The organism is Pseudomonas sp. CFBP13528, from assembly GCF_005233615.1.
Classification (GTDB): Bacteria; Pseudomonadota; Gammaproteobacteria; order Pseudomonadales; family Pseudomonadaceae; genus Aquipseudomonas; species Aquipseudomonas fluorescens_AM.
Genome location: NZ_QGAJ01000014.1, coordinates 1 through 57,357, shown reverse-complemented (window position 1 = coordinate 57,357; position 57,357 = coordinate 1). Strand labels below are relative to the sequence as shown.

Below are 57,357 nucleotides of genomic sequence, written 5' to 3'. Positions count from 1 at the left end.
CTGCTCTTGTCCAACCGCGTATTGCCGGTGTAACCCAGGCCGGTGCCCGGACCTTCGCCATACTGCAAAGCGAACTTGTTCTTGCCGCCCAGGAACGCGCTTTGCACATGCTGCGCGGTCAACGCCCAACCGCTGTTGGTGTCACGCCCGCCGGCCTTTTGGATGTAGCTCAAGCCAAGCTCCAGTTCGCCGCCCGGGTTGGTGTTGAAACCGGCCACATTGAAGTCATGCCGGGTGGCGTATTCCTTCTGGTACAGGTTGTCTTTGCGTGACAGCGCGTAGCTGTATTTCAAGCCGCCGATCAACACATCCTCGATACCGCCACCGGTGGCGCTCTGGTTCCAGTAGTAGAAGTCGGAGATATGGATGTCGTTACGCTTGTAGTAACGCCGCCCGGCCCACAGCGAACCGCCATTGAGACCGGACAGGTTGGACCATTGCGCGTACATCTGCGGCATACGCGCAGAGCCGTTGTTCTCGCCCTGGAATTTCAGGGCGCGGTCGTACTTGTTATAGAGGGACGCCATGGCATCGACGCTGAGCACCGAGCCATCGTCGAAGGTCAGCAGGTCCTGGCGCAATTCCAGTTCGCCGTACTGCTCGCATTCGTTGCCCAGGCGATATTTGGTTTGCGCGCCCGGCAATTGGAAGCACTGCTGCTTGCCGCTGCCGGTAGAGGTGCCGGCGCCGCTGCGCAGGTAACCGCCAAACTCCAGGGCTTGAGCGCCAAAGGGCAGGCTCAGGCAGGATGCAACGAGGCCCAGCTTTATTGTTGTTTTCATAAAGCACTCCGATATTTTTATTGTTTTTCTTACTGTCTTGCGTGACGCGATCGCCTGTAGGAGCGAGCTTGCTCGCGAAGAACTTCCAGGCTCCACGCTGCACCTGGAAGGGCGCGTTATCGTTGACGATCTTCGCGAGCAAGCTCGCTCCTACAGGCGGCATTTCACCCAGTCAGGTGCAGCACGAAGGATTCATAAGGGCGCAACACCACCTTGCTGGTACGCACCGGGCAGTCGGGGTAATTGCTGATCAACAGGCGCTGTTCGTTCGCCGCGTTGACGACCTGCACGGGCAACTGGATTTCACACGGCGTTGCGTAGAAGTTGCTGACCACCAGCAAGCGTTCGCCTCGGCCTTCGCGCAGGTACGCCCAGACCTGGGGATGGCCTTGCAGCAGTTCGCGGTAAATGCCTTCCTGGATCAGGGGTTCACGGCGACGCAAGGCGATCAGCGCGCGGTAGTGATGCAACACCGAATCAGGATCATCCCGTTGGCGCTCGACGTTGATTTGCGCCGCATTGGCCGGGATGTCGATCCACGGCTCGCCGCTGCTGAAACCGGCGTTGGGTTGACTGTTCCACTGCATCGGTGTGCGGCCGTTGTCGCGAGACTTCTGCATGATCGCCGCCATGCTCGACGCCTCGGACTCACCGGCATTGCGCTTGAGGCGAAAGATGTTCAGGGTCTCCACATCACGGTATTGGTCGATCCTGTCGAAGCCCGGATTGGTCATGCCCAGCTCTTCACCCTGGTACACATAAGGCGTGCCCTGGAGCAAGTGCAGTGCGGTGGCGAGCATCTTGGCCGACACCACGCGATGGTCGCCGTCATCCCCAAACCGCGAGACCACCCGTGGCTGGTCGTGGTTACACCAGAACAACGCATTCCAGCCGCCACCGGCCTGCATGCCCGACTGCCAGTCGGAGAAGATCTGCTTGAGTTGCAGGAAATCGAACTCGGCCTTCACCCACTTCTGCAGGTTCGGGTAATCGACTTTCAGGTGATGAAAGTTGAAGGTCATCGACAGCTCTTTCGACGCCGGATTGGAGTAGCGAATACAGTGCTCCAGGCTGGTGGAGGACATTTCGCCGACATTGATCAGGTCATGGCCCTCGAAGACTTCGCGGTGCATTTCGTGCAGGTAGTCGTGCACATTCGGGCCGTCGGTGTAGAAGCGCCGGCCATCGGTGTGGTCGTCGGGGAAATCCGCGGGCTTGGAGATCAGGTTGATCACGTCCAGGCGAAAGCCGCCAACGCCCTTGTCACGCCAGAAGCGCATCATTTTGAAAACTTCGGCGCGCACCTTGGGGTTGTCCCAGTTGAGGTCGGCCTGGGTGTGGTCGAACAGGTGCAGGTAGTACTGGCCGGTTTGCGCCTCATATTCCCAAGCCGAGCCGCCGAACTTGGATTCCCAGTTGTTCGGCTGGTCGCGCCAGATATAGAAGTCGCGGTAGGGATTGTCGAGGCTGCTGCGCGCCTGCTGAAACCACTCATGCTCGACAGAGGTGTGGTTGACCACGATATCGAGCATCAGCCTGATGCCGCGCTTGGCCGCTTCGCTGATCAACAGGTCGCAATCGGCCATGGTCCCGTAGCTGGGGTCGATGGCGTAGTAGTCGCTGATGTCGTAGCCGTTGTCGCGTTGCGGCGAGCGCAGGAACGGGGTGATCCACAGGCAATCGATGCCCAGCCATTGCAGGTAGTCGAGCTTGTCGACGATGCCCAGCAGGTCACCGGTAGCGTTACCCGCGTGGCTGTGGAAGCTTTTGGGGTAGATCTGGTAGATCACCGAGTGTTGCCAGGTCTGCATGGTGGGTTCCTTCAGTAGAATTGGGTGCTGGCCGTGCGGGCCTCATCGGGGGCAAGCCCCCTCCCACATTTGAAATACATTCCCCTGTGGGAGGGGGCTTGCCCCCGATAGCGATGGATCAGGCGACCCTGTATCCCGGCCGAACAATCTTCATGCTCAACACACAGGTCACAACAAAGGGCACGACAATCGCCACGACCATGCCGATCACAAACATCGGAATGGCGCTTGGCACAATCGAGATAAATCCAGGCAGGCCACCGACGCCGATGGCCGACGCCTGCACCTTGTTCAGCGACAGGAAAATGCTGCCCAGCGCCGAGCCCAGCAGCGCGGCATAGAATGGAAACTTGAAGCGCAGGTTCACGCCGAACATCGCCGGCTCTGTGATACCGAAGTAGGCGGAAATCGCCGACGTCGACGCCATGCTCTTATCCCGCGCATTGCGGCTCATGTAGAACACACCCAGCGCGGCGCTGCCCTGGGCCAGGTTGGACATGACGATCATCGGCCAGATAAAGGTGCCGCCCTGGGTCGAGATCAACTGCAGGTCCACGGCGAGGAACATGTGGTGCATGCCGGTAATGACCAGTGGGGCATAGAGCAGGCCGAATATTGCGCCGCCGACCATCGGCGCCAGGTCGAACAACGTCACCACACCCTCGGTAATCAGGATGCCCAGGTGCCGGGTGACCGGGCCAATAATGGCCAAGGCCAGCACGCCGGTGACAACGATGGTGGTGATAGGCACCACGAGCAACTGGATTGCATTGGGCACCCGTGCCCGCAGCCACTTCTCGATCACGCTCATGACGTAGGCCGCCATCAGGATGGGCAGGATCTGCCCCTGGTAGCCCACTTTCTCGACCTGAAACCAGCCGAGAATATCGAAGTACGGCAGGCTCTGACCGTCGAGACCGGCGACCGCCTTGCCATAGTTCCAGGCGTTGAGCAGGTCCGGGTGAACCAGCATCAGGCCCAGCACGATGCCGAGAATTTCACTGCCGCCAAAACGCTTGGCCGCCGACCAGCCCACCAGTGCCGGCAGGAATACAAACGAGGTGTTGGCCATCAGGTTGATCAGGCTCCACAGGCCATCCAGGTTCGGATACGCCTCCAGCAGCGTCTGGCCCTCGATGAACATGCCCTTGGCGCCCATCAGGTTGTTGATGCCCATGAGCAGGCCGGCAATGATCAGCGCCGGCAGGATCGGCATGAACACGTCGGAGAACACCCGCACCAGGCGCTGCATCGGGTTGGTCTTGTCGGCGCCCTTGCGCTTCACATCAGCAATGGTCGATGCCGCCAGGCCCGTGACTTCGCGCAAGGCGGCGTAGACCTTTTCCACTTCTCCGGGGCCGATCACCACCTGGAACAAACCGCCGGTAAAGAACGATCCCTTGACCAGATCGACCTGGTTCAACGCACTGCTGTTGACCAGGCTGGGGTCCTTGAGCGCCAGGCGCAGGCGCGTCACGCAGTGGGCAGCTTGCTCTAGGTTGTCGCGCCCCCCGAGGTTCTCAAGAATCTCGCGGGCAATCATCGAATAGTCGTGGCTCATGCTCGTTTTCCACTGTGATTGTTTTTATGGGTGGCAGTCATTGGCAGCACGCCGAGAGGGAAAAGTACTCGTCTGTACGAGTTAAATCAACAACTCGTCTATACGAGTTACAATTTGTTTAATTTTTGTAAATCGTCCGTCAGACATTTCCACCCACTGCGCCAGTGGCGAATGGACAAACCCCACCGGTGCCACTAAGGTTCCTGCCTTGAAAGCGCCGTTCACCTTCATAGAGCCGGGCATCGAGCCATCCCATGAGCAAATACAACCAGATCTATACCGATCTGCTTGCCAGCATCACCACTGAACGCCTGCAGCGCGGTACGCGCCTTCCCTCCGAAACCGAACTGATGGACAGCTACCAGGCCAGCCGGGGCACGGTGCGCCGAGCGATCGAGCAGCTGCAGGAACGCGGTTTCGCGCAGAAGATCCACGGCAAAGGCACCTTTGTGTTGTCGCCCAACCCGATCGAGTTTCAACTGGGTGGCATCGTGAGCTTCCATGAAACCCATGCCGACCTGGGCGATGACATACACACTGAAGTGGTCGAGTTCACCCAAGTGCCGCTGGAAGGCTCATTGCAACAGCACATCGAGGCCGAACCCGGCACGCTGATCACCCGGATCAAGCGGGTACGGCGCATTGGCGGCAAACGGGTGATCCTCGACATCAACCACTTCGTCGCCGAACTGATCCCCGGCCTGGACCGCTCGATTGCCGAGCAGTCGATCTACGCGTTTATCGAACAGACGTTGCAGCTGCAGATCAGCTACGCGCAACGCACCATCGAAGCCTTGCCGCGCAGCAAGGACGATCAGGCGCACCTGGACCTTGACGGGCAAAGCCATGTGATCGTGGTGAGTAACCAGACGTTTTTGCAGGACGGGCGGCAGTTCGAGTACACCGAGTCGCGGCATACGTTGGACAAGTTTTACTTTTCGGATATTGCGCGGCGCTGAGCCTGAGCCGGGAAGATCACTGCACTGCGATACTCTTCGCCAGTCCTGCTGCCCAGGCAGCCGTCATCTTCTCCCCGACTGCCTCGAACTCCGGGTGAGCGCTTCGGTATTGCGAAAGCTCCGCCATCGCACGGGTCATGCCATCGCGCACCCTGACCAGCAGTTCGTTGCAACGGGCTTGTGTCAAACCACACGCACTGCGTCCGAACTTGACCAGCATCTCGCGCTTTGGCCAGGCTTTCGAACCGCCGAGCAGCAAACCCATGATGTCGTTGCTGCTGTATACCGTGGTGGTCACCAGATCGTAAGCAGGGGCGAGCCAGACGTCCGCGTCCTCTGCGCAGTGCTCATACAGCAGGCCGAAGTTTTTCAGGTGCGCGTCACCGTTCTGGATCCCGGCAGAAAGCGCCACCATCAGGAAGAAGTCTTCCAGTGCCCTGGTGACACGATTGGGCGTGACAAATGACCTGATCAGCTTCGCGCATCCCTGATAGCTGCCGTCGTACTTCCTGGCGGTCCCCCATCCGGATAGAACACACATGTCCTCGAATCCGAGGAAGGCGCTTGCACCGATGTCGAACCGCTTCACCACCAAAAATTTGCCGCGCTGACTAAGCTGAAACTCAGGCACTTCCAGGCCGCAATGGAATGCGGCCCGCATGCAGAAAAACTCATTGGCGGCCAATTGTGAAAAGTCAGCTTCGTTGAACGCCTTCACCAGATGCGTAGCGCCCCTGTGCGTGAGACGCTCAATGCCGGAGGCCGTATCGTCAAGGTCGCGCACCAGTACCTTGGGTTGAACACCCGACACCCCGGAATAGGCCGCGTAGGTTTTCAGAAGATCTTCGAACAGGTGCTTCGCCCCGTCATAGACCAACAGTTCCGAGATCTTGAGCTCAGGCAGTGGCTCGCCACCCGCATCGTGGGCAATGCTGATACGACCTAGCTGGTGCGGGCCTACGATACCCAGCAGGGTGAAGTCGTCAAAGCCGCGTACCGACTTGCTGAACCGTCGCACAAGTTCGTCCTTGAGATACCCCTCAGGGATATGCATCTCGAACAACGGGTGGACTCCATACTTCCAGTTGTAGCTCTCCAGGCGCACAGGCATGGTCAGGGAAACGGCATGCTCTGGAGCAACCTTTTCGTTATACGAGAATACCGAATCACGCCGATCGTCCTCACCGCGCCCGAGCGTTCCAGCAGACACACCATCCGCGCCGATATACAACCGGTCACGTTGGCTAGTCATGGATACCTCCTGATTTCAGCTCATCGAGCGTCTTGCGGCGATGCCTGGGTATGGCGGTCAACTCATACCCCAATCCCTCAAGAATCGCCGCGACCTTACGGATCCCCACTTCCGGGATGGTGTTGTTCTCGATCCCCGAGATAGTGGCACGGCTCATGCCGTGCCGCTGCGCAAGTTGGGTTTGTGAAAGGCCGGCGGCCTTGCGCAGACTTTTGATCAGAGTGCCTAGATCGCCCATATACAAAATGCATCCTATACAATGCATAAATAGCCATTTGCGAATTAATGCACTCTATACGATGCATAAAATCCTGAACAGTGTTTTCTGCGGATACGTTCTTGACTGAAAGCTCACATCCGAAGAAATCAGCCTAATCATCTGGCGACGCAGATTGTTACCGTTGAGATACCCCAGCGGCCTGACAACAAAATACAACGTTCGTAGAATGCCTTCGTGGCTATGGAACTCCTTCCTTCTAACCTCCTATGACCTAGGGGTTTCGCTCTCCACACCGCGCCTGCTTGTTGCAGGCGTTTTTATATCCGCTGTAGAACCACGCAGCTCATCCATGGCGGCGCAAGGGAGAAACTCAAGCATGAATCAAGATATGTTCCTGCGCCGTCGTAGCAAAGTCCACGTCCCGGTGGGCACTGGTGGTGCCACGCACGCTCAGGTCGCGTCGGCTGTCCGCGAAGTCGCGGCGTTCCGATGCGTATTTTCAGAGCCTCTGATTGAACAAATCGGCACTTTGTCGCCGACAGAACTGAAGTACTGGCTACGCGAAATTGTCGGCGTCCTTCGCCGGGAAAATGGCGCTCATATACACCACAGGCCATTTTATCCTGACTTTCCGGAGCAGGTTCTGTCGGCCTCAGAGGCGCAGTTGTACCTGAATGCCGTCCTGCATTACCTCACGCTTCAGCGCCTAACGCCGACTGAAAACTCTCGACCTGCAATGCTTGAGGGCAACTTCATATCCCGCGTGATCGAACCGGGAAGCATCCCCGAGTTCGAGTCACTGCTCGAGCCGCTGGTGTCAGCGCGTACCTCGCTCTCCGAAAGGGACACTGCCGACGTCGTCTGGTTTATCCGAAAGTACAAGAGCGATGTATTCCGGCTGCTGCCGGACACCGTCCCGTTCCGGGAGATCCGGGCGCAGGTTGGCAGTGCACTTATTCAGAATGTAGCTGGGGATGCACGGGTAGACGCATTCCTGCAGCGAAACGTCGACACGGCGACTGACGTGCTACGGCTCGCTGTCGCGCTGAATGGTGGAGACGTGTCACTCGCGACAGCCTCGACACGTTTCACGGCGATGAAGCGCTCGATGCGGCGCCTGCTGTTGCGCCTGCTCGATCATGCACCCAACGCTGCAGAAGACGTAATGCGCCATGCTGAGCGATGGAAACGCCTGGCTGAAGTACTGCATCCGGGCGATTACGCCGACAAGTACCCACGAGCGCTAGCCGCCATCACGGCGGCGCGTCGCAATGAAGCGCCAGACTCATTTGGATCACGTGTCGAAACATTACTTGCCCAGCGTCACATCGCCACGCTTATCCCCATACTACAAAACCGTCCTGGCGAGTTCGCACGACGGCTGGATGTAATCCTGCGGCGCGCGACGGAACCTGAATCGGTTCTCGACGCGTTCGAGGCGGTTGCGCCACAAGTCTCCTCACCTGTCCTGCTGCAGTTGCTGGCTCAGGTACGCGCTCCCCGCCCACTTCCCCTGCGAGCGTTCACACCGAAAGGAGCATTCGCCAAGGTCTATGGTATTGAGGATCGACGCGAACATCTCGCCCCAGACGTATTGGCTAGTGCGGCCAGAATCTGCGAGGAGGCTCTCGTAGCGCGTTTTGCATCGCTTGCGCCATTAGGCCGCTGTTTCATCGATCCAGCATTACGCGAATATAAAGTGCCGCTGGCGCAGCGGGCCTCATCGAAGTCGCTACGTACGCTGGTGCGGGGCAGTCGGCTGCCTATGCCTGACACGCGTTTCATACGCCTGTTCCTGTGGTGGAAGAACGGCCGTGGACGCACGGATATCGACTTGTCCGCCGCATTTTTCGACGCCAACTTCGTGTTCAAACAAACGGTGGCGTACTACAACCTGAAGGGCTTCGGCGGCTACCACAGCGGCGACATCGTCGACGCGCCCGAAGGGGCTTCGGAATTCATCGACTTCGACCTTGATGTCCTTGCCGAAAAGGGTATCCGTTATGTCGTCACGTCTATCAACTCATTCACCGAACAGCCCTACTGCGATCTTCCAGAATGCTTCGCTGGCTGGATGGCCCGCGCCGACACCGCGTCGGGTGAAGTCTTTGAGCCGCGCTCCGTGTTCGACCGTATCGATATCGCATCCGATACAGCGATCTGTCTGCCATTCGTGATGGACTTGCAGGAACGACGCATGATTTGGGCCGATCTTGGGCTCACTTCATCCCCGCGGTGGAACAACGTCCAGAACAACCTCAGTGGGGTATCGTTGATGCTCAAAGCGCTGGTGCATACCCCAAGGCCGGATTTGGAGACATTGTTCGATTTACACGTTCGAGCACGGGGCGAACGAGTGGCTTCACTGCAACAGGCACAGGCGGTATTTGCCGAAGATCAAGGAATAACACCGTTCGATACGGATTTGATTCGATCTCAGTTTCTCTAACATCTATGCCAGCCTTTGCTGTTCTTTGAAAACGACAGTTCATGCTTCGCAGCGTTCTACCCGAAACAAAAATGCCAGTCAGTATCATTCCCTGGCGTTGGCGGGCGACAGACATTGTTCGCGAGGGGCAGCTCTTGGCCAGCGGCGGCCGATCACCAATACGGTGGGGTATGAAATCGCCTCGCAATTCAACCGAGCGTACGGACGGCTTTCTGGCCTGCCGTCTGCCCGTGACGCTGCGCAATTTAGGCCACCCTCCTCCGCCAGAGCGCGTGCATCAACCATTTGAATTGGCAGCACCAAAGTTAGAAGTGAGTAATTACCGTCCCGGCAATGCTCTCGGCAAAGCCATCTCCGAAGACTGCGGTTGGTGTAGCAAAGCCCGTGCGCCGTTCGCCATTCAGTACCCGACGCGCAGCTTCCACAGCTGCCAGTGGCGTATAGGAATAACCGTTCACGGTTTCGATTACAGACGTTGCGGTTGTTCCATCAGCACCTATGACCTCAACCACTGCGCGTGCGCGATGCGTATCCCGTTGCTCTGCCGTGGGTCCGTCAGGCAGTTGCGACAGATCACCTTCTGGAAACGCATCGCCCGCGATATGCACATACATCGCGATATTAGCAATGCCCGTCGAATGCCAACCGGTGACCAGGTCACCGAAAGATAGGGGCACGCAAAGCACCGGCCCCTGGCCAAAGTCAAAGTCCCGTGGCATCGCATCAGGCGCCGCAACCAATTCGCCGTCCACCCTTGCGAGTAGGCCTGCACCAATGATCTCACTCACGCTCATGGCCGACCCACGAGACATTGATCCTGGGACCTGAAGTGCGATGCTCATTGCAAGCGGATTTTCAACGCGCCTGACAACCTGCACCGCCAGCGAATCAGTGGGGACGACGTCCCAACCAACGCCTGGCAACAGCATGACCTTATTGGCGGCGGCTTGAACGCCCAGTCTCTCAGCCAGCCGGTAGACGTTGATCTCGGCGGTGATGTCCAGATAGTCGACCCCAGCCTTGATGCACGCGCTCATCAATGGCTCTGCTGTCTGCGCGAATGGTCCCGCAAAGTTTAGTAATACCGAGATGCCAGACAGATCCGTTTCGAGAACTGCGCCAGCATCGAACACTCGATAGGGCACGTCCAACTGCGCGGCAAGGGTCGCAAGCCGTTGCTGGCTTCGCCCGGCGATTATAAAATCCAGATCAAGTGCTTTTGCCCGCTGGGCCGCCATACGACCGGTATATCCCGTGGCTCCGTAGATCAGTAGTGCGCTCATTGGACTTGCTGCCACTTTTTATAAACGAATTCCAGGCTGTACCCATCCGGGTCCAGTACATTAGCCGCGTAATAATCAGGGTCGTAGTGTAAGCGGGCCCCTGGCGCGCCATTGTCGACGGCGCCCTTGGCTATGGCGGCGGCATATGCAGCGTCAACTTCTGCCTTGTTGGTCGCGACGAAACCCACGTGGACAGTTCGCGCTTCAGGCAGCCCCTGACGCAACCAGAAAAACATTCGGCCATTGGCGCCAAAACCTTTAAGGTCGGGGTGTCCCGGTGGGCCGTCCTTGCCGTCGTAGTCCAAACGCGCGGTGATGCCCAGAGGCGTCAGTACAGCCTCGTAGAAACTGATAGAACGTGCGATATCGCTTACCGACAAAAAAATATGATCAAGCATGGGGGTAACCTCGTCTTTTCAGATGTTGTAGCCGCCAGCGACTTCAATGGTCTGGGCATTGATCCAAGTGCTCTCCTCGGACAGCAGCATGGCAATAACCCGCGCGACATCTTCAGGCTCACCCACCCTGCCTAGCGCTGTTTGCGCCGCCAGCATCGCTTCGAACTCATCGTTCAGCCCGCCCCCCAGCTCTGTACGGATGGCGCCCGGTGATACGGCGTTGGCCCGTATGTGCCGCTCGCCGAACTCTTTCGCCATATAGCGAGTGAGCACTTCGAGCCCGCCCTTGAAGGCGGCATATGGTGCAACTCCGGCTGTAGCTACTCGGGTAGTGGCACTTGTCAGATTGACAATACTGGCGCCCTTCGCAAGGAGGGGCAGCAGTGCCTGGGTCAGAAAGAAAGGCCCTTTGAGGTGCACGTTGAACAGATCGTCAAACTGCACTTCGCTTACGGTGGCCAATGGGTTGAACAGGCCATAGCCGGCGTTGTTGACTAGGCCACTGAGCGTCGTGGCATTCCACGTTTCACGCAGGGTTACCACGACTGATTCGCGAAATGCCCCGAAACTGCCAACATTCGAGACATCGAGCTTGAGCGCGATGGCTTTCCCACCTGCGTCCTTGATGTGCTCCACAACCGAAGCCGCCGCCTGGGGGTTGGCGTTATAGGTCAGGATGACACCCATACCTTTCTTGGCAATATGCTCGGCGGCACTGGCACCGATTCCGCGGCTGCCGCCTGTGATCACGATGACGCTCATATCTGTCTACTCTGTGGTTGGAATGTGCGTCCAGAGTAATAATCAGCGCCTGGCAGGTCATATCGTTTCCTACTCGAAACCTGCCTGTTTCTACTTTTTTCTTGCGCGAAGAGTGGTTATACCTTCAGCATGCCAACCATGGACAACCAACTCAAAGAACTCAGGTTACTGGCGGCCGGTGCTGAAAATCGCCGAACCGAAACAGGCATCCCGCGTGTGGCCATGGTTCAGGGCAAGATCCCCGAGCACCTGCTCGCGGCGGTCTATGACCCCATGATCAATCTGATTCTGCAAGGCAGCAAAAGCATGACGGTGGGTAATCGCACGCTTAGGTATGATCCTGCGACCTACTTTGTCATGTCCATCGATCTACCAGCCGTGGGTTCAGTACATCCCTGCGCATCTGGCGAGCCATACCTGGCAGTCAGTCTGACGCTTGATCCGGCAGTCCTGGCGACATTATTCGCCGACTTGCCCAAACCTGCCGTACGTATGGAAAATAATCCCGGCTTTTCGGTGGCCTCGGTTACGACCGAGTTGATGGACGCCTGGATACGCATGCTCCGACTGATGGGAGATCCAGATGCCATCGCCGCTTTGGCCCCGGTTTACGAACGGGAGATCATCTTCCGCGTCCTACAAGGGCCGCATGGATGGATGCTCAGAGAGATCGCAGCGCCTGATACCGCGATGGCCCGCGTTAACATGGCTATTCAATGGATTCGCCGCGACTTCGCCGAGCCCATCGGCGTAGAACGCTTGGCGGCACGAGCATCGATGAGCGTCTCGGCATTTCATCGCCATTTCAAGGCGGTTACCAACTTGAGCCCTTTGCAGTATCAGAAACGCGTGCGCTTGCTCCAGGCGCGAACACTGATGGTGGCAAATGCCAAAAGCGTCATGGCTGCGGCCTTCGAGGTCGGCTACGAAAGCGCCACGCAATTCAGTCGCGATTATGCTCGGGTGTTCGGGCTACCCCCTGCAAAAGATGCGGGGCGGATCCTCGGGGAAACGAGAGACGTCAGCCGCTAGTCAGTGAAGTGAGCACTCAACCGACGCCTCTCAGGCCGTGCTGCACGGAGTCAATTGAAGCCAAATCAGTGAGCGGCAATACCGGGACGAATAGCGATCACGGCATACTTTACCTGATCCACCTTGGGCCTCTCCTGACGCTGAGGACTCCACCATGAAACACCATTGGAAAACCTCTGACATTGCTGCCTGCAAAGCATCCGGAATTTGGTGGACCGACGCGCAGAAGCGTCCATCCATAGCGGCTGCTCAGTGCCCAGGCAAGCCAACGATGTGAAGAATATCGCTAAATTTTGTGAGATAAACGGCTTTGCAATCGTCAGGCAGGGATCCATAGCCCCAACTGGCAAAAGCAAACGGTATTCCGTATCCGCGTGCAGCTTCAAAATCGTTCCTATTGTCTCCGATCATTATCTTGGGAAGCTTTGCGTGACAGGCACGCGCGGCCAATGCACCCAGGTGTCTGGGGTCAGGCTTCTTGAAAGACACGGTATCCCCACCACAAACGATATCCATAAATCTCAACAGGTCGGTTTGCCTAAGGATATCGATGGCAATGGATTCGTCTTTATTCGTACAGACAGATATTTGCCAGCCCGCTTCTCGCAACGCGCCAAGGGTTTCAATTACCCCGTCATAGGGTTTTGTCATCGGATGGTCAGTGTGTTTGTAGCGCGAGATGAAGGTATCAATCGCTTCTTCCCTATCATCCATCCCTCGCAGGGAGAACGCTCGCCCGGCAAATGAGCGCATTCCGTCACCGAGGAATGTTGAAGCCGTTGCGACCAAAAGAGGCTCAAGATCCCGCTCGATAAGAATTGCGTTCAGTTGCGCTGTCATGTCGCCCGCAGAGTCGACGAGCGTGCCGTCCAGGTCAAAAATGATTGCGTCTGTCTCTACTGGATGTGCAATGTTCAGGTCGCTTATCGACATGGAATTTTACTCACGTTTTGCAGAACGCCTTTCAGATTGCAGGGCTCTGGAAACAGCTTCGTTCGCTGCGCATCAGCCCATACACCGCAGCGGATGCGAGTAGCGAGAACATAGCGGCAATCACAAATGCGCCCGCGAATCCCTGGCTGTAGCTCTGCTGAGCGAGCCCATTCAGCGTTTCGGTTAATTCGTGGGGATACATCGCGATAGCACGTTCGAAGTCGCCTGCCATGACGTACTCGAAAAATCCGGGTTTAGCAGAAACCCCCGCGTCTATCAGTTTGTTTTCAATCGCAGATTTCACTCCGCTGGCGAGCACCGCTCCCAGCCCGGCGAAACCCAGCAAGATGCCGGTGAACCTGGATGTAGTGCTGATGCCGGACGCCATTCCGGCGCGACTCCGAGGAACCGTGCCCATGATGGCCTTCTGGGTTTCGCCATTCAGCAATCCACCGCCTGCTCCCAGAATTGCCATGCCGGAAATCAGCAACCGTGGTCCCTGCTGAACGGCGGCGAACATCAGAATAAGGTTACCCAGTGCAACGATTAAAAGGCCCAGTGCCAGGATTTCTGCGCTCCCAAGATAGCGCGAAAGGCGCCTGCCTACTTGCGGAAAGACCAGCATCGCAGTGGCAAAGGGAAGCATGGCTATACCCGCTTCGACTACTCCGTTTCCACGGCCATTTTGTAGAAAGAGTGGCAGCAGCGATGCCATGACCTGTGCAGATGAGGCATACGCGAGCATCGCAAGCACGGCGCCGACGAAGGGTCGGGCTTTGAACAATTGGAGATCAAGCATTGGGTGGGTGCGACGTTTTTCAACCCAGACAAAAACGGCGAACAACAGCAGGCCTGCGATCATGCTCAGGAGAACAGGGGTGCTCGACCATCCACGACCGGGACCAGCGATCAGTGCCCAAGTGGCACTGAACATCCCTAGCGCGAAAAGCCCGATTCCCGGTATGTCCAGAGTCCTGGGCGTGGGGTCACGAGATTCATCAACCAGCGTCACGACCGCTGCCGCCAGCAATAAGCAGACTGGGATGTTAATAAAGAAAGCCCAACGCCATCCCAGTGAACTGCTGATTACTCCACCAATGAGCGGCGAAACAACCATCGTAAGTCCCATGATTGCCCCCCATATCGCCCAAGCGTGGCTGCGTGCTTTTTCATCGTGAAAAGTGTGTCCAATGATGGCTAGGGCAGGAGCAAGCAGGAAAGCAGCGCCGACTCCTTGCACCGCTCGCGCCAGATAAAGGCCTGGCGCTGAAGGCGCCAGACCGCAGGCCAGAGAAGAGACTGCAAAGAGAGCTATTCCAACCAGGAAGACGCGTCGTCGGCCATATCGGTCAGCGATGGAACCGGCTGGAAGCAGGAGGGCAGCGAAGCAGAGCACGTAGGTGCTTATGACCCGCTCGATCTCTGCAAATGACGCATGAAGATCCCTGGCAATGGTTGGCAAAACGATGCCCACGACGTTCGTATCCAGAACTGTCATGGCACAGCCTGCCGATGCGACAACCAGTATGGCCGCTTCTTTTCTCATGCAATGACAGCCTCTTCTAATAACGGGAACGGTAACCGCACTGTTTGAAAAGGGCTTTTATTTAAAGGCAGCTAGCCCGGCTTGAGCGATCTCTTCATCGTGCTGTGGTGTGTCCGCAGATACCCCTACAGCCCCAACGGTGTATCCATTGACGATGATCGGGAAACCACCACGCATCAGCACAAAGCCTTGGGCGGTGATGGCGGCGGGTCTAGTGCCGTTGATGGCATCTTCCAGCGCGCCACTGGGACGACGGAATAGAGCGGCTGTGCGTGCTTTTCCGGGGGCCAGCTCAACGCCTGCCGGCACAGCGGCGTTGTCCATTCGAGCGAGGAGAACAGGCGAGCCGGCGTTATCGACAACTGCGATCACGCACGGCCATCCAGCCGTTTGCGCTTTTGTTTGCGCTGCTGTGAGGATTTGTTGAGCCGCGGCAAGCGTCAGAACGGGCTGGCTGGGCAAACTCGATGCTGCGGCTGACAGAGAGAGCAGAGCAAGGGATCCAGCAAGAGCCAAGGCAGTCGCGATGTGAGGAAGACGGAACATGGTGAACTCCTGATGTCGTGAGTTCAATGATTGGAACAGCGGTGATAATTCAGTACAACAAAGCTTTATGGCTTTATAATTCAGAAAAACTGAATATCAGGTTCCGCTGCCATGGACATACGCCATCTCCGCGCCTTCGTAACAGTGGCGGAAAATCTACATTTTTCACGCTCGGCCGAGCAACTGGGCGTTTCTGCCCCAACTCTCACTGCGCAGATTCAGGAAGTGGAGAGCTTGTTAGACGCTCGGCTTTTTAATAGAACAAAGCGGACTGTCGCTTTAACGCCAGCTGGGGAAGCGTTTTTGACAGAAGCGCGCGCCACTCTCGAACAATTCAAAAGAGCTGTTAACGTGGGCCAACGTGCAGGCCGAGGCCAGGTTGGCCGAGTGGAAATCGGATACGTGGGTTCAGCCGCCTTTTTCGGGGTACTCCAGGACCAGGTCCAGCGCTTTCGCAATCAGTGGCCAGCCGTCATGGTGAACACCAAGGAACTCCCTACCGAGCAGCTCACGGCACTTCTTGAGGACGGTCGGATTGACGTGGCCTTTGTACGGATGCCGGTGCATCTGCCCGACGCTATCTCCAGCCGTATATTGGCCCGAGACCGATTCTGCGTTGCGTTGCCAGCGGACCATTTTCTGGCAAAGACAGTTGATGGCATTCGCCCGAGTGCGCTTGCTGGCGAGTCGTTTGTGCTACCTGAACAAGGATTAGGGTTGCGTGAAGTGGCCAAGCGCGGGAAATTCGATCCATACATTGGTTCGGTGCCCGGAAGTCTGGTCGCCGTGCTGACACAAGTGGCACTGGGTGTGGGTGTAGCCGTCATTCCCAGCGTTCTGATTCAAACTGTTCAACTGCCCAATGTGGTCTTTAGGGAGATCGCTGGGCCTCCCATTTTTTCAGAGGTGGGAGCTTTGTTTCGCCGCCATGAGAAGTTGCCAATTGTGTGCAACCTGATTAGCCAGATCCTAGAGACCGACGAAGGCGTATGGAACGGCGACCCCCTTCGAAGTTCGCAGAAATAAATGCCCTGAGGCGTAGGCTTGCGGTGGGAGATAGGGCGAGGTGGCTGCTTCTCAAGGGTCTCCAATAACGGGGTGGGTATGGGAGACACCCATCAGCATGTCATCATTGTTCACGTTTTTTAAACGTTGCGGCCAGTTGCGACTGAAGGCTATCGGCTAGATGCTGTTCCTCGTTTAGCAAAGGAATGAATCAAAAGCGGACAGCGGGTGGCCTGCAAGCACCGCTCCCGACGAGGATCGCCCCTGTGCGCATGGCATTGCCCTTTTCGCTTGATGCGCAGTGATATTTACGATTTCGCGGGCGCCAATTACATCGACGATTAGGCGATCTGATGTGTCCCCCCAAAAAGCCGAAAGCCCGCAATTACGCGGGCTCCAGAGCATTTTTTGCTAGTAGGTGCCGGACAATGCCGGACGTCCAATCACTCCCACTCAATCGTCGCCGGCGGCTTGCTCGACACGTCATACGTCACGCGTGAAATACCTTCGATTTCATTGATGATACGGCCACTGACAGTCTCCAGCAGTTCGTACGGCAGGTGTGCCCAACGCGCCGTCATGAAGTCGATCGTCTCAACGGCACGCAGGGCCACGACCCACGCGTAACGACGGCCATCGCCGACCACGCCTACAGACTTGACCGGTTGGAACACCACGAACGCCTGGCTGACCTTGTGGTACCAGTCGGCCTTGCGCAGTTCTTCGATGAAGATGTGGTCGGCGCGACGCAGCAGGTCGGCGTATTCCTTTTTCACTTCACCGAGGATGCGCACGCCCAGGCCCGGGCCCGGGAATGGGTGGCGGTAGACCATGTCGTACGGCAGGCCGAGCTCCAGGCCCAGGCGACGGACTTCGTCCTTGAACAGTTCGCGCAGCGGCTCGACCAGTTTGAGGTTCATTTCCTCAGGCAGGCCACCCACGTTGTGGTGGGACTTGATCACGTGGGCCTTGCCGCTCTTGGCGCCGGCCGACTCGATCACGTCAGGGTAGATGGTGCCCTGGGCGAGGTACTTGATGTTGTCCAGTTTGTTGGACTGGGCATCGAAGACGTCGATGAAGGTGCGGCCGATGATCTTGCGCTTCTTCTCCGGGTCGGACTCGCCGGCCAGGTTGTTGAGGAACTGCTCCTCGGCGTTGGCGCGGATCACCTTGACGCCCATGTTCTCGGCGAACATGGCCATTACTTGCTCACCTTCGTGCAGGCGCAGCAGGCCGTTGTCGACGAAGACACAGGTCAGTTGGTCGCCAATGGCTTTGTGCAGCAGCGCGGCGACCACGGAGGAGTCGACGCCGCCGGACAGGCCGAGCAGCACGTTGTCGGTGCCGACCTGGGCGCGCACGTTGGCGATGGCGTCTTCAGCGATCTTCGACGGGGTCCACAGGGCTTCACACTCACAGATATCGAGGATGAAGCGCGACAGGATGCGCCCGCCTTGCTTGGTGTGGGTCACTTCCGGGTGGAACTGCACGCCGTAGTAACGACGCTCGTCGCTGAACATGCCGGCGATCGGGCAGCTTGGGGTACTGGCCAGGATGTGGAAGTCCTGCGGCATTTTGGTGACCTTGTCACCGTGGCTCATCCACACGTCGAGACCGAACAGGCCATCGGCGTCGATGTGGTCTTCGATACCGTCCAGCAGGCGGCTCTTGCCGACCACGTCGACACGCGCATACCCGAATTCACGCAGCTCGGAGCCTTCAACCTTGCCGCCCAGTTGCTCGGCCATGGTCTGCATGCCGTAGCAGATGCCGAACACCGGTACGCCCAGGTCGAAGACCGCTTGCGGGCAGCGCGGGCTGTCGGCTTCGTGCACGGACTCGGGGCCACCGGCGAGGATGACGCCTTTGGGTGCGAATTCGCGGATCGCTTGGTCGTCCATGTCGAACGGATGCAGTTCGCAGTACACGCCGATTTCACGCACGCGGCGGGCGATCAGCTGGGTGTACTGGGAACCGAAGTCGAGGATCAGGATGCGGTGGGCGTGAATATCGAGGGCCATGAAAGAAACTCTGAAAAGCAGTTGCAAGCTTCAAGCTGCAAGCTGCAAGTAATCGGAAGCCGCGCGGAGACTGCTTCAACACAGCTCCGCTTGCAGCTTATAACTTGTGGCTTAGAGCTGTCGGCCTCAGCCGACCCGATAGTTTGGCGCTTCCTTGGTGATCTGCACGTCGTGGACATGGGATTCAGCCATGCCGGCGCCGGTGATCCGTACGAACTCTGGCTTGGTGCGCATTTCTTCGATGTCGGCGCTGCCGGTGTAGCCCATCGAGGAACGCAGGCCGCCCATCAGTTGATGGATGATCGCGCTCAGGGTGCCCTTGTAAGGCACACGGCCTTCGATGCCTTCCGGGACGAGCTTCTCGGCGCCTGCCGAGGAGTCCTGGAAGTAACGGTCGGAAGAACCTTGCGCCTGGGACATGGCGCCCAGCGAACCCATGCCACGGTAAGCCTTGTAGGAGCGGCCCTGGAACAGTTCGATCTCGCCTGGCGCTTCTTCGGTACCGGCGAACATCGAGCCCATCATCACGCAGGAAGCACCGGCTACGATGGCCTTGGACAGGTCACCGGAGAAACGGATGCCGCCGTCGGCGATCAACGGAACGCCAGTGCCTTCAAGGGCCGCGGCGACGTTGGCGATGGCGCTGATTTGCGGCACGCCCACGCCGGCAACGATACGCGTGGTGCAGATCGAGCCAGGGCCGATACCGACCTTGACCGCATCGGCACCGGCTTCGGCCAGGGCCTTGGCCGCTGCGCCGGTGGCGATGTTACCGCCGATCACCTGCACATCAGGGAAGTTCTGCTTGACCCAGCGCACGCGGTCGATCACGCCTTTGGAGTGACCGTGGGCGGTGTCGACCACCACCACGTCAACCCCGGCAGCAACCAGCGCCGAAACGCGATCGCCAGTGTCTTTACCGGTGCCGACCGCAGCGCCAACACGCAGACGACCTTGGTCATCCTTGCTGGCCAGCGGGTAAGCCTTGGCTTTTTCGATGTCGTTGACGGTCATCATGCCCTTGAGGGCGAATTTGTCGTCGACGATCAGGACGCGCTCGATGCGGTGCTTGTGCAGCAATTCGCGCACATCGTTCTTGTCGGCGCCTTCCTTGACCGTGACGAGGCGCTCTTTAGGCGTCATCACTTCGCGGACGGTGACTTCAAGACGGTTCTCGAAACGCACGTCACGGGACGTGACGATGCCGACCAGGTCGCCATCGTGCAGTACCGGAACGCCGGAGATGTTGTGCAGGCGGGTCAGTTCGAACAGATCGCGCACGGTAGCGTCGGCTTCGATGGTGATGGGATCTTTCACCACACCGGCTTCGTAACGCTTGACCTTGCGCACTTCGGCAGCTTGCTGCTCGATGGTCATGTTCTTGTGGATGATGCCGATGCCGCCTTCCTGAGCCATGGCGATGGCCAGACGGGCTTCGGTGACGGTGTCCATGGCAGCGGAAACCAGGGGAATATTCAGCTCGATGCCACGGGTTAGGCGGGTCTTGAGACTGACTTCGTTAGGAAGCACCTCGGAATAACCGGGCACTAGGAGAATGTCGTCGAATGTCAGAGCTTCTTGGCTGATACGCAGCATCGCGGGGGCTCCCGAGCGGGAAAATGGAAGCGCGCCATTATATACATGCACCCTGTCGGGCTCAATGTAAAACTCTGACAAACTTGGTAATACTGATAGATGGAGAAAACCTGCTGCGTTTCTGTAGGAGCGAGCTTGCTCGCGAAGAACGCCAAGGCACCGCGTAAAACCAGGCAACCCGCGTTATCGTTGACGATTTTCGCGAGCAAGCTCGCTCCTACAGTTCGACTTTGACCCAACTCATTTTTTGATCGAGCCAATCGGCAAATTCATCGATAAAACTTTGCTTGAACCCCGCCTCCGCCCAGTTGTTGAAGATAAACCCCAGGTTGGAAAACCCGCACGCCTGCAGGAACAGAAAGCCGTTGATGTCATCTTCATGCCCGCACAGCGGGCAGGTGAAGTTGTCGGTGTGGCCGGGCATCCAGTCTTCCAGGCTTTCGAACAGCGCTTCGCCGACTTCCTTCAGGCACTCCGGGCAGCCGGCTTCTTCGAGAAAGCCCTTGGCCGGCGTGTAGATGCAGCGTTTGTAGATGATTTCAAGGCCATTGACGGGCTCGTTGAACGGCAGCGCTTCAGGGTGCAGCACCACCGCGCGGGCGCCGTCGGCCAGGGCGTAGGCCATGCGGTTGCCGGTGCGGCCGCAGGTGGTCAGCTGTTCCTTGATGATGTTCTTGCGCACCAGCCAGCGCACGATTGCCCGGGCGCGGGGTTCGTGGACGGGCAAGGTGGAGATTTTCGGGACAAGGATGCTTTGGGAATTCATGGGAGTCCTGCGGTGGGGCTGCTGACGTCATCGGCGGCGAGCTCCCTCCCACATTGTGAATTGTGAACACAGTCAACTGTGGGAGGGGGCTTGCCCCGGATGGCGCCCTGAAGGCTGGCAGCTTAATCCCTGCCCCACACAGGTCAAGTACTCAAATACCGTCCAATCAACGCAATCCCACTGGCCAGCACCAGCCACGTCACCAACCGCACAAACGCCTCGCGGGACATCCGCATCGTCAGCCGGCGCCCGCACCACAAGCCCAGCGCCATTGCCGGCAACAGGCACAGCGCCAACATCAGCAGCGGCAATTCGGCATACACCCCGGCAATCAGAAACAGGCTCAGGCGCACCACGGTGCTGCAACTGATCAACGCACTTTGCGTGGCCCGCGCCGCCTCCTTGGACAGACGGCTGTTCAGGTAGATCGCATATAAAAAGCCGCCGCTGCCGAACAGCGCACCAAACAAGCCGCCGACCGTGCCCATGGGAATCGACCAGCCCGCCGCCAATTGCGCAGGTCGCGCCTTCACCGCCAGGCTGTAGACCGCGTAGGCACTGATAAACAGCCCCATCAACAACAGCAGCAAGTCGGAATGCAGGTTGAGCAAAAACACCACACCCAAGGTGCAGCCGATGGCCATGCACGGCAGCAGTCGCAGCAACTCCGGCTTGCTGACATCCCGACGTGTTTGCAGCAGGCCACCGAAGGCGGCGACAAAATCGAGCAAGACCAACAGCGGTATGATCTTCGACAACGGCATGAACACAATGAGCACAGGCCCTGCCACCAACGCCGTACCGAAGCCGGCGATACCGAAAACGATATACGCCACAACGATACCGAGGCCGATCACCAGCCACTCAACCGCGCCAAACGACCACTGGCTCATCAGCTCAACCGGACTCATGGGTAATTCCTTGAAAGAGAATGCCGACACTTTAGTCATCCGTGAGCATTGCGCCAGCGCGAAGGCGCACGCAGGTGGAGCAGTTCTGTCAAACCTGGCACGAATGCCTATAAACTGCCGCCCATGATTAAAGATCCTTTTGCCCGATTGGGCCTGGACCGCGAAGTCCTGACTGTCAGCCAGCTCAACGGCCGCGCGCGGGTGCTGCTGGAAGACGTGTTCACCAATATCTGGGTGGAAGGCGAGATCTCCAACCTCGCCCGCCCGGCTTCCGGCCACGTGTATTTCACCCTCAAGGACAGCGGCGCCCAGGTGCGTTGCGCGCTGTTTCGCAACAACGCTGCGCGGGTGCGCCAGGCGTTGAAGGATGGCCTTGCGGTGAAAGTGCGCGGCAAGGTCTCGCTGTTCGAGGGCCGTGGCGACTATCAATTGATCCTCGACACCGTGGAGCCGGCCGGTGATGGCGCGTTGCGCCTGGCCTTCGATGCCTTGAAGGAAAAGCTCAGCGCCGAAGGCCTGTTCAGTGCCGAGCGCAAGGTGCCATTGCCGGCGCACCCTCGGCGCATCGGTATTATCAGTTCGCCGACCGGCGCGGTGATTCGCGACATCATCAGCGTATTCCGCCGCCGCGCGCCGAACATTGAACTGACGTTGATCCCGACCGCCGTACAAGGCCGCGAGGCCATCGCGCAGATTGTGCGTGCATTGAAACTGGCCGACGCCCGCGGTTTCGACGCGCTGATCCTGGCCCGTGGCGGCGGCTCGCTGGAGGACCTCTGGTGCTTCAACGAAGAAGCCGTGGCTCGCGCGGTGGATGCCTGTGTCACGCCCATCGTCAGCGCGGTCGGCCATGAAACCGATGTATCGATCAGCGACTTCGTGGCGGACGTGCGCGCCCCTACCCCGTCCGCTGCCGCTGAACTGCTGGCACCGGACGCCAGCCACCTGGTGCGCCAGGTCGAAAACCTGCAGCGCCGCCTGGTGCTGTTGATGCACAACCGCCTGCGCCATGATCGCTTGCGCCTGGAGGGCATGGCCCGACGCCTGCGACACCCTGGCGAACGTCTGCGCCAGCAGGCCCAGCGCCTGGATGACCTGGACATGCGCCTGCGCCGCGCTTTCGAGCGCAGCCTCACTACCCGTCGCGAACGCCTGATTCGCCTGGAAACCCGCCTCGCCGGCCAACATCCGGGCCGTCAACTGGCCCTGCTGCGCCAGCGCCTGGACAGCCTCGCCGAACGCCTGCCCCGCGCCATGCGCGAAGGTCTCAAGGCGCGGCGCCTGCAGCTGCAAAGCCAGGTGCAGACGCTGCACGTGGTCAGCCCACTGGCCACCCTGGGCCGTGGCTACAGCATCCTGCTCGACGAGCGTGGCCAGGCGATTCGCAACGCCGCGCAAACCCACACCGGCCAGCGCCTGACCGCACGCCTCGGTGAGGGCCAATTGCAAGTACGGGTGGAAGACAACCACCTGACACCCGTCACCCTTTCGCTACTGGATTGACCGATGCCACGCTTTCTCAGCTTGTTGATGCTCGTTTGCCTGACCTTCAATGCCCATGCCGACAGCTACATCACACGCTTGCTGAACAAGCCGGTGCCCGGCGGCGTCGCTGTCGTGGACCTGGGCACGGCGGCGACCGCGCCCAAGGCCACCTACCTCAACAGGCCGGTGCTGGTGGTGAAGGAGCAAAACACCTGGCTGGCGATTGTGGGCATCCCGCTGACGGTCAAGCCCGGCACCGAACGCATCACCAGTGGCGGACGGCAACTGCCATTCCTGGTGGGTTTCAAGAAATACCCCGAGCAGCGCATCAACTTGAAGAACAAAAGCCAGGTCAACCCGCAACCGGCGCAACTCAAGCGCATCGAGGGCGAACTGGCCGTGCAGCTCAAGGCCTACCGCAGTTTCAGCCCGAACACACCGAGCAACCTGCTGCTGGACAAACCGGTCAACGGGCCGCTGTCGAGCAAGTTTGGGGTAAGACGGTTCTTCAATGGTGAGGAGCGCAATCCTCATTCGGGACTGGACTTTGCCGTGGGCGCGGGTACGCCGATCAAGACGCCGGCGGCTGGCAAGGTGATCCTGACCGGCAACTACTTCTTCAACGGCAACACCGTGTTCGTCGACCATGGCCAGGGCTTTATCAGCATGTTCTGCCATATGTCGAAGATTGACGTGAAAGTCGGCGACCAGTTGGGGCGTGGCGCGGTCGTGGGCAAGGTCGGCTCGACGGGTCGGGCAACCGGCCCGCATATGCACTGGAACGTCAGCCTGAATGACGCGCGGGTTGATCCGGCCATTTTCATTGGTGCGTTTCAGCCCTGACCGGCGTGTCAGTCGTTGGGCGCCGGCGAACGCTGCCCCTCTTGTCCGGCGCCTCCACTGCGTGACATTCAATGCGGTGCGTTGCCATCGCCTTACACTTTCGGCAGGAACTGTCTGATGCCCGATATTCACCCAATCAACGAATTACACGGAGCGTAATGAGCATGAACTGACACATGGACATCCAAATCCAGTGAGACTCACTCTATGTTCTCCCTTACCCCACCGCTATCAGAGCGGCATCAGCCACTCTCCTCGACTTCTTCCGCCACCCTTGCGCCCCTTGTATCACCCCCCGCTTTACCAACGCCCGCCTTCACCGCACAAGAACCTGCGCCCGCCTCAAGCTATGCCCCAGACAGCCCGGCCGCGCCCAACTCGTATGCCATGAACCCCGCCAAAATGCGGTACGCGCAGTTGGTAAAGCATTTCAAACCCACCAAGCAATTAGCGCTGAGCCTTGAGCACGGTCTTCTGACTGAAGACATGCAACGGTTACACAGCAGGCAGCCGAAGTTTGAAACATTTGTACAGACACAGCTTGAAAAAGCGTTTCCGGACGTCAGGCCTCTCGATGCCCACCTTCTGTATTTCGACCGCTACCGCGTCGGCGGTGACGCTCAGTCGCCGGAATCTTCCGAACCCCTGATGACCGCGTTGGCCAGAATGGTGAAAAAAATCCTGGCCAACCCGAACGCGCTGATGCGCCCTGAGCGCAACATACGCACCGAATTTGCTACGCGACAAACCGCTGACGAACCTGGAACACCCGCCCTTACGTCAAGCTCATTGCAATCGATTGCCCGAAGCATTGCCACGCAATATCCCCAGGCACTTGAAGAATTCTGGAGTACGCCCGGGCAAGCGAAGGGGGAGCCGAAACTGCAGCTGTCGCCAAAAGACCATCTGTTGATCCTGCATAAAAAACAATTGTCGATCCTGGCCGCGCTGCGTGTGGCCGACGGCACCCTGAGTGCGCAAAGCAAGGAGCTGATCGACAACGCGCTGCGCTATCCCACCTTGGCTGCCCGGGAAAAGAAATTCGCCCATGGCGCTCGCCTGGGCGTATATCCCGTGACTGTCGATAACAAGACAGAACGCGGCGCGATGCTGGCCGGCGCATTTCTCATCACCCACAATGACGGCTCCCATGGCAGCCCGCCGACTTGGCCGAATGGGCGCACCTTTACGCTCAACGAGGCTAATGGCCCGGTGGTGCTTTACACACCCGGCGAAGGTTTCGAGGAGTTTGCCACGCCGGCCCAGGCACGCCAGGCCTTGGCCAACCGCCTGGATCAAGGCGCAACCGATGCGCAGCTGCTACTGCAGACCCTGCCACCCTCACTGCAAAACCGGCCTGGTTCGTTTACCGGGGAAGACCTGATGCGCAGTGTCGAGCCGTCATCAGGGGATGTACTGGCAGACGCCATACCCTGGATGCTCAAACGTCAGCAGGCAGAGATCGACACCCACCTGAGCAAAGCCCTGGCACCCGCTGACGGCATCAATCCACTCACCGACAGCGCCTCACTCCAGAGCATTGACGATACGGCCGACGCGTCTTATCTGCTTGATGGCACCAACGCCATGCAGGCTCGCGATGCCAAACTGGCAGACAAATACCAACCCGAGTGGTTAAAAAATCTGAATCCGCTGCAAGAAGCGTTTTTCACGCGCCTGGAAGAGGAGCAAGAAAAAAGCTTGGACAAGCTGACTCCGCTGCTGGAGAAAATCCCTTCACTGCCGCGCTTCTCCCGTGAGCGGATGAATGCCGCCATCAAGCAGCAATACCCGAATGCACACATCGATGCCGATAAGCTCATGGTTCAGGTGCGCACCCGGACCGGTGTCCAGGGCGGCAGGGGAACCGGCCAGCCTCTCTACGCGAACCAGCAAAGCGTAAGCCTGACAGACCTGGCGTTGAAGAACCCCAGCGGCTTTCCAGCCGTGGAGAGAGGCACGTTCACCGATGTAAAAATGACCCTGCCGCTCGTTGACACCACAGGCAACCCCGTCCTCGATCTGGCGGGCAATCCGGTAACCCTGGGCACCGACGACCTCAAAAAACTGGTCAGCGTCACTGATGTCGGGGGTGAATACGTCAAACTGCTGAAACGCGAGATGACCACTGATGCCGAGTCGGGCAGCGCTGCGCAATTGCGTACGGCTTGGAAAGACAGCCTGAAAGCCACCCAGACTAAAGAGGCGTTTCTCGCAGAGCTTAATCCCGAGGCCTACGCGGAACCGGCAACCGAAGACACCAGCACCAAGCGTGCGGCGCAATGGGTGGATGCGGTGGTGGAGCACCCCGATCCTGCAACGCGCCCCCAGGTGGATGGGAAAACCATTGTTGCCAACAGCCTTATCCACCGTGGGCTGGCGGTGCAGGGCGTGATGGTGATCGGCAACCAGAGCGACGCGTCACTGGTGCTCTACACCCCCAAAGCGCCTGACGGCATCACCTTTCGTGAGGTGGCTGACCACAAGAGCCTGGACACCCTGTTGGCCAAGGGCGAATGGGCATCCTATATTGCGCAAAGAAAATCACCGGTCAGCAAGGATCAAATTGAGGAGTTCAAGGACGCGCTTAAAAAGCGCGCCTACAACCCAATGAAGATGATAGACCCCAAGCTGGTCATCTCATCGGTCAAGCTATTGGGCGGCGCTTTGAGCCTTGAGCCCATCAACGCCAATGCTCAGGATCATCTGTACCAACAACATGTACAGATGATGATCGACCGAGCTGATCACCAGTCCGTGAGCAGCGCGGAGGTCGCAGAGCAATCAAAACTCAACAAAATCGAGTTCGGCATTGAAGTGGCCTTGATTTTCGCGGACTTGATACCGGTGGCCGGCAAAGGGATATCCACCGGGATTCGTCTGGGCAAGGCCGGCGTCACCGCGTTACGCGCCAATAGCCGAATCTTGCCGCACCTGATCAAAAAGCCCGGCCTGGCACGCGCGATCTACAGCGACTTCACTCTGGCGGGATCGCGTATCTACAATGTTCGCGCGGCGCCGATGCGTCCGGTATTCAGAGCGTCAACGACAGCGGGCACACTGACCCCACAGGCGGGCTCGAGGGCGTTACCTGCTCCAGTCATACCAGCGGCGCCCGCGCTCGCCGGCACCAGCAGTGGCATTGCCAGCATGGGTTCGCACACCCCCACCACCGTCGCCTTGCCAAGCCGTGATTTAAGCGCGTTTACCGTGCCCAGCGAGATCATCAGTGGCCGCCCCTTGAGACCCGATGGTACTTATAACGTTGACGACAACTGGTACGTACGCTTTACCGACAGCACCGGCACGAACGGGGTTTACCAGATCGACTCGGTATTTCACGCCCGCAGCGGACAAGTCAATATTGTTGATCCCAACGCCCCGTTGACAGCGCCCAGGGGGAGCCGAATCGTGGCGTCCCTGCAATCGGCTGGAAACGGCGAATGGCGACTGAATGCGTTACGGGGAGGAGCACCGACTCAGGGAGCAGAGACGCCAGTCAAAAAAGCCTTGCCCGAGACCGAATACCTCAGCCGCAACAACGGTCAACTGTTGGAAGCCGACTTCACCCCCAAGTCGCTGCCAGTGGCCAGGCATTGGTTCAGGCGAGATGCACAACGGTTCTACCATGCTATGACCGCAGGGGGACAAATGCCGCCACGCCCGCCTCGCCTTGACCTGGCACCCAACACATCGCCCGCTGGACTCCTTAAGGATGCCTATCAGATCAGTGACGTTGTGGTGCTGGGCGAGAGCCATAACGAAATCGCCAGCTTTCAACTGCTTAAAGAGAACATGCAAACCCTCAAAGACGCCGGCGTGAAAGCCATCTATCTGGAAAATGTCCAAACCAACGCCGCGGGCCAAGTCGTGCCTGCTGGAATGGGCAGTGGCCGCCCGCCCGGGGCGTCGCCGACACTCTTGGAATTAACCAGTCTCGCCCAGGAAAACGGTATAGCGATAAGAGCCTTGGACCATCGCTTCCTGACTCGACGGGAGGACATGCCGGGCTTCTATCGCGACATCGGCGACAATGACAAGGGCGTGACTCGTTTGCAGGAATTCAACTATTACGCAACGCGCATCATGCAGAGACGCAAACCCGGCGAAAAAGTGCTGGCCCTGGTAGGCAGGGCTCACATGAATACGTCCCGAAACGTTCCAGGACTGGCCGAACTCAGCGGTGGCGTAGGGATAGGCGTGTACCCGGCCACGACCTATAACAAGAGCATTGCCATCAGCGGTCCATCAATCCCGAAAGACCCCGGACGCGTCGTGACGGGCAGCCACACGGCCGGAGACTATCAAGCCTTTCAGAAAATCACCTGAAGGAGCATCGCTGCAAGTACGGCAGGCAATGGTGAGTCCTTCACCATTGCACCACGCTGCTGAGCGCGCGCCCTCGACGCTCGTTCTTAAATTGTGCACCTCAAGAAGGATCGGCAATAAAACCAAAGAAGATTTATAAAGCTGACAATAAATTTCTCAAAAGATAACAAAATGGAGAAATCCTATCGATTTTTCAAGATCACTTGCCATCTGCCGTGCCCACGATTAGGGTTGGGCTTATGAAAACCTCTCACACCCTCATTCAGCTCCGCCAGCACCGCAGCCTGTGCCTCGTCAGCGCACGACTGCCAGGCTGAATCGATCTGTCTCGCCCCAAGCGTCGCCCCCCAATAATAGTGAATCGGCAGGCCGCCTCTTCTCGGCCCTACAACAAAGGATTTTGCGATGAGCATGCTCAAAGACCCGTCTTCGAAGTACCGCGCGTTCCCGACCATCGATATCCCGGACCGCACCTGGCCGTCGAAAACCATCACCGCCGCGCCAATCTGGTGCAGCTCCGACCTGCGTGACGGCAACCAGTCGCTGATCGAGCCGATGGACGCCGCGAAAAAGCTGCGTTTCTGGAAGACCCTGGTCGCGGTCGGCGTGAAAGAAATCGAAGCCTCCTTCCCGGCCGCATCGCAAACCGATTTTGATTTCGTGCGCACCCTGATCGAAGACAACCACATCCCCGAGGACACCACCATCCAGGTGCTGACCCAGGGCCGTGAAGACTTGATCGCGCGCACGTTCGAATCCCTGCGCGGCGCCAAAAAGGCCATCGTGCATTTGTACAATGCTACGTCGCCGTCGTTTCGCCGCATTGTCTTCAACCAGGACAAGGACGGCATCAAGGCCATCGCGGTCAACGCCGCCAGGCTGTTCGTCAAATACGCCGCGCAGCAGCCGGAAACCCAGTGGACCTTCGAATATTCCCCCGAGACCTTCAGCGCCACGGAGCTGGAGTTCGCCAAGGAAGTCTGTGACGCGGTGATCGAGGTGTGGAACCCGACGCCCGAGCACAAGATGATCCTCAACCTGCCGGCCACCGTGGAATGCGCCACGCCGAATATCTACGCCGACCAGATCGAATGGTTCGGTCGCCATATCAACCGTCGTGACAGCGTGATCATCAGCCTGCACACCCACAATGACCGTGGCACCGGCGTGGCCGCCACCGAGCTGGGCCTGATGGCCGGCGCCGACCGTGTCGAAGGCTGCCTGTTCGGCAACGGCGAACGCACCGGTAACGTCGACCTGGTCACCGTGGCACTGAACATGTACACCCAGGGCCTCGACCCGCAGCTGGATTTCTCCGACATCGACGGCGTGCGCAAAGTCGTCGAGGAGTGCAACCAGATCCAGGTGCACCCACGTCATCCGTATGTCGGCGACCTGGTGCACACCGCGTTCTCCGGCTCGCACCAGGACGCGATCCGCAAGGGCTTCTCCCAGCAGAAAGACGATGCACTGTGGGAAGTGCCGTACTTGCCGATCGACCCGGCCGACATCGGCCGCAGCTACGAGGCGGTGATCCGTGTGAACAGCCAGTCGGGCAAGGGCGGCATTGCCTACCTGCTGGAACAGGAATACGACATCAGCTTGCCGCGCCGCATGCAGATCGAATTCAGCCAGGTGGTACAGGCCGAGACCGACCGCGTCGGCCTTGAGATGACTGCGCCGCAGATCTACGCCTTGCTGCAACGTGAATACCTGCAGGCCAACACCCCGTACGCGCTGGTCAGCCATCGCCTGCAGGAAGAGAACGGCAACAGCCATGTGGAAGTGGAAGTCTCCGGCAAGGGCCAGGGCGAAACCAACCTGCACTGGAAAGGCAAAGGCAATGGCGCGCTGGAAGCGCTGGTGGCCGGCTTGCCGATCGGCGTGGAAATCATGGATTACAACGAACATGCGATTGGCGCAGGCACCAACGCCAAGGCAGCGGCCTACATCGAACTGCGCGTGAATGGCGAGCGTCCGGTGCATGGCGTGGGGATTGATGAAAACATCACCACCGCAAGCTTCAAGGCGCTGTTCAGTGCGCTGAACCGCTCGTTGAGCCAGCAGGAAGCGAAGGCGGCGTAAGCGTTATCGGCACAAGCAAAAGGCCCCTGGGTGAGAATCCAGGGGCCTTTTTACTTTGGGCTATGGTGGTGCTGCTGATGGCCTCATCGGGGGCAAGCCCCCTCCCACTTTTTGACTTGTGAATACCTTCAAATGTGGGAGGGAGCTCGCCCCCGGTGGCGGCCTGTCAGACAAACTGAAAGCTATCGGCATCCAGATTCGCCGGGAACTTGGTGCGATACGCCGCCAACTCCGCTGCATTCAGAATCACCTGGAATACCCCATCAGCCTCCCCCGCGCTCAGCAATGTCTCACCCTGGAAATCCAACACCTGGCTATCGCCGGTGTAGGCAAAGCCCTTGCCGTCCGTGCCGACTCGATTAACCGCTGCCACATAACACAAATTCTCGATGGCCCGCGCCGGCAACAAACGGTTCCAGTGCTGGCGCCGCGCCCCCGGCCAATTGGCGGTGTACAGCAGCAAGTCGGTGTCCTGGGCATCGCGACTCCACACCGGGAAGCGCAGGTCGTAGCAAATCAGCGGGCGGATACGCCAGCCCTTCAACTCGAACTGCACCTGACGCTCGCCGGGTGTGTAGTGGTCGTGTTCGCCGGCCATGCGGAACAGGTGGCGTTTATCGTAATGCAGCACCTCACCGTCGGGGCGCGCCCAGAGCAGGCGGTTACGGTGGCTGCCGTCCGCCGCCTGGATGATCACACTGCCGGTGATCACCGCGTTGTATTTCGCCGCCTGGGCTTGAAGCCAACGCAGAGTCGGGCCGTTTTCCTGTTCGGCCAGGGCGGCCGATTCCATGGAGAAGCCGGTGGTGAACATCTCCGGCAATACGATCAGGTCAGCGCCGTTGGCCTGCTCCAGCAGCAGCTCGAAATGCTCAAGGTTGGCCTGGCGGTCGTGCCACGCCAGGGTGGTCTGGATCAGGGCAACGTTCAGGTTCGGCAAGGCACTCAAATCACGCATAGTTTTTCCGCCGCTCGTTGCAGCGTCTCCTCGCGTTTGGCAAAGCACAGGCGCACCAGGCGCTGGCCTTGGGGTGGGTTGCGGTAAAACACCGAGATCGGAATCGACGCCACGCCGTGTTCGCGCGTCATCCATTCGGACATGGCGACATCATCCAGGTCCGGGCGGATCCGGGAATAATCCACCAGTTGAAAGTAAGTCCCCGCCGAGGGGCTGAAGCTGAACCGCGACGGCGCCAGCAACTGGCAGAACAGGTCGCGCTTGGCTTGATAGAACGCCGGCAGCGCATCCACGTGCTCCGGGTGCTCAGCCATGAAATCGGCCAGCGCGTACTGCAGCGGTGTCACGCCACAGAAGCTGACGTATTGATGCACTTTGCGCAGCTCGGCAGTGAGGGCCGGCGGTGCAACCACATAGCCGGTCTTCCAGCCCGTGACGTGATACGTCTTGCCGAACGAGCTGACCACGAACGCACGCGCGTACAGCTCCTCGTGGGCCAGCACGCTGACGTGGGGCACGTCATCGAACACCAGGTGTTCGTACACTTCATCGCTGAGCAGATAGATATCGCGGCCGCGAATCAGCTCGGCCAACTGGTCCAGTTCCTCACGGCTGACCAGCGCGCCACTGGGGTTGTGCGGTGTATTGAGCACAATCATGCGCGTGCGCGGCGACAGCGCGGCCTTGATGCGCTCCAAATCCAGGCTGAAATCCTGCAAGCCCAACTGCAGATGCACGCATCGCCCGCCGGCCAGCTCCACCGAGGGTGCGTAGCTGTCGTAGCAAGGGTCGAAGATGATCACTTCGTCACCGGTGCGGATAACCGCCTGGATAGCGCAGAAAATGCCTTGAGTAGCGCCGGGCGTGATGGTCACTTCAAGATCCGCATCGACGCTGACACCGTAACTGCGGGCGATCTTTGCCGCCACCTGCTGGCGCAGCGCGGGCAAGCCGCTCATCGGTGCGTATTGGTTATGGCCGTTGGCGACGTGCCGGCCCACGGCGTCGAGCAGGTCTTGAGGGCCGCTGAAGTCGGGAAAACCCTGGGACAGGTTGATTGCGCCGGTTTCGGCCGCCAACTGCGACATGCTGGTGAAAATGGTCGTGCCGACATTCGGCAGCTTGCTGGTGATCATGGGAGCCCCCTTCGGGTGAGCTGCAAGTTTTAAGCTGCAAGCTGCAAGCGGGTCAAGGGGCAAACCGCCGCGCACAAAAAAGGGCGCCAACGGCGCCCTCTCTTGCAGCTTGTAGCTTACAACTTGAAGCGGCCGTTATTTCTTGTCGCGGCGCTTCTTGTCGGCCTTCTTGTGGTGAGTCATCAAACGACGCTTCTTGTTCACCTGACGGTCGGTCAGTGTGTTCTTGTTGCCTTCGTATGGGTTCTCGCCACCCTTGAACTCGATACGGATCGGCGTACCGACCAGCTTCAAGACACGGCGGTAGGTGTTTTCCAGGTAACGCACATAGGACTTGGGCACCTTCTCGATCTGGTTACCGTGGATCACGATAATCGGCGGGTTGGCACCACCCAGGTGGGCGTAACGCAGTTTGATGCGGCGGTTGTTGACCATCGGCGGCGCGTGCTCGCCCACCGCGTCTTCCAGGATCTGGGTGAGGCGATTGGTCGGCCAGCGCGTGACCGCAGACTTGAACGAGTTCTGTACGGAGGCGTAAAGGTTGCCCACGCCGGTGCCGTGCAGCGCCGAGATGAAGTGAATATCGGCAAACTCAACGAAGAACAGGCGACGCTGCAACTCGATCTTGACGAAATCGCGCTCGCTCGGCGTCATGCCGTCCCACTTGTTGATCGCGATCACCAGGGCGCGACCGGCTTCCAGGGCAAAGCCCAGCAGGTTCAGGTCGTGGTCCACCACGCCTTCGCGCGCGTCCATCACAAAGATCACCACGTTGGCGTCTTTGATCGCTTGCAGGGTTTTGACCACGGAGAATTTTTCAACTTCTTCGTGGATCTTGCCGCGCTTGCGCACACCGGCAGTGTCGATCAGCGTGTACTTTTCCTCGTTACGTTCGAACGGGATGTAGATGCTGTCGCGGGTGGTGCCGGGTTCGTCATAGACGATTACCCGGTCTTCACCGAGCATGCGGTTGACCAGGGTCGACTTGCCGACGTTAGGGCGGCCGATGATGGCGATCTTGATACCGTCTTTTTCGCTCGGGCCAGGAATGCGCTTGGCTTCCTCGCCTTCGGCGACGATTTCCTCCTCACCCTCTTCTTCCTCATCGTCATCCTTGGGAAAGGTGCTGAGGGCAATTTCGAGCATCTGCGTGATGCCGCGACCGTGGGCGCCGGCAACCGGGATCGCGTCGCCCAGGCCCATCGGGCTGAATTCGGCACGGGCCGCCTCAGGATCGATGTTATCGATCTTGTTCGCGACCAGATAGGAACGCTTGTTGCGCTTGCGCAGGTGCTCGCCAATCATCTGGTCGGCAGCGGTGTAGCCCGCGCGGGCGTCCACCAGGAACAACACGACATCGGCTTCTTCAATGGCCAGCAGCGACTGCTCGGCCATTTTTTCGTCCATGCCATGTTCGTCACCGGAGATACCACCGGTGTCGACAATAATGTAGGAGCGCCCTTGCCACTTTGCCTCACCGTATTGGCGATCACGGGTCAGACCGGACAAGTCGCCGACGATGGCGTCGCGAGTCCTGGTCAGGCGGTTGAACAAGGTGGACTTGCCGACGTTAGGTCGGCCCACCAGGGCGATTACGGGAACCATGCGGCTCTCCACTTCGTTATTTCAGAAAATACAAAAGCCGCTGCAGGGCAGCGGCTGGTGCTCGGGGCGGCATTTGAATGCCACATGCCCTGCTCTGACACCACCACTGCAGGAGCGAGCTTGCTCGCGAAAAACCCAAGGACGACGCGTTAACTCAGCAAGCCCGCGTTATCGTTGACGTTCCTCGCGAGCAAGCTCGCTCCTACAGAGAGCATTGAAACAGGGCCGCCTGGGGGATTACCCCAAGCATAGTCAAACCTTTACTTGATGGTCAGGGCTTCCAGCTTGCCGCTGTTGCCATACACATAAAGCATGTTACCCACCACCAGCGGACGCGCACGCAGGCCGTCGCTGTCGATCCGCTCGCGACCTACAAAGCGACCGTCCACCTGACTCAGCAGGTGCAGGTAGCCTTCGAAGTCACCGACCGCTACATAGCTGGAGAAGACTTCCGGCGCCGACAGTTGGCGGCGAGCCAGGGAGTCGTTGCTCCACAGCGCAGTGGTGGAACGCTCGTCGACACTTTCAACGGTGCCGGACGCCAGGCTCACGTAGACGCTGCCAAACCCTTGGGCGACACCGGCGTAGCTGGACGCATCACGCTGCCAGTTGACCCGGCCGCTCTGCAGGTCCAGTGCCGCGACACGGCCCTGATAAGTGGCGACATAGAGGGTCTCGCCGGACAGCAACAGGCCGCCGTCGATATCCACGACCCGATCCAACTCGGAACGACCTTGCGGAATAGCCACACGGGTTTCCCAGACCGGCACGCCGTTCTGGGTATTCAGGGCGACCACTTTACCGGTGGACAGCCCGGCAACGGCCAGATTGTTGGTCACAATCGGACCACTGGTACCACGCAGGGTCAACACCGCCGGGGTGCTGTCGTACAACCAGCGCTGTTCGCCGGTGCTGGCGTCCAGACCGATCACACGGTCATCCTGGGTTTGCACCACGACGATATCGCCGTTGGTGGCAGGCGGTGCGAGCACTTCACTGGTCACGCGAGCGCGCCATTTCTCTTCACCGGTGCTGGAGTCCAGCGCCACGACTTCGCCTTTGAGCGTGCCGAGCATGACCATGCCGTAACCCACGCCAACGGCGCCGGAGACAGGCAGTTCAAGGTCTTTCTTCCACTTCACGTCGCCGGTCATTCGATCCATGGAGGTCACGATGCCGGTTACGTCTGCGGCCACAATGTTGTCACCGTCGATTGCCGGTACCAGCATGTTGTAGGTTTCGCCCTGACCGTCACCGATGGAGCGGCTCCACTGCTTTTGCAGGACCACTTCCTCTTTGAAGCTGGTCAGCTCCGCAGGTGGCAGTTCTTTTTTACTGTTGCTGCTGCAACCCGCGGCCAGAACGGCCAGAGCCAGCAATGCTGCATGTTTCCAACGGATCACGTCACGCATCCCCTTTGGCCAAGTCGTCCAGCTTGATTTGTAAGCCACCGACCGCCGCTTCATCAGACAGCGCCGCCTTGGCTTTTTGGTACGCAGCATTGGCTTCGTCGGTACGACCCAATTGGACCAACAGGTCGCCCTTGAGCTCTTCGCGAGTGGCTACAAATGCCTTGTCAGCATCGCCGTCGAGCAGTTTGAGTGCCTCGTCAGCCTTGTTCTGTGCCGCCAATACCTGTGCCAGGCGTTGACGTGCGATTTCACCCAGGGTCGGGTTGGTCGGTTTGTCGGCGATGGCCTTGAGTTCAGTGGCTGCATCATCCAGCTTGCCGGTTTCGACCGCGACTTTCGCGACGAACAGGCTACCGTACTGAGCGTAGGTCGTGCCGCCAAATTCGTTCTTCAGCTTGCCGGCCAGGTCTGCCACCCGGGCAGGGTCCGGCTTGCCGTCCGGCGTCAGGGTAGTTTCCAGCAATTGCTGATAAACAATCGAGGCGCCCTGGGACTGGTTGGCCTGATATTTGGTCCAGGCTTGCCAGCCGAACACCACCACTAAAGCCAGCAGACCGCCAGTAACCAGGGGCTTGCCGTTACGCTGCCACCAGTCCTTGAACTCGGCCAGTTGCTCATCATCAGTACTCGACACCCCAATACTCCTTAATCGCTAAATTCGGCTGTTCGACAGCTTCAACCCTGCACGACGCAGGTGGCCAGGTGCGCAGCGAGCGCATCAAAGGCAATGTTCTGTTGTTCGCCCTGGCCACGCAGGGGTTTGAAACCTATCACTTGCTGGGCCAACTCGTCATCGCCGAGGATCAGCGCATACAACGCGCCGCTCTTGTCAGCCTTCTTGAACTGGCTCTTGAAGCTGCCCGCGCCGGCATTGATTTGCAGACGCAGGTTCGGCAGTTGGTCACGCACCTTTTCGCTCAGGGCCAAGGCAGCCAGTTCGGCGGCCTCGCCAAAAGCGCAAAGATACACGTCCACCTGGCGGGAAATCTCTTGCGGCACTTGCTCAAGGGTCTCGAGCAGCAGGATCAGCCGCTCGATGCCCATGGCGAAACCTACGCCCGTGGTCGGCTTGCCACCCATTTGCTCGACCAGGCCGTCGTAACGACCACCGGCACACACAGTGCCCTGGGCGCCGAGTTTGTCGGTGACCCATTCGAACACGGTCTTGCTGTAGTAATCGAGGCCGCGCACCAGCTTGGGGTTGATCACGTAGGGAATACCCGCCGCATCCAGGCGAGCCTTGAGGCCCTCGAAGTGCGTGCGCGATTCTTCGTCCAGGTAATCGGCCATTTTCGGCGCGCCGACCAGTACGGCCTGGGTATCGGCGTTCTTGGTATCAAGCACGCGCAACGGGTTGGTCTTCAGGCGGCGCTGGCTGTCTTCGTCCAGCTTGTCCAGGTGGGCAGACAGGTACTCGACCAGGGCTTCGCGATAGCGTCCGCGGGACTCGCTGGTGCCCAGGCTGTTGAGTTCAAGCTTGACCGCATCGCGGATGCCCAACTGGCCCCACAGGCGCCAGGTCAGGACGATCAGCTCGGCGTCGATGTCCGGACCGTCCAGGTTGAACACTTCGCAACCGATCTGGTGGAACTGGCGATAGCGACCTTTCTGCGGACGCTCGTGCCGGAACATCGGGCCGATGTACCACAGTTTCTGGGTCTGGCCACCACCGGTGATGCCATGCTCCAGCACAGCGCGAACGCAGGCGGCGGTGCCTTCCGGACGCAGGGTCAGGGAGTCGCCGTTACGGTCTTCAAAGGTGTACATCTCTTTTTCGACGATGTCGGTCACTTCACCGATGGAGCGTTTGAACAGCTCGGTGAACTCGACGATCGGCATGCGGATCTGCTTGTAACCGTAGTTATCCAGCAGACGCGCGACCGTGGCCTCGAAATAGCGCCACAGTGGCGTCTGCTCCGGCAGGATGTCGTTCATGCCACGAATGGCTTGCAGAGACTTGCTCACATCAAATCCTTAAATTCGTTCAATCAGCCGCGAGCGATCAGCGCTGCATCAGCGGCGACCTTTTCGGCCGCTTTCTCGCGGATCAGCTTTTCCAGCTCATCCACCAGATTGTCATTCGTCAATTTCTGCGACGGTTTGCCGTCGATGTAAATCAGGTTAGGTGTACCGCCGGTCAAGCCCACATGCGCCTCCTTGGCCTCGCCCGGTCCATTGACCACGCAACCGATCACCGCGACATCCAGCGGCACCAGCAGGTCTTCGAGACGCAACTCCAGGTCGTTCATGGTTTTCACCACGTCGAAGTTCTGCCGCGAGCAGCTCGGGCAGGCAATGAAGTTGATGCCACGGGAACGCAAACGCAGGGATTTGAGAATGTCGTAGCCGACTTTCACTTCCTCTACGGGGTCTGCCGCCAGGGAGATGCGGATGGTATCGCCAATCCCTTCGGCGAGCAGCATACCGAGACCCACCGCAGATTTCACTGTGCCTGAGCGTAAACCGCCCGCTTCAGTGATGCCCAGGTGCAGCGGCTGCACGATTTCCTTGGCCAGCAGGCGGTAGGCTTCTACGGCCATGAACACGTCGGAAGCCTTTACGCTGACCTTGAAGTCCTGGAAATTCAGGCGCTCCAGGTGTTCAACGTGACGCAATGCCGACTCGACCAGCGCCGCCGGGGTAGGCTCGCCGTATTTCTTTTGCAGGTCTTTTTCCAGCGAACCGGCGTTGACCCCGATGCGGATGGGAATACCGCGATCACGGGCCGCATCGACTACGGCGCGCACACGGTCTTCACGGCCGATATTGCCCGGGTTGATCCGCAGGCAGTCCACACCCAGTTCGGCTACGCGCAACGCAATCTTGTAGTCGAAGTGGATGTCGGCAACCAGCGGCACCTTGACCAATTGCTTGATACGGCCAAAGGCTTCGGCAGCGTCCATGTCCGGTACGGACACCCGCACGATGTCCACGCCGGCCGCTTCCAGACGATTGATCTGGGCGACCGTGGCGGCCACATCGTTGGTGTCGCTGTTGGTCATGCTCTGCACCGCGATGGGGGCATCGCCGCCCACCGGCACCGAGCCGACCCAGATCTTGCGCGATACGCGACGTTTGATTGGAGATTCGCCGTGCATGACTATTGTCCCAACTTGAGGCGAGCGGTCTCGCCACTGGTGAACGGCGCCACGTCCACAGGCTGGCCGTTGTAGGCCACTTGCGCGCCACGGGCGAAGCCCAGACGCAGCGTCAAAGGAGGCTTGCCGCCCTGATCAAGCGTATCTCCCTTACGCTTCAGACCGCTAAACAGCACTTTGCCATTACCATCGCTGACTTGCGTCCAGCAGTCAGCGACGAAGGTGATCTGTACGCGCCCGTCACCGGCGATCAACGCGGGGGTGGTGGGCGGCGAAATCGCAGGCGCAGCCGGTGTGGCTGGCGCTGGAGCCTGGGCCGGAGCGGGCGCTGCGGGAACCTGGGCCTGGGCGGCGGGTGCTGCTGGAACCGGAGCAGGTACGGCGGCAGTTGCAGCAGGTGCGCTGCCGGTTTCTGGAGCAGGCTGTTCGGCGATGGCTGGCGTTTGCGGCGCAGCTTGTCCTTCGACGACTGCCTGGTCCTCCGGCTCATCCAGTGGATGAATCTGGGTGGTGCCGTCGGCGCTCTCGACTTCGACGTGCTCCAGCGCGTTGCTGGTCAGGTCTTTATTGCGTTGGGAAGTCTGGTCCTGCCACCAGACGAAGCCACCCCCGATCACGGCAATCAGCAGCAACAGGCTGACAATGCGCAGGATCGTGTGGGACACCCGGGTTGGCTCTTCAATACGCCCGAGGCCATGCACATTGCTGCCCTGGGAGTCGGTGCCGGTGAACTGGTCGAACTGCTGGACCAGTACGGTCTGGTCGATACCCAGCAACTTGGCATAAGCGCGGATATAGCCGCGGGCAAACGTGTGCCCCGGCAGCTTGTCGAACGCGCCAGCTTCCAGGTTGGCCAGGGAGGTGCTGGTCAAATTGAGCTTGAGGGCCACTTGCGCCAGCGACCAACCATTGCTTTCGCGGGCCTCACGCAAGGTGTCGCCTGGGTTTACGCGATTAGCTGCTACAACTTCCGGGTGCGCGGCTTTCATCATTGCTCCGACAGGTATTGCTGATATTCCGGCGTACCGGGATAGAGTCGCTCGAGTTGCTGGCCAAAACGTGCGGCCGTGTCGCGTTCTTCATGAACCGTCGCCAGGCGCACACCGAGCAATAGACTACGTGCATTGTGCCCGCTGAGCAGGCTGAAACGCTCGTAATAGTCACGTGCCGGCACATAATGCCTGTCTTCGTAGGACAACTCAGCCATTTCAAGCAAAGCGCGTGGCTGGCGAGCGTTCAGGTGCAGGGCTTTTTCCAGTTGCTGGCGCGCAAGCTCGCGCTGTCCCAGGTGGATCGAAGTCACCCCCAGGTTCTCGAAGATGCGCGAACGCTGGGGATAAAGAGTGTCGGTGCTGGCCTGGCGGAAATAAGCGGCTGCCTGTTCATAACGTTTCTGCTCGAACAGGAAACTGCCGTAGTTGTTCAGCAACCGCGCGTCGCCAGGACGGGAAGCCAGCGCCCTGGTGAAATAGCGATCAGCCAACTCGGGCTCGGCCTGAGCCTGGAAGACCAGCGCCAGCGCGGCATTGGCATCCGCATCGTCGGTATCCAGCTCCAGGGCCTTCTTCAATGGCACCTTGGCCTGCTCGCTCATGCCTTGTTGCAGATAGCCCAGCCCCAGTTGCACATACGCCACTCGCGCCGCCTCACGCCCCTTGTCGGTTTGCAAAGGGCTATCGTGGCCCGATGAAACACAACCGGCCACGAGACCGGTAACCAGTAAAAGCAGCGCAAGGCGCAAGGGCATAGAGATCCTCTCTCAGATTCGATTCACAGCAATTTGCGGCAGATCGTCGGCGGCGTTCAGTTCACGCACGGCGATGTAACGCTCGCTGCGGCGGGTGCGGTCCATCACCTGCCCTACCAATTGGCCACAGGCGGCGTCGATGTCTTCACCACGGGTGGTGCGCACGGTGACGTTGTAGCCGGCCTGGTGCAGTTGATCCTGGAAACGGCGGATGGCGTTGTTGCTCGGCCGCTCGTAGCCAGAATGGGGAAACGGGTTGAACGGAATCAGGTTGATCTTGCACGGGGTGTTCTTGAGCAGCTCGATCATCTCGACCGCGTGCTCGACCTTGTCGTTGACGTCCTTGAGCATGGTGTACTCAATGGTCAAGACACGCTTTTCGCCCAAGGTCGCCATATAACGCTGGCAGGATTCGAGCAGCATCTTAAGCGGATACTTCTTGTTGATCGGCACCAATTGGTTACGCAATGCGTCATTGGGTGCGTGCAGCGACAACGCCAGGGAAACGTCGATGTGCTTGGCCAGCTCATCGATCATCGGTACCACGCCGGAGGTCGACAAGGTCACACGGCGCTTGGAGATGCCGTAGCCCAGGTCGTCCATCATCAGGTGCATGGCCGCAATTACGTTGTCGAAGTTCAGCAGCGGCTCACCCATGCCCATCATCACCACGTTGGTGATGGCACGGTCGACGGTCGCCGGGACGCTGCCAAAGGATTTGTTGGCAATCCACACCTGGCCGATGACTTCGGCGGCGGTGAGGTTGCTGTTGAAGCCTTGCTTGCCGGTGGAGCAGAAACTGCAGTCCAGGGCACAGCCTGCCTGGGACGAAACGCACAAGGTGCCGCGCTTGCCCTGGGGAATGTACACGGTCTCGACGCAGCTGCCGGACGCCACGCGCACCACCCACTTACGGGTGCCGTCGCTGGAAATGTCCTCGCTGACCACTTCGGGACCACGAACTTCGGCAATGGCCTTGAGCTTGTCGCGCAGGGCCTTGCTGACGTTCGTCATGGCGTCGAAATCGTCGACGCCAAAGTGGTGAATCCACTTCATTACCTGACCGGCACGGAAACGCTTCTCCCCGATTGAGTCGAAGAATTTCTCCATTTCCGGCTGAGTCAGACCCAGCAGGTTGGTTTTAACAGTCGATGTAGTCATGGATTCACCCTCACTCTTTAAGCCGATGCTTAGCGAGCGGTTACTTCAGTAGCAGCGAAAAAGTACGAGATTTCGCGAGCAGCAGCGGCTTCGGAGTCCGAACCGTGAACAGCGTTGGCGTCGATGGACTCGGCGAAGTCAGCACGAATGGTGCCGGCAGCCGCTTCTTTAGGGTTAGTAGCGCCCATCAGTTCACGGTTCAGAGCGATAGCGTTCTCGCCTTCCAGCACCTGAACAACAACAGGACCGGAGATCATGAAGGCAACCAGGTCGCCGAAGAAGCCACGGGCGCTGTGCTCAGCGTAGAAGCCTTCAGCTTCAGCCTTGGACAGTTGCTTGAGTTTCGAAGCTACAACCTTCAGGCCGGCTTTTTCGAAACGAGTGGTGATCTCGCCGATGACGTTTTTTGCAACAGCGTCAGGCTTGATGATGGAGAAAGTACGTTGAACAGCCATGGTGTAACTCCAGAAACGGTAATTTACGAAAAATTAAACCCGCGAATTATACGCGGGTTATCAGGTATTGCCTAACTGCGTAATAAGGCGGCTCAGTCTGCTTCTTCGATCCACAGGCCTTGAATCGCCTCCAGGACCTTTTCGCCACCGCGATCCGGGATGTCGTCAAAATCCGGCAGTGCCATTACGAGGTTGCGCAGCTTGACGAAGTTCACCGTAAGAGGATTGACCTCAGGGTGAGCTTCAGCAAGTTGTATAGCGATTTCTTGTACATCAACCCATTTCAGGCTCATGACAGTTCCTTGAATCAATGCGGCGCTTCGGCCGCATGGTTGAGCGAATATTTCGGGATTTCGACCGTGATGTCTTCAGTGCCGACCTTTGCCTGACAGCTTAGACGCGAAGTCGCTTCCAGGCCCCAGGCGCGGTCGAGGAAATCCTCTTCCAGCTCATCAGCCTCTTCAAGGCTGTTGAAGCCCTCGCGAATGATGCAGTGGCACGTGGTGCACGCGCACACACCGCCGCAGGCACTTTCAATCTCGATGTGGTTGTCGTGGGCGACCTCAAGGATGGACTTGCCGGTCTCAGCCTCCACGACCATACCGTCCGGGCAATGCTCGGCGTGTGGCAGAAAAATGACCTGCGGCATCAGTTATTCCTCAATTTCATTCAGGTTGCGACCCGCCAGGGCGGCTTTTACCGTCTGGTCCATACGGCGGGCGGCAAAGGCATCGGTGACTTGTGACAGGCGCTTGGTCTGCTGCTCGATGGCGTAGCCATCGTTACCTTTCATCAGTTCGGCCAGCTCCTGCATTTGCAGGTCGATGACCATGCGCTCCTCGGCGTCCAGCAAGCGCTCGCCGTCGGCATCCAGGGCGCCCTGTACCGCTTCGAGCAGGCGCTGGGCATCGACTTGCTGCTCACGCAGCACGCGGGCGACCTTGTCATCGCCGGCATATTGGAACGAGTCCTTGAGCATTTTGGCGATTTCACCGTCGGTCAGCCCATAGGACGGCTTGACCTGGATACTGGCCTCGACGCCCGAGCCCAGCTCACGGGCCGCCACGCTGAGCAGGCCGTCGGCGTCGACCTGGAAGGTCACGCGAATCTTCGCCGCGCCCGCCACCATGGCCGGGATACCGCGCAATTCAAAACGCGCCAGGGAGCGGCAGTCGCTGATCAGCTCGCGCTCGCCTTGCAGCACATGGATCATCATGGCCGTCTGGCCGTCTTTGTAAGTGGTGAAGTCCTGAGCGCGGGCGACGGGAATGGTGGTGTTGCGCGGAATCACCTTCTCCATCAGGCCGCCCATGGTTTCCAGGCCCAGGGACAACGGAATCACGTCGAGCAGCAGCAGCTCGCCACCATCGCGCTTGTTGCCGGCCAGGGTATCGGCCTGGATCGCAGCACCGATGGCCACCACTTGATCCGGGTCGATTTCAGTCAGCGGTTGGCGACCAAAGGCTTCGGCAACCGCCTCGCGAACCCGAGGAACACGGGTGGAACCACCGACCATGACCACGGCACCGACCTCTTCGAACTCGATACCGGAATCACGCACCGCACGGCGGCAGGCCTTGAGGCTGCGGGCAACCATCGGTTCGATCAACGCATCGAAGGCTTCGCGGGTCAGCTGGGCCGACCAGCTACCGTAGGAAACTTCAACGGTAGCAGCGTCGGTCAGCGCTTCCTTGGCCGCACAGGCGGTTTGCAGCAAGTTGCGCTGGGCGCCTGGGTCCAGGTCGGCGGACAAGCCCGCACTGCTGATGATCCAGCCTGCGATGGCGTGGTCGAAGTCATCGCCGCCCAGAGCGCTGTCGCCCCCGGTGGCCAGCACTTCAAAGACGCCGCCGGTCAGGCGCAGGATCGAAATATCAAAGGTGCCGCCACCCAGGTCATAAATGGCGACCAGGCCTTCGGCATGCTGGTCCAGGCCGTAAGCCACGGCAGCGGCAGTCGGCTCATTCAGCAGGCGCAGCACGGTCAGGCCGGCGAGTTTTGCCGCATCCTTGGTGGCTTGGCGCTGCGCATCATCGAAATACGCTGGAACCGTGATCACCGCGCCCACGAGTTCGCCGCCCAGGGTGGTTTCCGCACGCTGGCGCAGCACCTTGAGGATATCGGCCGACACTTCCACCGGGCTTTTCGGGCCCTGGACGGTGTCGATGAACGGCATATGGGACTCACCGCCGACAAAGCGGTAAGGCAGTTGGTCGCCTAATTGCTTGACGTCGGACAAGCCACGACCCATCAAGCGCTTGACCGACAACACGGTGTTCAATGGGTCGTTAGACGCCGCCAGCTTGGCTGACTCACCCACTTCGATACGGTCGGGGTGATAGCGCACGGCGGACGGCAGGATTACCTGACCATCGGCATCGGGCAACGGCTCGGACAGGCCGCTGCGTACGGCAGCAACCAGGGAATTGGTGGTGCCCAGGTCAATCCCGACCGCCAGGCGACGCTGGTGCGGTTGAGGGCTTTGGCCGGGTTCGGCGATTTGCAGTAGAGCCATGGTAATCAGGTCTTATCTGTCTATCAGGCGTGCATCACGGGCAGCACACTGGGTTAATCGTCGAGGCGCTCTTCTAGCTGGCGCACTTCGTAGGTGAGCTTGTCGAGAAACTGCATGCGCCGCATCAGGCGTTCGGCCTGTTCGCGTTGCGCAGCATCATCCCAACAGGCTGCGAAGCTTTCGTTGAGCTCATCCTGGGCCGCTTTCAGACGACGCTTGAAGACCGCGACGCCAGCCACGTCGGCTTCGTCCTGCAAGTCTTCGAGTTCTTCGCGCCATTGCATCTGCTGCATCAGGAAGTCCGGGTCATGCACGGTGACTTCCATCGGCAACTCGCCGCCCTTCATCGCCAGTAGATAACGTGCGCGTTTCGGGGGGCTTTTGAGCGTCTGATAGGCTTCGTTGAGGCTGGCCGATTGCTCCAGCGCCAGGCGTTGCTCACGCTCGGAAGCATCGGCGAAGCGGTCCGGATGCACGCCACGCGCCAATTCTCGATAGCGCGTGGCAAGCTGCTCAAGATCCAGCCGAAAGCTCGGCTGCAGCTCGAATAAAGCGAAATGACAAGGAGTACCCACAAGAAGCCTCAGATGTTGAAGCTTTCGCCGCAGCCACATTCACCGCGTACGTTGGGGTTGTTGAACTTGAAGCCTTCGTTCAACCCTTCCTTGACGAAATCGAGCTCGGTGCCGTCCAGGTAGGTCAGGCTTTTCGGGTCGATGATCACTTTCTCGCCGTGACTTTCGAACACCTGGTCTTCCGCAACCACCTCGTCGACAAACTCCAGCACGTAGGCAAGGCCGGAACAGCCCGTGGTGCGAACACCCAGACGAATCCCCTCACCTTTACCGCGCCCATTCAGGGAGCGGCGAATGTGCTGCGCAGCCGCTTCTGTCATGCTGATAGCCATCGTTGACTCCTTACTCGTCGCCAAATACTTAGATCAAGCCTTTCTTCTGCTTGTAGTCGCGAACGGCCGCCTTGATGGCGTCCTCGGCGAGTACGGAGCAGTGAATTTTCACCGGCGGCAGGGCCAGTTCTTCGGCCAGCTGGGTGTTGCTGATGGTGACAGCCTCATCCAGGGTCTTGCCTTTCATCCACTCGGTCGCCAGGGAGCTGGAGGCGATGGCCGAACCGCAGCCGTAGGTCTTGAACTTGGCGTCTTCGATAACGCCAGCGTCGTTGACCTTGATCTGCAGGCGCATCACATCGCCGCACGCCGGAGCGCCGACCATGCCAGTGCCGACATCAGGGTCTTCCGCGTTCATCTTGCCGACGTTGCGCGGGTTTTCGTAGTGGTCGATGACCTTTTCGCTGTAAGCCATGGTACTGAATCCTCACTCATCAGGGCCGCTCTGGAACCCTGTAGTAACGCCTGCGTTTTCCGCCACGTTGCTACAGAGCTGGGGTGGCGGCTTCTATATTTAGTGTGCCGCCCACTCGATCTTGGAAATGTCGACACCGTCTTTGTACATGTCCCACAGCGGCGACAGAACGCGCAGCTTGTTGACGGCTTCGCAGACTTTCTGCGCGGCGTAGTCGACTTGCTCTTCAGTGGTGAAGCGGCCGAAGGTAAAGCGGATCGAGCTGTGTGCCAGTTCGTCGTTGCGGCCCAGGGCACGCAATACGTACGAAGGCTCAAGGGACGCCGAGGTGCAGGCCGAACCGGACGAAACCGCCAGGTCCTTGAGCGCCATGATCAGCGACTCGCCTTCGACGTAGTTGAAGCTCAAATTCAGGTTGTGCGGTACACGAGCCGTCATGCTGCCGTTGATGTACAGCTCTTCAAGGTTCTCGACCTGCTTGTAGAAGCGGTCGCTCAGGGCCTTGATGCGCACGTTTTCGGCAGCCATGTCTTCCTTGGCTACGCGGAAGGCTTCGCCCATGCCGACGATCTGGTGGGTCGCCAGGGTGCCCGAACGCATGCCGCGCTCGTGACCGCCGCCGTGCATGGTGGCTTCGATACGTACGCGCGGCTTGCGGCTTACGTAGAGAGCGCCGATGCCTTTGGGGCCGTAGGTCTTGTGGGCGGAGAACGACATCAGGTCGACTTTCAGCTTGGACAGGTCGATCTCGACCTTGCCGGTGGACTGAGCGGCGTCGACGTGCAGCAGGATGCCCTTGGAACGGGTCAGTTCGCCGATCGCTTCAATATCGTTGATCGTGCCGATTTCGTTGTTCACGTGGATCACGGAAACCAGGATGGTGTCTTCACGCAGCGCCGCTTCGATCATGGCCGGAGTGACGATACCGTCTGTGGTCGGCTCGAGGTAGGTGACCTCGAAACCTTCACGTTCCAGTTGGCGCATGGTGTCGAGGACAGCCTTGTGCTCAATCTTGGTGGTGATCAGGTGCTTGCCTTTGGTCGCGTAGAAATGCGCCGCGCCCTTGATTGCCAGGTTGTCGGACTCGGTGGCACCGGAGGTCCAGACGATTTCGCGCGGGTCGGCGCCCACCAGGTCGGCGACCTGACGACGAGCGTTCTCGACCGCTTCCTCGGCTTTCCAGCCGAACACGTGGGAACGGGAGGCCGGGTTGCCGAAGTTTCCGTCAACCAGCAGGCATTCACTCATCTTTTGCGCGACACGCGGATCAACCGGGGTGGTCGCTGAGTAATCAAGGTAAATCGGCAATTTCATGGACTTTCTCCTAAATCAGGCTGGCTGGCGTGCCGTTAGCTCTGCGGCTGTCACTCGACGGCGGACGCTTCGATCTTGTCCAGACGCGGCGCCTTGGTGTTGCAACGGCGCTGGTCCTGACGCTGGGCTACTTCTTGCACCTCACGGCGAGTCACAAGATCAGCCAAGCTGATACCACTCAAAAACTCATGGATCTGCAGGCTCAAGTCACACCACAAGTGGTGCGTCAGGCAGGTGTCGCCGGCGTGGCAATCACCCAGGCCCTGGCATTTGGTCGCATCGACGGATTCGTTGACCGCGTCGATCACCTGGGCTACCTGGATGCCCTGCATATCGCGGGACAATTGATAGCCGCCACCTGGCCCTCTCACGCTGGAAACCAGGTTGCTGCGGCGCAATTTGGCGAACAGCTGCTCGAGGTAGGACAGGGAAATGCCTTGGCGCTCGGAGATATCGGCCAGGGACACCGGCCCAGTTTGCGCGTGCAAAGCCAGGTCAAGCATGGCAGTCACCGCGTATCGGCCTTTTGTAGTCAGTCTCATGGACAAGGTACCAAGGTGTTTCAGAATGGGAGCAAGTATGCGATTCCCGAGTATTTAAGTCAACTATAAGACCTAGTACTTTAGTCAGGATTACCCGTAAAAAGGGCGCGCGAATCATAGCAGGCTGGGCCGGGGTCGAACAGCGGCACCGGACAACCAGCGATGCCAGGCACAACAAAGGTCAAATGTGGGAGGGGGCTTGCCTGCGATAGCGGTAGGTCAGTTGCCAAATAGGCCGGCTGATCAACCGCCATCGGGGGCAAGCCCCCTCCCACAGGGGATCTCTGGTGATTCCGAGATCTCAGCTTGCCTTGGTAGCGGCTTCGTCCTTGATCTCGGCGAAGTCTTCTTCGCGCAGCTCAGGAAGGTCTTTGGCGCAGTACGGGCTGCCCAAGTCCTTCAGTGCGCCACACATGCCCTCCAGCTTGCCATCCACCGCTTGCAGGTGATCAAGCAACTGGCCAATGGCACGCGCCACCGGGTCAGGCATGTCTTCACTGACGCCATAGGCATCGAAGCCGATCTTCTCGGCCATGGCCTTGCGCTTGGCCTCCTGCTCGTCGCCGACTTCCGGCTTGACGATGATCCGACCAGGAATACCCACCACCGTCGCGCCGGGCGGCACTGCCTTGGTGACCACGGCATTGGAGCCGACTTTGGCGCCGGCGCCCACAGTGAACGGACCAAGCACCTTGGCACCTGCGCCCACCACCACGCCGTCGCCCAGCGTCGGGTGGCGCTTGCCTTTATTCCAGGTGGTACCGCCCAGGGTGACACCCTGATAGAGCGTTACGTCATCGCCAATCTCGGCGGTCTCGCCAATCACGATGCCCATGCCATGGTCGATAAAGAAGCGACGACCGACCTTGGCGCCCGGGTGAATTTCGATCCCGGTCAGCCAGCGCCCGAAGTTCGACACCAGCCGTGCCAGCCATTTCCACCCCATGCCCCACAAGGCGCCGGACAGGCGGTGAATCCAGATCGCGTGCATGCCCGGGTAGCAGGTCAGCACTTCAAAGGCGTTGCGCGCCGCCGGGTCCCGGTGGAAAACACTCTGGATATCTTCTCGCAAACGCTCGAACATCTTTAATCCTTCCGCTTAAGGAGCTCGCCACGGGCCGCTTTCTGGGTCTCCGTGAGGATGCCACGCAATATATTCATTTCCGCCCGGCTGACCGAGCTGCGTCCGTAAAGGCGGCGCAGGCGCGCCATCAAGTGCCGTGGTTTTTCAGGATCGAGGAACTCGATGGCCACCAGGGTGTGCTCCAGGTGCTCATAGAACCGCTCCAGCTCGTCCATTGTGGCCAGCTCGCCACTTTTGGTCGACGCCACTTCGTCCTTCTCCATCTTGCTCGGCTGGCCTTCAGCCGCCAGCCAGGCCATGCGCACTTCGTAAGTCAGCACCTGCACCGCCGCACCCAGGTTCAGCGAACTGAACTCAGGGTCTGATGGAATGTGCACGTGGTAATGACATCGCTGCAGCTCTTCATTGGTCAGGCCGGAGTCTTCACGGCCAAATACCAGGGCGATTTCTGCGCCACCGGCCGCCTCTTCCACCACTTTGGTGCCGCACTCACGCGGGTCCAGCAGCGGCCAGGGAATGCGGCGGTCGCGGGCACTGGTGCCGAGCACCAGATTGCAGCCGACCAGGGCGTCTTCCAGGGTGGCGACAACCTGGGCGTTTTCCAGGATGTCATTGGCGCCGGATGCGCGGGCATCGGCCTCATGGTGCGGAAACACACGTGGCTCGACCAGCACCAGCCGCGTCAGCCCCATGTTTTTCATGGCTCGCGCCACCCCACCGATGTTGCCGGGATGACTGGTATTGACCAAAACGACACGGATGTTTTGCAGCAAGGGAGGCGCTCTCGGACACGGGAAAGGGGAGCAAATCTTACAGAAGCGCCCAGGGTTATGCCACGAAAGCTAACGTCGCCCTTCACCTGAAGAAAGTTTCTGCTAAACTGCCCGGCTTTCTTTAACAACCTTAGGTGACCTATCCATGCAGCCCATGCTGAATATCGCGCTGCGCGCCGCCCGCAGCGCCAGTGAATTGATCTTCCGCTCCATCGAGCGCCTGGATACCATCAAGGTCGATGAAAAAGACGCCAAGGATTATGTATCCGAGGTGGATCGCGCCGCCGAACAGAAAATCATCGATGCCCTGCGCAAGGCCTACCCTACCCACGGCATCCTCGGTGAAGAAACCGGCCTGCACAAAGGCAGCGGCGAAGGCGAAGACTACCTGTGGATCATCGACCCACTGGATGGCACCACCAACTTCCTGCGCGGCATCCCGCACTTTGCCGTAAGCATTGCCTGCAAATACCGTGGCCGCCTGGAACACGCCGTAGTTCTGGACCCGGTCCGCCAGGAAGAATTCACCGCCAGCCGTGGCCGTGGCGCCCAGCTCAATGGTCGCCGCCTGCGTGTCAGCGGCCGCACCAGCCTGGACGGCGCCCTGCTGGGCACCGGCTTCCCGTTCCGTGACGACCAGATGGACAACCTGGAAAACTACCTGGGCATGTTCCGCGCCCTGGTTGGCCAGACTGCAGGCATCCGTCGCGCTGGCGCAGCGAGCCTGGACCTGGCCTACGTGGCCGCCGGTCGTTTTGACGCATTCTGGGAGTCGGGCCTGTCCGAGTGGGACATGGCTGCGGGCGCCCTGCTGATTCAGGAAGCTGGCGGCCTGGTGAGCGACTTCACCGGCGGGCACGACTTCCTGGAGAAAGGCCACGTCGTTGCCGGCAACACCAAATGCTTCAAGGCAGTGCTGACGGCGATCCAGCCGCATCTGCCGGCTTCGCTGAAGCGTTAAGCGAGCGAGCACAAAAAAGCACCCCGAGGGGTGCTTTTTTTATGCCTGGGATTTGAGCCAGCCCCAGCCATCAGCAGCAATACAGATCAAATGTGGGAGGGGGCTTGCCCCCGATGGCAGTGGGTCAGCAAATAACCAGCTGACTGGTCCACCGCTATCGGGGGCAAGCCCCCTCCCACATTTTGAACTGCACAGGTTTTGAATCTGTTCCAAACCTGGGATTACTGCTGGTTCTGGCCCAGGATCAGACGCCCTTCCTTGTCCACTGGAATCTGGCCGCCTGGATCACGCTCCATACGCACAGTACCTTCCTTGCCATCCAGGTTGTAACGCACGTCATAGCCAACAACCTTGTCGCTGATGTCGTTCACGGTGTTACAGCGAGTCTGGGTAGTGGTGTAGGTATCGCGGTTCTGCATACCTTCCTGAACCTTGTTACCCGCGTAACCGCCACCGACCGCACCGGCGACCGTTGCCAGCTTCTTGCCGTTCCCGCCACCGATCTGGTTGCCGAGCAGGCCGCCTGCCAGCGCGCCTACGACGGTACCGGCGATTTGATGCTGATCCTGCACCGGACGCTGCCGGGTCACGGTGACGTCCTTGCAGACCTCACGCGGGGTTTTGATCTGGGTTTTTACCGGCTGTACCGCCAGTACTTGCGCATACTCAGGGCCGCTTTTTACCAGGCTGTAGGTGGCAACAGCGCCCCCGGCAGTCACACCGACAGCACCCAATACCGCACCAACCAGCAACGACTTGTTCACGTTGAACCTCCTGACCATCACAAGCGGACCGAAAGATCCGCGCTATACCCAGCCTTGGAGCCAAAAAAAAGGCACGAGTTCAATCTCGTGCCTTTCTTGTACCGCCGATCAACAAACGCCCATCAAGGACGGTCGTCGACCTCCTTGCCAGTGCTGGCCGGAGGAATCAGGTCTTCGCTGTTGAGGTTCAGCCAGATCAGTACCACGTTGGCGATATAGATCGACGAGTAGGTACCCGCCAGAACGCCGATGAACAGCGCCAGGGAGAAGCCCCACAGGTTGTCGCCACCGAAGATCATCAGCGCCGCGATCGCCAGCAAGGTGGAGATCGACGTCGCCATGGTCCGCAGCAGGGTCTGGGTGGTGGAGATGTTGATGTTCTCGATCAACGTGGCCTTGCGCAGTACACGGAAGTTCTCACGAACCCGGTCGAATACCACGATGGTGTCGTTGAGCGAGTAACCAATGATCGCCAGCACAGCCGCCAATACGGTCAGATCGAACGTGATCTGGAAGTACGCCAGGATACCCACGGTCACGATCACGTCGTGGATCAGCGACACAATGGCGCCGACCCCGAATTTCCACTGAAAGCGGAAGGCCAGGTAGATCATGATGCCGACCAGCGCCATCAGCATGCCGAGGCCGCCCTGGTCGCGCAGTTCTTCACCCACTTGCGGGCCGACGAACTCTACGCGCTTGACCGAGGCCGGGTTGTCGCCGCCGACCTTCTGCAAGGCCTCGGCCACCTGGTGACCCAGTTGCGGGTCTTCGCCAGGCATGCGCACCAGCAAGTCGGTAGTGGCGCCGAAGCTCTGCACCACCGCCTCGTGATAGCCGGCCTTGACCAGCTCATCGCGTACCAGGGTGACGTCGGCCGGCTTCTCGTAGGTCAGCTCGATGAGCGTACCGCCGGTAAAGTCCAGACCGTAGTTCAGGCCCTTATGGAACCAGCTGAACAACGCCAGAACGGTAAGGAGCACGGTGACGCCGAACGCAACGTTGCGAACGCCCATGAAGTTGATTGTACGTAACATGGCAGCCCCTTAAATCCACAACTTCTTGAAGTCACGCCCGCCAAAGATCAGGTTGACCATTGCGCGGGTCACCATGATGGCCGTGAACATCGAGGTAAAGATACCGAGGGACATGGTCACCGCAAAACCTTTGACCGGGCCGGTGCCCATGGCAAAGAGAATCCCGCCGACCAGCAAGGTGGTCAGGTTGGAGTCGAGAATCGCGGTAAATGCCCGGCCGAAGCCTTCGTTGATTGCACGCTGTACGGTCATGCCCGCCGCGATCTCTTCACGGATCCGCGAGAAGATCAGCACGTTGGCGTCCACCGCCATACCCATGGTGAGGACGATACCGGCGATACCCGGCAGGGTCAGCGTGGCGCCCAGCAGCGACATCAGCGCCAGCAGCATGACCATGTTGCCCGCCAGGGCAACGGTGGCGATCACGCCGAAGAAGCGATAGATGGCGATGATGAACAGCGACACGAACAACATGCCCCACAGCGCCGCATCGACACCCTTGGTAATGTTGTCGGCACCCAGGCTCGGGCCGATGGTGCGCTCTTCAGCGAAGTACATCGGCGCCGCCAGGCCACCGGCACGCAGCAGCAGGGCCAGTTCCGAGGATTCGCCCTGGCCGTTCAAACCAGTGATACGGAATTGCGCACCCAGCGGCGACTGGATGGTCGCCAGGCTGATGATCTTCTTCTCTTCCTTGAAGGTCTGTACCGGCACGTCTTTCTCGACGCCGTTGACCATCTGCTTGGTGTAGGTGGTAACCGGGCGCTGCTCGATGAAGATCACCGCCATGCTGCGACCGACGTTGCTGCGCGTGGCGCGGCTCATCAGTTCGCCGCCGTGGCCATCCAGGCGGATGTTCACTTCAGGCGTGCCGTGCTCGCCGAAACCAGCCTTGGCATCGGTGACCTGGTCACCGGTGATGATCAGGCCACGCTCGATCAGGGCTGGAGGACGGTTGCCTTCACGGAACTCGAACTCTTCGGAAGTCGCACGGGTAGCACCCGGCTCAGCCGCGAGGCGGAATTCCAGGTTGGCGGTTTTACCCAGGATACGCTTGGCTTCAGCGGTGTCCTGCACGCCCGGCAGTTCAACCACGATGCGGTTGGCGCCCTGGCGCTGCACGATCGGCTCGGCCACACCCAGTTCGTTGACGCGGTTACGCACCGTGGTCAAGTTCTGCTTGATGGAGTATTCGCGGATTTCCGCGATCTTGGCCGGGCTCATCGCCAGACGCAGCACCGCCTGACCATTGAGGTCGGCCGGTACGATGTCGAAATCGTTGAAGCTCTTGCGGATCAGCGTACGAGCCTGTTCGCGGGACGCTTCGTCAGCAAAACCCAGCTGGATGGCACCGTTGAGCTGCGGCAGGCTGCGATACCGCAGCTTCTCTTTGCGCAGCAGGCTCTTGACGTCGCCTTCATACACTTTCAGGCGTGCGTCGAGGGCTTTGTCCATGTCGACTTCCAGCAGGAAGTGCACACCACCGGACAAGTCCAGACCCAGCTTCATCGGGTGCGCGCCAATGCTGCGCAGCCATTGTGGCGTGGTCTGTGCCAGGTTCAGCGCGACAACATAGTCGTCACCCATGACCTTGCGTACGACGTCCTTGGCCGGCAATTGGTCTTCTTGCTTGGTCAGGCGCAACAAGCCGCCTTTGGAACCAGCTGCCAAGGTTGCCGCTTTAACCTGGATGCCCGCGTCAGTCAGCGCTTTGCTCGCGCGTTCCAGATCAGCCTGATTGACCTGCAGCGAAGTGCTGGCGCCAGAGATCTGGATCGCCGGGTCATCAGGATAGAGATTGGGAGCGGAATAAATAAAACCGATCGCCAGCACCGCCAGGATCAGTACGTATTTCCACAGAGGGTATTTGTTCAGCATCACGCCGCCCGCTTATAACGCGGGGCGCCTTGCGCGCCCCGTCGATTGGTAAAGGTTGTTACTCAGATCGCTTTGAGCGTGCCTTTTGGCAGCGTGGCGGCGATGGCGCCCTTCTGGAACTTCATTTCCACGGTGTCGGAGACTTCCAGAACCACGAAAGCATCGGAAACCTTGGTGATCTTGCCGGCGATACCGCCAGTGGTCACGACTTCGTCGCCTTTCTGCAGGCTGCCCAGCAGGTTCTTCTGCTCTTTGGCGCGCTTGGCCTGTGGACGCCAGATCATCAGGTAGAAGATGACCAGGAAGCCGACCAGGAAAATCCACTCGAAACCACCGCCCATCGGGCCGGCAGCAGCAGGCGCGGCGGCGTCAGCCATGGCGTTAGAGATAAAAAAGCTCATTTAGCACTCCAGTTGCAAATAGTGAATCTTAGGGTCGGGAAACTCAGTCCAAGGGCGGCACAGGGAGCCCGCGCTTGGCATAGAAGGCATCGACGAAGGCGGCCAATGTACCCTGTTGAATAGCCTCGCGCAAACCAGCCATCAGGACTTGGTAGTGACGCAAATTGTGGATGGTATTCAACATGCTACCCAGCATTTCCCCGCACTTGTCCAGATGGTGCAGATAAGCACGAGAGAAGTTCTGGCAGGTGTAGCAATCGCAGGTTGGATCGAGCGGCGAATCATCATGGCGATGGAACGCGTTACGGATCTTCAGCACGCCTGTATCGATGAACAGATGCCCATTGCGGGCATTACGGGTTGGCATCACGCAATCGAACATGTCCACACCGCGGCGCACACCCTCTACGAGATCTTCCGGTTTGCCAACGCCCATAAGGTAACGAGGTTTTTCTGCGGGCATCAGGCCCGGCAGGTAATCGAGCACCTTGATCATCTCGTGCTTGGGCTCGCCCACCGACAAACCGCCGATGGCCAGGCCGTCGAAGCCGATCTTGTCCAGACCTTCCAGCGAGCGTTTGCGCAGGCTTTCATGCATGCCGCCCTGCACAATGCCGAACAGCGCCGCGGTGTTGTCACCGTGGGCATTCTTCGAACGCTGGGCCCAACGCAGGGACAGTTCCATGGAGATGCGCGCCACGTCTTCGTCAGCCGGGTACGGCGTGCACTCGTCAAAAATCATCACGATGTCCGAGCCCAAGTCGCGCTGCACCTGCATCGACTCTTCCGGGCCCATGAACACTTTGGAGCCGTCCACCGGCGAGGCGAAGGTCACGCCCTCCTCCTTGATCTTGCGCATGGCGCCCAGGCTGAACACCTGGAAACCACCGGAGTCGGTGAGGATCGGGCCTTGCCACTTCATGAAGTCATGCAGGTCGCCGTGCTTCTTGATCACTTCCGTGCCCGGGCGCAGCCACAGGTGGAAGGTGTTGCCGAGGATGATCTCGGCGCCGGTGGCGACGATGTCACGGGGCAGCATGCCCTTGACGGTGCCGTAGGTGCCGACCGGCATGAACGCCGGGGTCTCCACGGTGCCGCGCGGGAAAGTCAGGCGACCACGACGGGCCTTGCCGTCGGTGGCCAGCAGTTCAAACGACATACGACTCATAAGTTGTCCTCAGGGCCGCGCGGCGCCGGGTTACGGGTGATGAACATCGCATCACCGTAGCTGAAAAAGCGGTACTCGTTGGCAATGGCCGCTTGATAAGCCGCCATGGTTTCCGGGTAACCGGCAAAGGCCGACACCAGCATCAACAGCGTGGATTCCGGCAAATGAAAGTTGGTGACCAGGCAATCGACCACATGAAACGGCCGGCCCGGGAAAATAAAGATATCGGTATCGCCACTGAACGGCTTGAGCACACCATCGCGCGCCGCGCTTTCAAGCGAGCGCACGCTGGTGGTGCCCACCGCCACCACCCGCCCACCGCGCGCCTTGCACGCATTGACCGCATCCACCACGTCCTGGCCGACTTCCAGCCATTCGCTGTGCATATGATGGTCTTCGATGTTCTCCACACGCACCGGCTGAAACGTCCCGGCCCCCACGTGCAGGGTCACATAGGCGGTTTCGACGCCCTTGGCGGCAATCGCATCCAGCAGCATCTGGTCGAAATGCAGCCCCGCCGTCGGCGCCGCAACGGCACCGAGGCGCTGCGAGTACACCGTCTGATAGCGCTCGCGGTCCGCGTCTTCGTCGGGGCGGTCTATATAAGGAGGCAACGGCATATGGCCGACACGCTCCAGCAGCGGCAACACCTCTTCGGCAAACCTGAGCTCGAACAACGCATCATGGCGCGCGACCATCTCGGCCTCGCCACCGCCATCAATCAGGATGCTCGACCCCGGTTTCGGCGACTTGCTGGAGCGCACATGGGCCAGCACGCGATGGCTGTCCAGCACCCGTTCCACCAGAATTTCCAGCTTGCCGCCGGAAGCTTTCTGGCCAAACAGCCGCGCCGGAATCACCCGGGTATTGTTGAACACCATCAAATCGCCCGGGCGCAAATGCTCAAGCAAATCAGTGAATTGACGGTGTGCAAGGGCACCGCTCGGCCCGTCCAGGGTCAGCAGTCGACTGGCGCGACGCTCGGCCAAAGGGTGGCGAGCGATCAGCGAATCAGGGAGCTCAAAAGTAAAGTCAGCAACGCGCATGATGGGGTTCGTCTAGCAGGGCCGGGAAGTCTAGCGGAAATAGTCAAAATTGACCATGAAACGTGATTGACCAACGGTAATCTCATCTCTATACTTCGCCGCCATTGAGCCCTGATGGCGGAATTGGTAGACGCGGCGGATTCAAAATCCGTTTTCGAAAGAAGTGGGAGTTCGATTCTCCCTCGGGGCACCATCTTAAAAAAAGACCTTGAAATTCAAGGTCTTTTTTTTCGTCTGTAGAAAAGTGGCACCAGCGGATTCATCCCACACCGCCCACTTCCAACCTGAAACACGATCCAAATGTGGGAGCTGGCTTGAACTGGCCTAATGATTTTGGACACTTCAATCGGGCGCTATGATAGCGCCCAAATCTGAGGTGTTTGGTTATGCGTAAATCTTATTCGA

At 59.3% G+C, this 57,357-nt stretch carries 51 protein-coding genes and 1 tRNA gene (1 of these 52 only partly in view); 10 read left to right on the top strand and 42 right to left on the bottom strand.

Annotated elements, in window-relative coordinates:
* From PspCFBP13528_RS21520 to treP, 3 genes are all read right to left on the bottom strand, one after another.
* Window positions 1-782, bottom strand: the 5' portion of a protein-coding gene (locus PspCFBP13528_RS21520; RefSeq protein WP_065951278.1) for a carbohydrate porin. The gene continues 439 nt to the left of window position 1, outside the view; the window shows 782 of its 1,221 coding nt (coding positions 1-782); it begins with the start codon at window positions 780-782; its stop codon lies beyond the left edge, outside the window.
* 164 nt (window positions 783-946) lie between these two features.
* Entirely contained in the window at window positions 947-2,593 is a 1,647-nt protein-coding gene (gene treC / locus PspCFBP13528_RS21510; protein ID WP_137201456.1) for an alpha,alpha-phosphotrehalase, read from the bottom strand.
* Between the two features lie 118 nt (window positions 2,594-2,711).
* A complete protein-coding gene (gene treP, locus PspCFBP13528_RS21505) occupies window positions 2,712-4,154 on the bottom strand; it encodes a PTS system trehalose-specific EIIBC component (protein WP_065951276.1) in 1,443 nt (480 codons plus the stop codon).
* A 254-nt stretch (window positions 4,155-4,408) separates the two neighbouring features.
* Between treP and treR the strand changes: the two genes are divergently transcribed.
* Window positions 4,409-5,113, top strand: coding sequence for a trehalose operon repressor (treR, locus tag PspCFBP13528_RS21500; protein WP_065951275.1), 705 nt, complete (start codon window positions 4,409-4,411; stop codon window positions 5,111-5,113).
* A 16-nt stretch (window positions 5,114-5,129) separates the two neighbouring features.
* On the opposite strand, the gene PspCFBP13528_RS21495 is transcribed toward treR, so the two are convergent.
* The gene (locus PspCFBP13528_RS21495) at window positions 5,130-6,365 is read right to left on the bottom strand and encodes a type II toxin-antitoxin system HipA family toxin (RefSeq protein ID WP_137201455.1); all 1,236 of its coding nucleotides are present in this window, start codon (window positions 6,363-6,365) and stop codon (window positions 5,130-5,132) included.
* Window positions 6,358-6,603, bottom strand: a complete 246-nt coding sequence (locus tag PspCFBP13528_RS21490) for a helix-turn-helix transcriptional regulator (protein WP_137201454.1) — start codon at window positions 6,601-6,603, stop codon at window positions 6,358-6,360. Before PspCFBP13528_RS21490 ends, PspCFBP13528_RS21495 begins: the two co-directional genes overlap by 8 nt.
* Window positions 6,604-6,961: 358 nt before the next feature.
* Here PspCFBP13528_RS21490 and PspCFBP13528_RS21485 point away from each other — a divergent pair, with 358 nt between their 5' ends.
* A complete protein-coding gene (locus PspCFBP13528_RS21485; protein WP_137201453.1) occupies window positions 6,962-9,034 on the top strand; it encodes a TerD family protein in 2,073 nt (690 codons plus the stop codon).
* Between the two features lie 305 nt (window positions 9,035-9,339).
* Here PspCFBP13528_RS21485 and PspCFBP13528_RS21475 read toward each other — a convergent pair whose 3' ends face one another.
* The 3 genes from PspCFBP13528_RS21475 to PspCFBP13528_RS21465 are packed head-to-tail and all read right to left on the bottom strand — an operon-like array spanning window position 9,340 to window position 11,477.
* A complete protein-coding gene (locus tag PspCFBP13528_RS21475; protein ID WP_137201452.1) occupies window positions 9,340-10,317 on the bottom strand; it encodes a saccharopine dehydrogenase NADP-binding domain-containing protein in 978 nt (325 codons plus the stop codon).
* Window positions 10,314-10,715, bottom strand: a complete 402-nt coding sequence (locus PspCFBP13528_RS21470; RefSeq protein ID WP_065951270.1) for a VOC family protein — start codon at window positions 10,713-10,715, stop codon at window positions 10,314-10,316. The genes PspCFBP13528_RS21475 and PspCFBP13528_RS21470 overlap by 4 nt, the downstream gene beginning before the upstream one ends.
* Window positions 10,716-10,733: 18 nt before the next feature.
* Window positions 10,734-11,477, bottom strand: coding sequence for an SDR family oxidoreductase (locus PspCFBP13528_RS21465; protein WP_137201451.1), 744 nt, complete (start codon window positions 11,475-11,477; stop codon window positions 10,734-10,736).
* 138 nt (window positions 11,478-11,615) lie between these two features.
* On the opposite strand from PspCFBP13528_RS21465, the gene PspCFBP13528_RS21460 reads away from it, so the two are divergent.
* Window positions 11,616-12,509, top strand: coding sequence for an AraC family transcriptional regulator (locus PspCFBP13528_RS21460; RefSeq protein ID WP_101219705.1), 894 nt, complete (start codon window positions 11,616-11,618; stop codon window positions 12,507-12,509).
* A gap of 249 nt (window positions 12,510-12,758) precedes the next feature.
* Here PspCFBP13528_RS21460 and PspCFBP13528_RS21455 read toward each other — a convergent pair whose 3' ends face one another.
* From PspCFBP13528_RS21455 to PspCFBP13528_RS21445, 3 genes are read right to left on the bottom strand one after another with little or no spacing between them, the layout of a single operon-like run.
* A complete protein-coding gene (locus PspCFBP13528_RS21455; protein ID WP_137201450.1) occupies window positions 12,759-13,442 on the bottom strand; it encodes an HAD hydrolase-like protein in 684 nt (227 codons plus the stop codon).
* A gap of 31 nt (window positions 13,443-13,473) precedes the next feature.
* Complete coding sequence (locus tag PspCFBP13528_RS21450) at window positions 13,474-14,988, bottom strand: MFS transporter (RefSeq protein ID WP_137201449.1); 1,515 nt, start codon at window positions 14,986-14,988, stop codon at window positions 13,474-13,476.
* Window positions 14,989-15,045: 57 nt separating this feature from the next.
* Window positions 15,046-15,534, bottom strand: a complete 489-nt coding sequence (locus tag PspCFBP13528_RS21445) for a heme-binding protein (RefSeq protein ID WP_137201448.1) — start codon at window positions 15,532-15,534, stop codon at window positions 15,046-15,048.
* A 111-nt stretch (window positions 15,535-15,645) separates the two neighbouring features.
* Here PspCFBP13528_RS21445 and PspCFBP13528_RS21440 point away from each other — a divergent pair, with 111 nt between their 5' ends.
* The gene (locus PspCFBP13528_RS21440) at window positions 15,646-16,560 is read left to right on the top strand and encodes a LysR substrate-binding domain-containing protein (RefSeq protein WP_137201447.1); all 915 of its coding nucleotides are present in this window, start codon (window positions 15,646-15,648) and stop codon (window positions 16,558-16,560) included.
* Between the two features lie 422 nt (window positions 16,561-16,982).
* On the opposite strand, the gene guaA is transcribed toward PspCFBP13528_RS21440, so the two are convergent.
* The 4 genes from guaA to PspCFBP13528_RS21415 all read right to left on the bottom strand — a co-directional run bounded on the left by guaA (window position 16,983) and on the right by PspCFBP13528_RS21415 (window position 21,833).
* Window positions 16,983-18,560, bottom strand: coding sequence for a glutamine-hydrolyzing GMP synthase (gene guaA / locus PspCFBP13528_RS21435; protein ID WP_137201446.1), 1,578 nt, complete (start codon window positions 18,558-18,560; stop codon window positions 16,983-16,985).
* Between the two features lie 126 nt (window positions 18,561-18,686).
* Window positions 18,687-20,156, bottom strand: a complete 1,470-nt coding sequence (guaB, locus tag PspCFBP13528_RS21430; protein ID WP_015885726.1) for an IMP dehydrogenase — start codon at window positions 20,154-20,156, stop codon at window positions 18,687-18,689.
* 217 nt (window positions 20,157-20,373) lie between these two features.
* Complete coding sequence (locus PspCFBP13528_RS21420) at window positions 20,374-20,922, bottom strand: sugar ABC transporter ATPase (RefSeq protein WP_065951263.1); 549 nt, start codon at window positions 20,920-20,922, stop codon at window positions 20,374-20,376.
* A 143-nt stretch (window positions 20,923-21,065) separates the two neighbouring features.
* On the bottom strand, window positions 21,066-21,833 hold the full coding sequence (locus PspCFBP13528_RS21415) for a sulfite exporter TauE/SafE family protein (RefSeq protein ID WP_065951262.1): 768 nt from the start codon (window positions 21,831-21,833) through the stop codon (window positions 21,066-21,068).
* A 123-nt stretch (window positions 21,834-21,956) separates the two neighbouring features.
* Between PspCFBP13528_RS21415 and xseA the strand changes: the two genes are divergently transcribed.
* From xseA to leuA, 4 genes are all read left to right on the top strand, one after another.
* Window positions 21,957-23,336, top strand: coding sequence for an exodeoxyribonuclease VII large subunit (gene xseA, locus PspCFBP13528_RS21410; protein WP_065951348.1), 1,380 nt, complete (start codon window positions 21,957-21,959; stop codon window positions 23,334-23,336).
* 3 nt (window positions 23,337-23,339) lie between these two features.
* On the top strand, window positions 23,340-24,161 hold the full coding sequence (locus tag PspCFBP13528_RS21405; RefSeq protein ID WP_137201445.1) for a peptidoglycan DD-metalloendopeptidase family protein: 822 nt from the start codon (window positions 23,340-23,342) through the stop codon (window positions 24,159-24,161).
* Between the two features lie 387 nt (window positions 24,162-24,548).
* A complete protein-coding gene (locus tag PspCFBP13528_RS21400; RefSeq protein ID WP_241669126.1) occupies window positions 24,549-28,490 on the top strand; it encodes a membrane-targeted effector domain-containing toxin in 3,942 nt (1,313 codons plus the stop codon).
* Window positions 28,491-28,895: 405 nt separating this feature from the next.
* Window positions 28,896-30,575 carry a 2-isopropylmalate synthase gene (gene leuA, locus PspCFBP13528_RS21390; RefSeq protein ID WP_065951259.1) on the top strand — a complete coding sequence of 560 codons (1,680 nt, stop codon included), beginning with the start codon at window positions 28,896-28,898 and terminating at the stop codon, window positions 30,573-30,575.
* Window positions 30,576-30,741: 166 nt separating this feature from the next.
* Here the strand turns inward: leuA and PspCFBP13528_RS21385 are convergent, their stop codons facing one another.
* From PspCFBP13528_RS21385 to trmJ, 21 genes are all read right to left on the bottom strand, one after another.
* Window positions 30,742-31,533: an amidohydrolase gene (locus tag PspCFBP13528_RS21385; RefSeq protein WP_065951258.1), complete on the bottom strand. Its 792-nt coding sequence runs from the start codon at window positions 31,531-31,533 to the stop codon at window positions 30,742-30,744.
* Entirely contained in the window at window positions 31,521-32,669 is a 1,149-nt protein-coding gene (locus tag PspCFBP13528_RS21380) for a pyridoxal phosphate-dependent aminotransferase (RefSeq protein WP_137201443.1), read from the bottom strand. The genes PspCFBP13528_RS21385 and PspCFBP13528_RS21380 overlap by 13 nt, the downstream gene beginning before the upstream one ends.
* Window positions 32,670-32,804: 135 nt before the next feature.
* Window positions 32,805-34,274 (bottom strand): ribosome biogenesis GTPase Der, encoded by a 1,470-nt coding sequence (gene der, locus PspCFBP13528_RS21375; RefSeq protein WP_057723953.1) that lies wholly within the window; start codon window positions 34,272-34,274, stop codon window positions 32,805-32,807.
* A gap of 260 nt (window positions 34,275-34,534) precedes the next feature.
* A complete protein-coding gene (gene bamB, locus PspCFBP13528_RS21370; protein ID WP_065951256.1) occupies window positions 34,535-35,686 on the bottom strand; it encodes an outer membrane protein assembly factor BamB in 1,152 nt (383 codons plus the stop codon).
* Window positions 35,679-36,320, bottom strand: coding sequence for a tetratricopeptide repeat protein (locus PspCFBP13528_RS21365; protein ID WP_137201442.1), 642 nt, complete (start codon window positions 36,318-36,320; stop codon window positions 35,679-35,681). The genes bamB and PspCFBP13528_RS21365 overlap by 8 nt, the downstream gene beginning before the upstream one ends.
* 41 nt (window positions 36,321-36,361) lie before the next feature.
* Entirely contained in the window at window positions 36,362-37,651 is a 1,290-nt protein-coding gene (gene hisS, locus PspCFBP13528_RS21360) for a histidine--tRNA ligase (RefSeq protein ID WP_065951254.1), read from the bottom strand.
* Window positions 37,652-37,674: 23 nt separating this feature from the next.
* The gene (ispG, locus tag PspCFBP13528_RS21355) at window positions 37,675-38,784 is read right to left on the bottom strand and encodes a flavodoxin-dependent (E)-4-hydroxy-3-methylbut-2-enyl-diphosphate synthase (protein WP_003175952.1); all 1,110 of its coding nucleotides are present in this window, start codon (window positions 38,782-38,784) and stop codon (window positions 37,675-37,677) included.
* Window positions 38,785-38,786: 2 nt separating this feature from the next.
* Entirely contained in the window at window positions 38,787-39,773 is a 987-nt protein-coding gene (locus PspCFBP13528_RS21350) for a RodZ family helix-turn-helix domain-containing protein (RefSeq protein ID WP_065951253.1), read from the bottom strand.
* A complete protein-coding gene (pilW, locus tag PspCFBP13528_RS21345) occupies window positions 39,773-40,531 on the bottom strand; it encodes a type IV pilus biogenesis/stability protein PilW (RefSeq protein ID WP_065951252.1) in 759 nt (252 codons plus the stop codon). Before pilW ends, PspCFBP13528_RS21350 begins: the two co-directional genes overlap by 1 nt.
* A gap of 12 nt (window positions 40,532-40,543) precedes the next feature.
* Window positions 40,544-41,692: a 23S rRNA (adenine(2503)-C(2))-methyltransferase RlmN gene (gene rlmN / locus PspCFBP13528_RS21340; RefSeq protein ID WP_065951251.1), complete on the bottom strand. Its 1,149-nt coding sequence runs from the start codon at window positions 41,690-41,692 to the stop codon at window positions 40,544-40,546.
* Window positions 41,693-41,721: 29 nt separating this feature from the next.
* Window positions 41,722-42,147 carry a nucleoside-diphosphate kinase gene (gene ndk, locus PspCFBP13528_RS21335; RefSeq protein WP_003175956.1) on the bottom strand — a complete coding sequence of 142 codons (426 nt, stop codon included), beginning with the start codon at window positions 42,145-42,147 and terminating at the stop codon, window positions 41,722-41,724.
* Window positions 42,148-42,239: 92 nt separating this feature from the next.
* On the bottom strand, window positions 42,240-42,440 hold the full coding sequence (gene iscX / locus PspCFBP13528_RS21330) for a Fe-S cluster assembly protein IscX (protein WP_032879605.1): 201 nt from the start codon (window positions 42,438-42,440) through the stop codon (window positions 42,240-42,242).
* A 14-nt stretch (window positions 42,441-42,454) separates the two neighbouring features.
* Complete coding sequence (gene fdx / locus PspCFBP13528_RS21325) at window positions 42,455-42,796, bottom strand: ISC system 2Fe-2S type ferredoxin (RefSeq protein ID WP_003175958.1); 342 nt, start codon at window positions 42,794-42,796, stop codon at window positions 42,455-42,457.
* 3 nt (window positions 42,797-42,799) lie between these two features.
* Window positions 42,800-44,662: a Fe-S protein assembly chaperone HscA gene (hscA, locus tag PspCFBP13528_RS21320; protein ID WP_137201441.1), complete on the bottom strand. Its 1,863-nt coding sequence runs from the start codon at window positions 44,660-44,662 to the stop codon at window positions 42,800-42,802.
* Window positions 44,663-44,715: 53 nt separating this feature from the next.
* Window positions 44,716-45,237 carry a co-chaperone HscB gene (hscB, locus tag PspCFBP13528_RS21315; protein ID WP_065892372.1) on the bottom strand — a complete coding sequence of 174 codons (522 nt, stop codon included), beginning with the start codon at window positions 45,235-45,237 and terminating at the stop codon, window positions 44,716-44,718.
* 8 nt (window positions 45,238-45,245) lie between these two features.
* A complete protein-coding gene (iscA, locus tag PspCFBP13528_RS21310) occupies window positions 45,246-45,569 on the bottom strand; it encodes an iron-sulfur cluster assembly protein IscA (RefSeq protein ID WP_003175963.1) in 324 nt (107 codons plus the stop codon).
* Between the two features lie 28 nt (window positions 45,570-45,597).
* A complete protein-coding gene (gene iscU / locus PspCFBP13528_RS21305; RefSeq protein WP_003175965.1) occupies window positions 45,598-45,984 on the bottom strand; it encodes a Fe-S cluster assembly scaffold IscU in 387 nt (128 codons plus the stop codon).
* A 99-nt stretch (window positions 45,985-46,083) separates the two neighbouring features.
* Window positions 46,084-47,298 carry an IscS subfamily cysteine desulfurase gene (locus tag PspCFBP13528_RS21300; RefSeq protein WP_065951249.1) on the bottom strand — a complete coding sequence of 405 codons (1,215 nt, stop codon included), beginning with the start codon at window positions 47,296-47,298 and terminating at the stop codon, window positions 46,084-46,086.
* A 50-nt stretch (window positions 47,299-47,348) separates the two neighbouring features.
* The gene (gene iscR, locus PspCFBP13528_RS21295) at window positions 47,349-47,840 is read right to left on the bottom strand and encodes a Fe-S cluster assembly transcriptional regulator IscR (protein WP_003194020.1); all 492 of its coding nucleotides are present in this window, start codon (window positions 47,838-47,840) and stop codon (window positions 47,349-47,351) included.
* A gap of 301 nt (window positions 47,841-48,141) precedes the next feature.
* Window positions 48,142-48,924, bottom strand: coding sequence for a serine O-acetyltransferase (cysE, locus tag PspCFBP13528_RS21290; RefSeq protein WP_065951248.1), 783 nt, complete (start codon window positions 48,922-48,924; stop codon window positions 48,142-48,144).
* Window positions 48,925-48,926: 2 nt separating this feature from the next.
* Window positions 48,927-49,697, bottom strand: a complete 771-nt coding sequence (trmJ, locus tag PspCFBP13528_RS21285) for a tRNA (cytosine(32)/uridine(32)-2'-O)-methyltransferase TrmJ (RefSeq protein WP_065951247.1) — start codon at window positions 49,695-49,697, stop codon at window positions 48,927-48,929.
* A 145-nt stretch (window positions 49,698-49,842) separates the two neighbouring features.
* On the opposite strand from trmJ, the gene suhB reads away from it, so the two are divergent.
* Window positions 49,843-50,658 carry an inositol-phosphate phosphatase gene (suhB, locus tag PspCFBP13528_RS21280; protein WP_003175971.1) on the top strand — a complete coding sequence of 272 codons (816 nt, stop codon included), beginning with the start codon at window positions 49,843-49,845 and terminating at the stop codon, window positions 50,656-50,658.
* Between the two features lie 221 nt (window positions 50,659-50,879).
* Here suhB and PspCFBP13528_RS21275 read toward each other — a convergent pair whose 3' ends face one another.
* From PspCFBP13528_RS21275 to queA, 6 genes are all read right to left on the bottom strand, one after another.
* Window positions 50,880-51,422: a glycine zipper 2TM domain-containing protein gene (locus PspCFBP13528_RS21275; RefSeq protein WP_005791197.1), complete on the bottom strand. Its 543-nt coding sequence runs from the start codon at window positions 51,420-51,422 to the stop codon at window positions 50,880-50,882.
* A 122-nt stretch (window positions 51,423-51,544) separates the two neighbouring features.
* Window positions 51,545-52,459, bottom strand: a complete 915-nt coding sequence (secF, locus tag PspCFBP13528_RS21270) for a protein translocase subunit SecF (protein WP_065892375.1) — start codon at window positions 52,457-52,459, stop codon at window positions 51,545-51,547.
* 9 nt (window positions 52,460-52,468) lie between these two features.
* A complete protein-coding gene (gene secD, locus PspCFBP13528_RS21265; RefSeq protein WP_101219694.1) occupies window positions 52,469-54,337 on the bottom strand; it encodes a protein translocase subunit SecD in 1,869 nt (622 codons plus the stop codon).
* 62 nt (window positions 54,338-54,399) lie between these two features.
* A complete protein-coding gene (yajC, locus tag PspCFBP13528_RS21260) occupies window positions 54,400-54,738 on the bottom strand; it encodes a preprotein translocase subunit YajC (RefSeq protein WP_003175975.1) in 339 nt (112 codons plus the stop codon).
* 43 nt (window positions 54,739-54,781) lie between these two features.
* Entirely contained in the window at window positions 54,782-55,897 is a 1,116-nt protein-coding gene (tgt, locus tag PspCFBP13528_RS21255; RefSeq protein ID WP_162303237.1) for a tRNA guanosine(34) transglycosylase Tgt, read from the bottom strand.
* 5 nt (window positions 55,898-55,902) lie between these two features.
* Window positions 55,903-56,952: a tRNA preQ1(34) S-adenosylmethionine ribosyltransferase-isomerase QueA gene (gene queA / locus PspCFBP13528_RS21250; protein ID WP_065951245.1), complete on the bottom strand. Its 1,050-nt coding sequence runs from the start codon at window positions 56,950-56,952 to the stop codon at window positions 55,903-55,905.
* Between the two features lie 108 nt (window positions 56,953-57,060).
* On the opposite strand from queA, the gene PspCFBP13528_RS21245 reads away from it, so the two are divergent.
* Window positions 57,061-57,145: transfer RNA gene (locus tag PspCFBP13528_RS21245), tRNA-Leu, on the top strand.
* Window positions 57,146-57,357: the final 212 nt, after the last annotated feature.

Excerpts from the sequence above, each read along its gene's own strand:
- iscR (WP_003194020.1), bottom strand. The coding sequence starts at position 47,840 with ATGAGACTGACTACAAAAGGCCGATACGCGGTGACTGCCATGCTTGAC.
- PspCFBP13528_RS21420 (WP_065951263.1), bottom strand. The coding sequence starts at position 20,922 with ATGAATTCCCAAAGCATCCTTGTCCCGAAAATCTCCACCTTGCCCGTC.
- PspCFBP13528_RS21490 (WP_137201454.1), bottom strand. The coding sequence starts at position 6,603 with ATGGGCGATCTAGGCACTCTGATCAAAAGTCTGCGCAAGGCCGCCGGC.
- iscU (WP_003175965.1), bottom strand. The coding sequence starts at position 45,984 with ATGGCTTACAGCGAAAAGGTCATCGACCACTACGAAAACCCGCGCAAC.
- PspCFBP13528_RS21445 (WP_137201448.1), bottom strand. The coding sequence starts at position 15,534 with ATGTTCCGTCTTCCTCACATCGCGACTGCCTTGGCTCTTGCTGGATCC.
- secD (WP_101219694.1), bottom strand. The coding sequence starts at position 54,337 with ATGCTGAACAAATACCCTCTGTGGAAATACGTACTGATCCTGGCGGTG.
- PspCFBP13528_RS21415 (WP_065951262.1), bottom strand. The coding sequence starts at position 21,833 with ATGAGTCCGGTTGAGCTGATGAGCCAGTGGTCGTTTGGCGCGGTTGAG.
- PspCFBP13528_RS21350 (WP_065951253.1), bottom strand. The coding sequence starts at position 39,773 with ATGAAAGCCGCGCACCCGGAAGTTGTAGCAGCTAATCGCGTAAACCCA.
- guaA (WP_137201446.1), bottom strand. The coding sequence starts at position 18,560 with ATGGCCCTCGATATTCACGCCCACCGCATCCTGATCCTCGACTTCGGT.
- secF (WP_065892375.1), bottom strand. The coding sequence starts at position 52,459 with ATGTTACGTACAATCAACTTCATGGGCGTTCGCAACGTTGCGTTCGGC.
- hscA (WP_137201441.1), bottom strand. The coding sequence starts at position 44,662 with ATGGCTCTACTGCAAATCGCCGAACCCGGCCAAAGCCCTCAACCGCAC.
- treP (WP_065951276.1), bottom strand. The coding sequence starts at position 4,154 with ATGAGCCACGACTATTCGATGATTGCCCGCGAGATTCTTGAGAACCTC.
- ndk (WP_003175956.1), bottom strand. The coding sequence starts at position 42,147 with ATGGCTGTTCAACGTACTTTCTCCATCATCAAGCCTGACGCTGTTGCA.
- PspCFBP13528_RS21380 (WP_137201443.1), bottom strand. The coding sequence starts at position 32,669 with ATGATCACCAGCAAGCTGCCGAATGTCGGCACGACCATTTTCACCAGC.
- treC (WP_137201456.1), bottom strand. The coding sequence starts at position 2,593 with ATGCAGACCTGGCAACACTCGGTGATCTACCAGATCTACCCCAAAAGC.
- guaB (WP_015885726.1), bottom strand. The coding sequence starts at position 20,156 with ATGCTGCGTATCAGCCAAGAAGCTCTGACATTCGACGACATTCTCCTA.
- tgt (WP_162303237.1), bottom strand. The coding sequence starts at position 55,897 with ATGTCGTTTGAACTGCTGGCCACCGACGGCAAGGCCCGTCGTGGTCGC.
- PspCFBP13528_RS21470 (WP_065951270.1), bottom strand. The coding sequence starts at position 10,715 with ATGCTTGATCATATTTTTTTGTCGGTAAGCGATATCGCACGTTCTATC.
- iscX (WP_032879605.1), bottom strand. The coding sequence starts at position 42,440 with ATGAGCCTGAAATGGGTTGATGTACAAGAAATCGCTATACAACTTGCT.
- PspCFBP13528_RS21460 (WP_101219705.1), top strand. The coding sequence starts at position 11,616 with ATGGACAACCAACTCAAAGAACTCAGGTTACTGGCGGCCGGTGCTGAA.
- pilW (WP_065951252.1), bottom strand. The coding sequence starts at position 40,531 with ATGCCCTTGCGCCTTGCGCTGCTTTTACTGGTTACCGGTCTCGTGGCC.
- treR (WP_065951275.1), top strand. The coding sequence starts at position 4,409 with ATGAGCAAATACAACCAGATCTATACCGATCTGCTTGCCAGCATCACC.
- queA (WP_065951245.1), bottom strand. The coding sequence starts at position 56,952 with ATGCGCGTTGCTGACTTTACTTTTGAGCTCCCTGATTCGCTGATCGCT.
- PspCFBP13528_RS21475 (WP_137201452.1), bottom strand. The coding sequence starts at position 10,317 with ATGAGCGCACTACTGATCTACGGAGCCACGGGATATACCGGTCGTATG.
- PspCFBP13528_RS21455 (WP_137201450.1), bottom strand. The coding sequence starts at position 13,442 with ATGTCGATAAGCGACCTGAACATTGCACATCCAGTAGAGACAGACGCA.
- PspCFBP13528_RS21300 (WP_065951249.1), bottom strand. The coding sequence starts at position 47,298 with ATGAAATTGCCGATTTACCTTGATTACTCAGCGACCACCCCGGTTGAT.
- der (WP_057723953.1), bottom strand. The coding sequence starts at position 34,274 with ATGGTTCCCGTAATCGCCCTGGTGGGCCGACCTAACGTCGGCAAGTCC.
- leuA (WP_065951259.1), top strand. The coding sequence starts at position 28,896 with ATGAGCATGCTCAAAGACCCGTCTTCGAAGTACCGCGCGTTCCCGACC.
- cysE (WP_065951248.1), bottom strand. The coding sequence starts at position 48,924 with ATGTTCGAGCGTTTGCGAGAAGATATCCAGAGTGTTTTCCACCGGGAC.
- PspCFBP13528_RS21495 (WP_137201455.1), bottom strand. The coding sequence starts at position 6,365 with ATGACTAGCCAACGTGACCGGTTGTATATCGGCGCGGATGGTGTGTCT.
- PspCFBP13528_RS21440 (WP_137201447.1), top strand. The coding sequence starts at position 15,646 with ATGGACATACGCCATCTCCGCGCCTTCGTAACAGTGGCGGAAAATCTA.
- bamB (WP_065951256.1), bottom strand. The coding sequence starts at position 35,686 with ATGCGTGACGTGATCCGTTGGAAACATGCAGCATTGCTGGCTCTGGCC.
- ispG (WP_003175952.1), bottom strand. The coding sequence starts at position 38,784 with ATGCACGGCGAATCTCCAATCAAACGTCGCGTATCGCGCAAGATCTGG.
- suhB (WP_003175971.1), top strand. The coding sequence starts at position 49,843 with ATGCAGCCCATGCTGAATATCGCGCTGCGCGCCGCCCGCAGCGCCAGT.
- PspCFBP13528_RS21465 (WP_137201451.1), bottom strand. The coding sequence starts at position 11,477 with ATGAGCGTCATCGTGATCACAGGCGGCAGCCGCGGAATCGGTGCCAGT.
- fdx (WP_003175958.1), bottom strand. The coding sequence starts at position 42,796 with ATGCCGCAGGTCATTTTTCTGCCACACGCCGAGCATTGCCCGGACGGT.
- PspCFBP13528_RS21385 (WP_065951258.1), bottom strand. The coding sequence starts at position 31,533 with ATGCGTGATTTGAGTGCCTTGCCGAACCTGAACGTTGCCCTGATCCAG.
- PspCFBP13528_RS21450 (WP_137201449.1), bottom strand. The coding sequence starts at position 14,988 with ATGAGAAAAGAAGCGGCCATACTGGTTGTCGCATCGGCAGGCTGTGCC.
- yajC (WP_003175975.1), bottom strand. The coding sequence starts at position 54,738 with ATGAGCTTTTTTATCTCTAACGCCATGGCTGACGCCGCCGCGCCTGCT.
- PspCFBP13528_RS21400 (WP_241669126.1), top strand. The coding sequence starts at position 24,549 with ATGAACCCCGCCAAAATGCGGTACGCGCAGTTGGTAAAGCATTTCAAA.
- xseA (WP_065951348.1), top strand. The coding sequence starts at position 21,957 with ATGATTAAAGATCCTTTTGCCCGATTGGGCCTGGACCGCGAAGTCCTG.
- PspCFBP13528_RS21485 (WP_137201453.1), top strand. The coding sequence starts at position 6,962 with ATGAATCAAGATATGTTCCTGCGCCGTCGTAGCAAAGTCCACGTCCCG.
- PspCFBP13528_RS21405 (WP_137201445.1), top strand. The coding sequence starts at position 23,340 with ATGCCACGCTTTCTCAGCTTGTTGATGCTCGTTTGCCTGACCTTCAAT.
- rlmN (WP_065951251.1), bottom strand. The coding sequence starts at position 41,692 with ATGACTACATCGACTGTTAAAACCAACCTGCTGGGTCTGACTCAGCCG.
- iscA (WP_003175963.1), bottom strand. The coding sequence starts at position 45,569 with ATGGCTATCAGCATGACAGAAGCGGCTGCGCAGCACATTCGCCGCTCC.